This window comes from Streptomyces sp. NPDC060028 (assembly GCF_042736725.1).
Taxonomy (GTDB): Bacteria; Actinomycetota; Actinomycetes; order Streptomycetales; family Streptomycetaceae; genus Streptomyces.
On sequence record NZ_JBHWVJ010000015.1, the window covers coordinates 1 to 54781 of the forward strand.

Below are 54781 nucleotides of genomic sequence, written 5' to 3' on the forward strand. Positions count from 1 at the left end.
GCCTGAGGGGCCGCGCATGCGCGGCCCCTCAGGCGTTCTCAATGTACGGGTGGAGCGTTTACAGCGCCACGCCCAGCAGGGCGTCCACCGTGCGGGAGACCAGGCCCGGGGCCGACTCGTCGTCCGCCTTCACGTCCGGGTCCGCGTCCGAGGCAAGCTGGAGTTCGACCCAGCGGTCCACGGCAGCCAGCGCGGCAGGGGCGTCCAGGTCGCGGGAGAGGGCCTCACGGACCTCCTCGACCAGGGCGTCCGCCGGCACGCCGTCCGGGCGGGACACGGCCGCACGCCACCGCTCCAGGCGGGCCTGCGCCTCGGCGAGGACGTCGTCCGTCCACTCCCAGTCGGCGCGGTAGTGGTGGGAGAGCAGCGCGAGGCGGATCGCCGCCGGGTCGACACCCGCGCGCCGCAGGGCGGACACGAAGACCAGGTTGCCCTTGGACTTCGACATCTTCTCGCCGTGCAGGGCGACCATGCCCGCGTGCACGTACGCCTTGGCCATCGGGAACTCGCCCGTCAGTGCCTGCGCGTGCGAGGCGCCCATCTCGTGGTGCGGGAACGCCAGGTCCGAGCCGCCGCCCTGGATGTCGAAGCCCATGCCCAGGTGGTCCAGGGCGATGGCCACGCACTCGATGTGCCAGCCGGGCCGGCCGCGCCCCAGCGAGGCGCCGTCCCAGCTCGGCTCGCCCTCGCGGGCGGCCATCCACAGCATCGGGTCGAGCGGGTTCTTCTTGCCCGGGCGCTCGGGGTCGCCGCCGCGCTCCGCCGACAGCAGGCGCATCGCCTCGGCGTCGAGGTGGGAGACGCCGCCGAAGTGCGGGTCGGACTCCACCGAGAAGTAGACGTCGCCGTCGAGGTCGTACGCCGCGCCCGCGTCCCGCAGCCGCTCCACCAGCGGCACGATGCCCGGTATGGCCTCGACGGCTCCGATGTAGTGCTGCGGGGGCAGCATCCGCAGGGCGGTCATGTCCTCGCGGAAGAGGGCCGTCTCGCGTTCGGCGAGCTCGGTCCAGTCCTGGTTGTCGCGCAGCGCACGCTCCAGGAGGGGGTCGTCGACGTCCGTCACGTTCTGGACGTAGTGGATCTGCCGCTTGGTGTCGAGCCACACGCGCTGCACGAGGTCGAACGCGTTGTAGGTCGCCGCGTGACCGATGTGGGTCGCGTCGTACGGGGTGATTCCGCAGACGTAGATACGGGCGACGGGACCGGGGGCGAGGGTGATCGTCCCTTGGGTCGCGGAGTCGTGGATCTGGAGGTCGCGGCCCTTGCCAGGCAGGGCGGGGACCTCAGAAGCGGGCCAGGCATGCATGTCTCGAGCGTAACCGGACGCGTGTTCATCAAACGAACCGGACCTGCACTGTTGGCCTGATCCGCACTCTTGCGATCTGGCCGGTTCTGTGCGAGCCGCTCATGGCTGGTTCAGACCGGTGGCCAGGGGATCGCGGGCCACTGACCGGACGGCTGGGGATGCACGCCCAAGGCCCTCAGCCGGGCCACACGGCCCCGTACGGCGCCCAGCTCGACCGGGGTGATCAGTTCACCCAGCCGGGTGGCCAGGGGCTCCCCGTCGGCCAGCCGGGCCGCCAAGGCGGCCAGCACCTCGCGGGCCTCGTCGGTCAGCGGCTCCCCCGCCCAGCCCCACAGCAGGGTGCGCAGCTTGTCCTCGGTGTGGAAGGTCACTCCGTGGTCGATGGCGTAGAGCCGGCCGTCGGGCGCGGGCAGCAGGTGGCCGCCCTTGCGGTCGCCGTTGTTGATCACGGCGTCGAGGACGGCGAGCCGGCGCAGCCTGGGGTCGTCGGCGTGGACGAGCAGGGCGGTGCGGCCCTCCCCCACCTCGGCGAAGGCGATCGGCTTCCAGCCCTCGCCCGCCTCCTCGCCGTCCACGAGTGCGAGCAGCTCCGCCTGGGGGGACCCGCCGGCTCCGTCGGACCCGGCGTCTTCGTCGGACCCGGCGTCTTCGTCGGACCCGGCGTCTTCGTCGGATCCGGCGGTGGCGTCCGGCTCACCGGGCCCGCCCGACTCGATCCACTGCTGGACCATGCCCTCGCCGTACGGCCCGTCGCGCAGCACGGTCGGCGGGACCAGCCCCCACCCCGTCGCCTCGGAGATCAGGTAGGCGGCGACCTCGCGCTGGGCGAGGTTCCCGTCGGGGAAGTCCCACAGCGGCCGCTCGCCCTTGACCGGCTTGTACACGCAGTCGGCGCTCACGCCCTCGTACGCGACGGTGCACAGCAGTACGGCGTTGGACGCCTCGCGGATCCGGCCGACGACGGTCAGCTCGCCCTTGGCGAGCAGTTCCTCAAGCTCCCCCGTGGCGCTCACGCCTGGCGCCGGTAGCCGTTCTGGCGCGGGCAGACGTGCCCCTCGGGGTCCAGCGGCAGGCTGCACAGCGGGCACGGCGGCCGGCCCGCGTTGACCACGTCCAGGGCCCGCTTGGCGAAGGCCCGGGCCTGGGCGCCGCTGAGGCGGACCCGCAGCATCGGCGGGCCGTTCTCCTCGTCCTGGAGCAGCCGCTCCTCCGCCTCGGCGAGGTCCTCGTCCGAGTCGGCGTCGAGCTCCACCAGGGCCTGCGCCTCGACGATCATGCGCTGCTCGTCGCCGTCCCAGGCCAGGGCCATGGTGCCGACGCGGAACTCCTCCTCGACGGGGACGTCCAGGGGCGCGGTGTCGGCGGCCTCGGCGGGGGCCATGGCCGGGACCGGGGCATTGCCGCCGGTGCGCCGCACGACCTCGTCCAGCAGCTCGTCCATCCGCTCGGCGAGCGCTGCGACCTGGGTCTTCTCCAGGGAGACGCTGGTGACCCGGGGACCGGAGGAGGCCTGCAGGAAGAACGTACGGCGCCCGGGCAGACCGACCGTCCCGGCCACGAAGCGGTCCGGGGGGTCGTAGAGGAACACCTGACGGGGCACGTCCAGTCTCCAAGCTCGGGGGTGCCCCCGGACGAAGTCTGGGGGAGGCAGGGGCAGGCTGCGCCCTTGTGTTGGCCCGTCCACCCTACTGCGCCGTTCGATCACACCGCGCCCGCGCCGCCTCCCACCACGGCGTTCCCGGTGCCTTCGGTCTCTTTGTCCGAGGCGGCGCCGGGTGCGGCGGGGTGTTCGCGCGGCGCGAACGATCCGAAGTCCCCGGTGTCGCCGAGCCGGAGCAGGAACGGCCGGGTCGGCGTGTAGCGGATCGCGGTGACCGAGCAGGGCTCGACGTGGACGCGCTGGAAGAGGTCCAGGTGCATGCCGAGGGCGTCGGCGACAAGGGACTTGATGATGTCCCCGTGCGAGCACACCAGGAAGACGGCGTCGGCGCCGTGTTCCTCCTCGATCCGTGCGTTCCAGTCCCGTACGCAGTCCACCGCGCGCGCCTGCATGGCCCGCATGGACTCGCCTCCGGGGAAGGTCGCGGCCGACGGGTGCTGCTGGACGATCTTCATGAGGGGTTCTTCGGAGAGCTCGGAAAGTTTGCGGCCCGACCAGTCGCCGTAGTGGCACTCGCCGATCCGCTCGTCGGTGTGCGCCGCGAGCTCCGGGCGGGCGGCCAGCAGCGGGGCCATGGTCTCCCGGCAGCGCTGGAGCGGGCTGCTGACGACGGCGGCGAGCGGCACTGCGGCGAGGCGTGCGGGCAGCTCCGCGGCCTGCTCGTTGCCGCGCTCGTCGAGGGCGACTCCGGGGGTCCATCCGGCGAGCAGCCCTGCGGTGTTGGCGGTGGAACGCCCGTGTCGTACGAGGATCAGCGTGGCCATGGCGCAAGCGTATGCGGTGACGCAGGTGTGCGGGCGGCCCGCGGGCGGGGGAGAATGCCCCGCGTGATTGTCGACTGCGCGATGTACCGAAACGGCCGCCGCTCCGAGGCTCCCGGGGACTTCTCCGACGCCCTCGACGAGGCCCGGGCGACCGGTGACGCCTTCCTGTGGGTCGGCATGCACGAGCCGACGGAGAAGGAATTCGAGCACGTCAGCCAGGAATTCGGCCTGCACCAGCTGGCGGTGGAGGACGCGCTGACCGCGCACCAGCGCCCGAAGCTGGAGGTGTACGACGACTCGCTCTTCGTGGTCCTCAAGCCGGTGATGTACGACGACGACACGGACACGGTCACCGCGGGCGAGCTGATGGTGTTCATCGGCGACTCCTTCGTGGTCACCGTCCGGCACGGCGAGGGGGCCGCGCTGGCCGCCGTACGCCGCAGGCTGGAGCAGGAGCCCGACGTGCTCAAGCACGGCCCGACGGCGGTTCTGTACGCGGTGTCCGACGCGGTGGTGGACCACTACATCGAGGTGGCCGCCGAGCTCCAGGCCGACCTGGAGGAGCTGGAAGCGGAGGTCTTCGCACCGAACACCGCGGACACCAAGAACACCGCCGCGCGGATCTACGGGTTCAAGCGGCAGGTCCTGGAGTTCCGCCGGGCCACCAGTCCGCTGCTGCAGCCGATGGACCGGCTGGCCTCCGGGACCGTGCCCTTCGTGCACGAGCACTCCCAGCCGTTCTTCCGCGACGTCGCCGACCACCTGACGAAGGCGAACGAGTACATCGAGGGCCTGGACCGGCTGCTCTCGGACGCGCTGGCCGCGCACCTGGCGCAGATGGGCGTCCGGCAGAACGACGACATGCGCAAGATCTCGGCGTGGGCGGCGATGGCGGCGGTCCCCACGATGGTCGCGGGGATCTACGGGATGAACTTCGAGCACATGCCGGAGCTCAGGCAGGGCTGGGGCTACCCGGCGGTGGTCGTGCTGATGGCCGCGCTGTGCCTGGGCCTGCACCGGCTGTTCAAGCGCCGCGGCTGGCTGTAGCCCCGCGGGTCGGGTCGGTCGGGTCGGTCGGGTCGGCCTCAGGCGAACTCGGGCGCGGTCGCCGCGGCGCCGCCCAGGGCGTTTCGCCGCTCCGGCGTGCGCAGGCCGATCATCCGGTGCCAGCCGCTGAACCGCTCGTACGCGTACATCCCGCGGATCCCGGCGGCGAGCGCGGCCGCCTTCGGCGCGGGCCAGCGCAGCAGCCGGCCCATGTGGCCCATGACGGCGAGGCTGACGTCGCGGTAGACGGAGATCTCGACGAGGGCGCTCTCGCGCAGGACCCGCTGGATGGCGGGGCCGTGTCCCTCGCGGGCGAGGCGCAGCAACTCCTCGTGGCAGTAGGCGAGGTGGTTGTCCTCGTCGTTGCTGATCATACGGACGGCCCTGCCGACCTCGGGGTGGTCGCCGAAGTACTTGACCAGCATGACCATCTGGTCGGCGGCACGCTGCTCGGTGACCCGGCTGTGCGCGAGGTAGACGACGATGTCCTCCTCGGTCAGGGCCTGCTCGCGACGGAGCTTCTCGTGCGCGAGGCCGATGCCGCGCCGCTCCAGCAGCATCGTGTAGTCGGTCTCGGGCGGGACCGGGACGGGCGGCAGGCCCCGCTTGCGCAGCAGGGCGTTGAAGATCCGGCCGTGCTTGTCCTCGTCGGCACCGTGCCGGGTGATCTTGGGCGCGAGATCGCGCATGCCGTCGGGCACCAGGGCGGCGATGCGGGCGTTCTCCCAGCCGCCCTGGGACTCCCCGCTGGCGGCGATCGAGCAGAACAGCTGGAAGGAGGCGTCGTGGTCGACGATCTCCTGGAACAGGCTGCGGGCAGAGAGCATGCACCGAGTCAAACGCCGGTGGCCGGGGCGGGCAACCGAGGGGTCGCACGACTCGTCCGAATGAACGAAGCCGGGAGACGGCCCCCGGCGCGTAACCCGGGGACCGCCCGGCGCGTTGTTGGCGGTGTCGGCCGTGGCGGGGAAGACCCCCCGAGCCCCCACCACGGCCGCAGGCGCACGGCGCCCCGTGAGAACGCCGGGAACTACGCCAGTCCCGCGATCTCCATGGCCCGGGTCCCGGCGCGCAGCGCGGCGACCCGCTCCTCCAGGGTGAAGCCGGCCGGGGCCAGCGTCAGGGTGGTGACCCCGGCCTCCGCGTAGGCCCGCATCCCGTCGGCGATCCGCTCCACCGGGCCGAGCAGGGTGGTGGAGTCGATCAGCGAGTGCGGGATCGCGGCGGCCGCGCCCTGCTTGTCGCCCGCCAGGTACTTGTCCTGGATCTCGGCGGCTTCCTTCTCGTAGCCCATGCGCTGGGCGAGCTGGTTGTAGAAGTTCTGCTTGCGGCTGCCCATGCCGCCGACGTACAGGGCGGTGTACGGGCGGAACATGTCCGCGAGCCCGGCCACGTCCTCGCCGAGGGCCAGCGGCACGGTCGGGCAGACGTCGAAGCCGTCCATCGTCAGCCCGGCCTTCTCGCGGCCCGCGCGGATGTGCCGCAGGGCCGTCTCCTCCAGGTGCTCGGCCGCCGGGAAGATCAGCAGCGCGCCGTCGGCGATCTCGCCGGTCTGCTCCAGGTTCTTCGGCCCGATGGCCGCGATGTAGAGCGGGATGTGCTCGCGCTCCGGGTGCACGGTCAGCTTGAGCGGCTTGCCCGGGCCGCCGGGCAGCGGCAGGGTCCAGTGCTCGCCCTCGTACGAGAGGCGCTCGCGGCTCATCGCCCTGCGGACGATCTCCACGTACTCGCGGGTCCGCGCGAGGGGCTTGTCGAACTTCACGCCGTACCAGCCCTCGGAGACCTGCGGCCCCGAGACGCCGAGGCCGAGGCGGAAGCGGCCCTTGGTGAGCGAGTCGAGGGTGGCGGCCGTCATGGCGGTCATCGCGGGCTGACGGGCCGGGATCTGCATGATCGCCGAGCCCACGTCGATGCGCTCGGTCTGGGCGGCGACCCAGGCGAGCACCGTGGGCGCGTCCGAGCCGTACGCCTCCGCGGCCCAGCAGACGTCGTAGCCGAGGCGGTCGGCCTCCTGGGCGACGGCGAGGTTGTCGGCGTCCATGCCCGCACCCCAGTAGCCGAGATTGATGCCGAGCCGCATGTTTCGTCCCCTTACGGTGTGCGCTTTACCGGTCAGTAACGTAGGTCTGCGGTGGACTGTAGCGCGCCCCGCCGCCCCGCGTCAGCGCCCCAGTAGTCTCAGCCCTCATGGAGCAGAGGCATCTCGGCCGCACCGGACTGCGCGTGTCCCGGATCGGCCTCGGCACGCTGACCTGGGGCCGATCCGGGGAAGGGCCCGACGAGGCGGAAGCCGCCGAGCAGTTGAAGACGTTCTGGGAGGCGGGCGGAACGCTCGTCGACACCGCGGACGTGTACGGGGGCGGGGAGGCGGAGTACCTCCTGGGCCGGCTGATCGGCGGGCTGGTGCCGCGCCGGGACCTGGTCATCGCGACCAAGGCGGGCAGCGTCCCGGATCCGCACCGCCGCGTCGACGGCTCGCGCGGGCACCTGCTCGCGGCGCTCGACGACTCCCTGGCCCGGCTGGGCACGGACCACGTGGACCTGTGGCAGGTGCACGCCTTCGACCCGGCGATCCCGCTGGAGGAGACCCTCCAGGCGCTGGACCTGGCGGTGAGCAGCGGCCGGGCCCGGTACGCGGGGGTGGCGGAGTTCTGCGGCTGGCAGCTGGCGAAGGCGGCGACCTGGCAGCTCGCGGCGCCGGGGGTACGGACCCGGCTCGCCTCCACGCAGATGGAGTACTCCCTCCTCCAGCGCGGGGTCGAGCGGGAGGTGCTGCCCGCGGCCCTGGACCTGGGCGTCGGGCTCCTCCCCTCCTCCCCGTTGGGCCGGGGCGTCCTGACGGGCAAGTACCGGGACGGCATCCCGGCCGACTCGCGGGCCGCGTCGCAGACCCTCGGGGCCTTCGTGGACCCGTATCTGGACGAGGCGGCGAGCCTCATCGTGGACGCGGTGGCGACGGCCGCGCACGGCCTGGCCGTGACCCCGCTCCAGGTGGCCCTGGCCTGGGTCCGCGACCGGCCGGGCGTGAGCGCCCCGATCGTCGGGGCGCGGACGGCGGCGCAGCTCGCGTCGGCGCTGTCGGTGGAGGCGCTTAGTCTTCCGGAGGAGATCTGCCAGGCGCTGGACGACGTTTCGGCGCCCGTGCACCGCTACCCCGACCAGGACTGGAGCACCCTGTGACCACGGACCCCGCCGCCGCCCCCACCGAGGCGACCCTCGCGGCCGCCGACGGCCCGTCCGAAGCCGAGGCGGTTACCGCAGGCGCGGGCGCGCCGGGCGAAGCCGAGGCCGCCACAGGCGGGATGAGCTCGGGCGAAGCCACGGAGGCCGCGGACGCGGACGAAGCCGGGGAGGCCGCAGGCGCGGGCGCGCCGGGCGAAGCCGGGGAGGCCGCGGGCGGGGGCGGTGCGGGCGGAGCCCGGGAGCGGGCCGGCGGCGAAGGGGGTCCGGGGGCGCAGCCCCCGGTTTCGGGAAGGGGCGGGGTGGGGGAAAGCCCCGCAGGGCCCACCCCCGAGCCCGGGACGGAACCCGCGCCGGAGGACACCGCCGAAGGCGAACCCGCGGCGGCGGACGCCACCGGCGGGGCCGAGCCCCCGGCGGAGGGCGCCGCCGAAGGCGAGCCCGCGGCGCCCGCGCTGAGCGAGGCGGCGGCCGAGCTGGCCGCACAGAAGGTCGAGCGCGAGCGGATCGCCCGCAGGAAGGCGGAGCGCGAGGCGCCCGTCGAGGCCGGCGGCAAGCTCAGCGGCACGGCCGCCGACCTGCTGGCCGCCGTACGGGCCGTGGAGAGCGGGGCCAAGCCCCCCGCCGTGTACTTCGACGAGGCCCCGGCCGCGCCGCGCAAGGCGGCCCCGGCTCCCCCGCCGCCCCGCACCCCGTCGCCCGCTCCGGCGCCCGCGCTCGCGCCCTCCGCCGACTCCGTCCAAGACGTCCGCGCCGTACTGGCGCGCGGCGGCGCCCCCGAGGCCCTCGCGGAGCCGACCGCCGCGGCCCTCGGCGTCGACGCCGCCGGGCAGCTCGCGGAGGACCCCTGGCGGCTGCTCGCCGTCCCCGCCGTCCGCCCGACCCAGGCGGACGGCTTCGCGCGGGCCCTGCTCGGCGCCGAGGCCGGTCCCGGGGACGAGCGCCGGGCCACCGCCCTGGTGGGCTGGCTGCTGGCCCAGGCCGCCGCCAAGGGGCACACCGCCCTGGAGGCCCCGACCCTGGAGGCCGCCCTCGCGCAGTACGGCGTACCGGACCCCGCCGAGGCCCTGGAGGCGGCCGTGGGCGACGGCGCGGTGCTGGTGTTCCACGAGCCGCTGGGCGAGCCCGCCGCGGAGGGTGAGGAGCAGCCCGTACGGGTGCTCGTCGGCCTGGAGGGATCCGCGATGGCCGAGGAGAGCCTGGCCGACGGCCTGGCCCGGCTGGCCAACACGTTCACGGATCCGGCGGACTGGGACGAGGCCGCCACCGGCCCGGGCGCCGAGCTGATCCGCGCCGCCGCCCGGCACGGCCTGGTCGCCCACACAGGCGGCGAGGCGGCCCGCGCCGAACCGCTGGCCCTGCTGGCCGCCGCCCGTCAGTTCGGCCTGCGCGCCTGCCTGGCCACGCATGCGCCCGCCGCGCCCGCGCCCGCCCCGGCCCCGGCCGCCGGTGCCGTCACCGTGGCCGGTCTGCTCGCCGGGACCGAGGGCCCCGGGCGTGACGCGGACGGGCAGTTCGAGCTGGACCTGCTCGTGGTCCTGGACGCCCCCCAGCTGGACGTGGAGACCGCCGCCGCGCTGGTGGAATCGGTCCCCGACGGGGCCCGGCTGGTGCTGTCCGGCGACCCGGGGGTGCTCGGCTCCGCCGGGCCGGGACGGGTGTTCGCCGATGTGCTGGCCGCCCGCGCCTGCCCCCAGGTGGTCTCCCGCACTCCGGACCCCGGCCCGCTCGGCGAGCTGGTCTCCGGGGTCGGGATCGGTGAGCTGAACCAGGTCGACGCCCCCGGCAAGGAGGTCGTCATCGTCCCGGTGCGCGACGCCGGCGAGGCCGTCCACCGCACCGTGCAGCTGGTGGCCGAGTCGGTGCCGCGCGCCTTCGGGATCCCGGCCGACAGCGTGCAGGTGATCACCCCGGGCCACGGCGGCTCCGCGGGCACCCGCGCGCTCAACGCCGCCCTCAAGGAACGGCTGAACCCGGGCCCCGGCCGGTTCGGCGGCTTCGATCCCGGGGACCGCGTGGTCCACGTGCCCTCGCCCGGGCGCGCGCTGGCGGCCCGTGTGGTGTCGGCGGACGCGCAGGGGTTGCACCTGGACACCGCGGGCGGGCGGGTCACCGTACCGAAGGAGCGGGTGGAGGCCGAGGTGCGCCGCGGCTGGGCGGTGACGGCGCATCAGGCCGTCGGGGCGCGCTGGCCCGCGGTGGTCGTCGTACTGCCCGGTGACGCGGCGCCCGCGCTGTCCCGGGACTGGGTGTACACGGCCTTCGGCCGCGCCGAGCGGCACCTGTCGGTGGTGCACGGTGTGGACCAGGCGCTGCCGCACGCGGTCGCGGAGGTGCTGCCGAAGCCCCGTACGACCCGGCTGGCGGGTCTGCTGCGGGCGCTGGCGGCCTCGGCCCGGGAGTCGGCCGCCGGGCAGGAGTGAGCAGGCCGCGGCCCCCGTCCCCCTTCCGGGACGGGGGCCGCGGTGGGTCAGGCGGGCGTCAGACCCGGCTCGGCGCTCGCGCCGTCCGGCTCTTCGTCTGCCTCTTCGTCCGGCTCTTCGTCTGCCTCTTCGTCGAATTCGTCGGCCTCGTCGTCGAAGACGGAGCTGACGTCGAACCGGTGCAGGACGTCCTGCGGATCGGTGTGCCCGAAGGGTGAGCCCAGCCACTCCCCCGGTTCCGCGATCTCCTCCGACGCCGCGATCCAGAGGGTGGAGTCGCCCTCTTCCAGACCGAAGTCCTTGGCGCGGGAAGCGATCTCGTCCGGCTCGTACTCCCCGAACAGCACGCCGAGCGCACCGGCGGTGCCCCCGTCGTGGTCGAGGTCGGCGTCCCGGTCGTGCGCGGCGACGCGCTCGGCCTGGGCGATCAGCCGCGCCGGTTCGACGACGGAGTAATCGCGGCGGACGAGGACGCTGAAGGCGGCGGGCTCGGCGGGACCGGTGTACGGGACCCCGTCCTCGGGCGTGGGGATCTCGAACGGGGTGACCTCGTCGTACCGGTCGTAGAGGAGTTCGTCGTACTCCTCGGCCGCGGCGGCGAGTTCGTTGAACGCGGCGTAGACGGCCGGATCCTCGTCCCCGATCCTGCTCTCGACCGCGGCGAGGTGACGGTCGAGCGCGGCCTTGACCGCCTCGGCGGCGGCGCGTACCTCGGCAACAGTGGGCAGAGCGGCATCAGACATAGTGCAGACGCTATCCGTAGCAGGGCGCTGCCCGCACAATAGATGCGATGCCGGAATACGAATTTGTCGACCTGTACGTGCCCCGCGGGGTTCCTCGCCAGGACACGACCCGCCTGTTGACCGATCATGCCGAGTACGGGCTTTGGGAGCTCGACCGGCTGACGCTGCTTCGGGACGGCAGTCGCCGGGTACGACTGCGCCGCCGGATCATCCGCCAGGTCCGCGCGACCTGGTGACGCGGGCCCGGGGGTGCCGGGGCCCGCGTCACGTCATGTCACGGGTACCGCCGTCAGGCCGCGTTGCGCGCCCGGCGGTAGAGCACGGCGCCTGCCAGCAGCATGCCTCCGGCCAGCGGTACGCCGGCGGAGAGGACGTCGCCCGCGCCGGTGGCGGCGAGCCCGCCGGTCCCGGGGCCGACCTGCCGGCCGGGGTGCGTGCCGATGGGCGTCACGGAACCGGTGCCGACCCCTGTGCCGGGGGCGGTGGGCGTACCGGGACTGCCGGGCTGGCCCGGAGTGCCGGGGTTACCAGGGGTGCCGGGCTGGCCCGGAGTGCCGGGCGTGCCCGGGTTGCCCGGCTGGCCGGGAGTTCCCGGGTTCCCGGGGTGTCCGGGGTTCCCCGGCGTACCGGGGTTCCCCGGCTGGCCGGGAGTTCCGGGGTGGCCCGGCGTACCCGGATTCCCGGGGTGGCCCGGCGTACCGGGGTGGCCGGGGGTGCCCGGGTTCCCGGGGTGGCCGGGCTCGTCCTCGTCGCACGGCTCGTCCGGGTTTCCGGGGTGGCCTGGATGTCCGGGGTATCCGGGGTGGCCCGGGTTGCCCGGCGTACCGGGGTTGCCGGGGTGGCCTTGGTGCCCGTGCCCGTGCGTGCCCGAGTCGTTGGAACAGTGGTTGCCGAAGGCCGGGTTGAGGGCCCCCACCACCGTGACGGTGTTGCCGCAGACGTTCACCGGTGTGTCCACGGGCGCCTGGGCGTTGTTCCCGGACAGCAGTCCGGGCGAGTTCGCGGCATGACCGGACGCGGTGGAGTCCGCGTGTGCGTAGCCCCCGCCGAACGCGAGAAGACCTCCCGCGGCCGCCACGGTGATCAAGGTCTTCCTGGTGGTGACCTGTACCTGTCGTCGCATCTGTACTTCGTCCCCTGGTGTGTACGTGTGGTCGACGCACCGGCCGTACAGGCTCCCCCGCCGCGCACGCCGAAAGATCAGCGCCGGGCCGTAAAAGCCCGGCAGCCCCGGAGCGCTGGGATGCGCTCCGGGGCCGAGAACTTCAGATGCGTCAGGCGTTGACGCAGGTGTTGCCGAAAGCCGGGTTCAGCAGGGCGATCACGTTGACCGTGTTACCGCAGACGTTCACGGGAATGTGAACCGGGACCTGGACGACGTTGCCGGACAGGACACCGGGGGAGCCGATGGCCGCACCCTGGGCACCCGCGTCGGCGACGGCCAGACCCGCACCCGCGAGAACCAGACCACCGGTGGCAGCCGCAGCGGCGACAACCTTCTTGAGCATTGTTCCTCCTAGTAGGCAAGTGCGGTCCCAGCCGCGGACCGCACCACCTGTAACGAGGAGGGTTCACCAGGGCTACGAGCGTATGAGCGCATTCACTCTTCTCAGTGGTTTGCGCACACCTCTGCGATTTCCCGGCGTTAGGCGTTGTCGATGAATCGGTCGAGCACCCGCACGCCGAACTTGAGCCCGTCGACCGGCACCCGCTCGTCCACGCCGTGGAACATCCCGGCGAAGTCCAGCTCCGGCGGCAGCTGCAGCGGCGCGAAGCCGAAGCAGCGGATCCCGAGGTCGTCGAAGGACTTCGCGTCCGTACCGCCCGAGAGCATGTAGGGGACCGCGCGGGCGATCGGGTCCTCGGCCCGCAGGGCGCCCTGCATGGCGTCCACGAGCCTGCCGTCGAAGTCCGTCTCCAGGGCCTTGTCCCCGTGCACGTCCTCCCGCTTCACGCGCGGGCCGAGGATCCGGTCGAGGTCGGCGAAGAACTCGTCCTCGTAGCCCGGCAGGAAACGGCCGTCGACGTGGGCGGTGGCCTGGCCGGGGATGACGTTGACCTTGTAGCCGGCGCCGAGCATGGTCGGGGCGGCCGAATTGCGCAGCGTCGCGCCGACCATCTTGGCGATGCCGCCGAGCTTGGCGAGCGTCGCGTCCATGTTGTCGGGGTCGAGCGGGGTTCCGAGCGCGTCCGAGAGTTCGTCGAGGAAGGACCGTACGGTCTTGGTCACGCGCACCGGCCATTGGTGGCGGCCGAGGCGCCCGACGGCCTCGCACAGCTCCGTGATGGCGTTGTCGTTGTTGGTCATGGAGCCGTGGCCCGCGGTGCCCTCCACCGTGAGCCGCATCCAGTGCATGCCCTTCTGCGCGGTCTCCACCAGGTAGAGCCGCAGGTTCTCGTTGACCGTGAAGGAGAAGCCGCCGACCTCGCCGATCGCCTCCGTGACCCCCTCGAAGAGCCCGGGGTGCTTGTCGACGAGGTGCCGGGCGCCGTAGACGCCTCCCGCCTCCTCGTCGGCGAGGAAGGCCAGCACGATGTCCCGCGGAGGCTTGCGCCCGCTGCGCATGCGGTCGCGTACGACGGCCAGCGTCATCGCGTCCATGTCCTTCATGTCGACGGCGCCGCGGCCCCACACGCAGCCGTCGGCGATCTCGCCCGCGAACGGGTCGTAGGTCCAGTCGGCGGCATTGGCCGGAACCACGTCGGTGTGCCCGTGGATCAGGAGCGCGGGCCGCGACGGGTCCTCGCCCTCGATGCGCGCGACGGTCGAGGCGCGCCCCTTGTGCGACTCGAAGATCCGGGGCTCCAGCCCGACCTCCGCGAGCTGCTCGGCGACCCACTCGGCCGCCTTGCGCTCGCCGGGGCCGGAGTGGTCGCCGTAGTTGCTGGTGTCGATCCGGATGAGGTCCCGGCAGAGGTCGACGACCTCGTCCTCGCCGGAGACGGTCTTGCCCGCGCTCGACTCGCTCACGCTGCTTCCTCCCACTGATCAGTACCGAACTGCCTCCCATCCTCCCGCCCCGGGCCGCTCTCCCCAAGGGCGATCCCCGGCCGTCGGGGGGTGTGATCGAGGACCTCGGAATGTTTGGTAATGTTTTCCACGTCGGAACGGCCCGCGAGGGACGCGAGACAGACACCTTGTCCGGGTGGCGGAATGGCAGACGCGCTAGCTTGAGGTGCTAGTGCCCTTTATCGGGCGTGGGGGTTCAAGTCCCCCCTCGGACACAGAGTGAAGGACCCCACTTCGGTGGGGTTCTTTGCGTTGGGGGACCGCGGCGTACCGCGCGCCGGGTACGGCATCATGGCCGTGACCGGCGGACGGGGGGAAAGAGCGTGGCGCAGGACGGGCCGGGCAACAGCACGGTGATCGGTGGCCGTTACCGGCTTCGGGAGCGGCTGGGCCGGGGCGGCATGGGGACCGTCTGGCGGGCCGAGGACGAGCTGCTCGGGCGGCAGGTGGCTGCCAAGGAGCTCCACGTCGACGCCGGTACGCAGGCCACGGGCGCCCTGCGGGAGGCGCGGGTCGTCGCGCAGATCAGGCATCCGCACGTCGTGGTCGTGCACGACGTCGTGGAGCACGAGGGCGTCCCCTACATCGTCATGGAGCTCGTCGACGGCGGCTCGCTGGCCGACCGGCTCGCCGGTGCGGGGCCGCTGAACCCCGTCGAGACGGCCCGGCTCGGGCTCGCGCTGCTCGGTGCGCTGAGCGCGGCGCACGGTCGCGGTGTGCTGCACCGGGACGTGAAGCCCGCCAATGTCCTGCTGGAGGCGGGCACGGGCCGGGTCGTGCTGACCGACTTCGGGATCGCCCGGCTGGCCGGGGCGACGACCATCAGTGAGACCGGGGCGTTCGTGGGCTCGCCCGAGTACACGGCGCCCGAGCGGTTGCGGGGCGAGGAGGCCGGGCCCGCGGCCGATCTGTGGTCGCTCGGCGTGCTGCTGTGTGCGGCGGTGACGGGCAAGTCGCCGTTCCACCGCGATTCGGTCGGTGGTGTCCTGCACGCCGTGGCGTTCGGCGAGATCCACCCGCCGGACGGGCTGGGGCCGCTGGCTCCGGTCGTCCGCGGTCTGCTGGAACGGGATCCGGAGCGGCGGCTGGGCGCGGCGGAGGCGGCGCGGCTGCTGGCGGCCTGCGCGGCGGGCGAGGACGACGGGTCGGCGGCGGCAGTGGCGGCGGTGGCGGCCGCGGTGTACACGCCGACCGAGCGGGCCACCCGGCCGGGCGGGCCGCTGCCCCCGGGGTCCGGGCGGCGGCGGACGGCGCTGCGCGCGGGGCTGGTGGCGGCGCTGGTCGCCGTGGCGGTCGCCGGCACGGTGACGGCGACCGCGCTGCTCGGCGACGACGGGGCCGCGGGGAGGGGGAAGGGGTCAGGTGTGACGGCGGGCGCCGCCGGCCTCTCCCCTGCCCCGTCTCCGTCGGCGTCGGCGTCGGCGTCCCCGTCGGGCCCGCCCGCCAGGTCGGTGCGTCCGGCGCCCGCCGGGTACCAGGTCGTGTCCGACGCGCAGGGCTTCAGCCTCGCCGTACCGGCCGGGTTCCGGCGCACCACCGACGACCAGCGGGTGTTCTACGCGTCGCCGGACGAGTCCGTGCGGATCGGTATCAAGACGGCCCCGGCGCCGGCTGGCGGCCCGCTCGCGTCGATGCGGCTCGCCGACCGGCACGGCGCGCAGAGCAATCCGGGGTACCGGGAGGGCAAGGTCGTCCCGACGACGCACGACGGGCTGCCGGCCGCTCTGTGGGAGTTCACCTGGGACGGCTTCACCCGCGCCGAGGGTGCCCGGCACACCTTCGACGTGTGCTGGGAGCAGGACGGGGTCCTGTACGACGTGTGGGTGTCGGCGCCGGTCGGCCGGGCCGCCGACGCGCGCGGCCACTTCGACGCCGCGCTGGACTCCTTCGTACCGGACCCGCGGGGCACCGCGGGTCCCTGACGGCGTCAGTCGCGGGACGCGGCGAGTTCGGCGACCCGGCGGCGGACCAGGTACCAGCCGCCGACCAGGGCGGCGCCGATGACCGGGACGCACATGACGGTGGTGCGGCCGACTCCGCCGTCGCACCACATCAGGACCAGGACCGTGACCAGGAAGGCCAGCGTCACGAGCTGGGTGTACGGGGCCCAGGGCAGGCGGTAGGAGGGACGCTCGACCTTGCCCTCGCGGGCGCGGCGCCAGAAGAAGAGCGAGCAGATCATGACCATCGCCCAGGTGCCGAGGATGCCGAGGGAGGCGAAGTTCAGGACGATCTCGAAGGCCTCGGACGGCATGAACTTGTTCAGGGCGACGCCGGCCAGGCCGAAGGCGGCGGTGAACAGGACGCCGCCGTAGGGGACCTTGCCCTTGTTCATGCGGGCGGTGAACCTGGGGGCGGATCCGGACATGGCCATCGAGCGCAGGATGCGGCCGGTGGAGTAGAGGCCGGAGTTCAGGCTGGAGAGGGCCGCGGTCAGGACGACCAGGTTCATGATCCCGGCGGCGCCGGGGATGCCCAGCTTGTCGAAGACGGTGACGAAGGGGCTCTGGCCGTCCGTGTACGCGGTGTACGGGAGCAGCAGCGCGAGCAGGATCACCGAGCCGACGTAGAAGATGCCGACGCGCCACATGATCGAGTTGATCGCCTTGGGCATGATCTTCTCGGGGTTCTCGGTCTCGCCGGCGGCGACGCCGCACAGCTCGACGGAGGCGTACGCGAAGACCACGCCCTGGATGACGAGCAGCATCGGGAGCATGCCGACGGGGAAGATGCCGCCGTTGTCGGTGATGGAGGACAGGCCCGGGGTGTGGCCGTCGATCTCGTGGCTGGTGGCGACGAGGTAGATGCCGACGAGCAGGAAGATCGTCAGGGCGGCGACCTTGACCAGGGAGAACCAGAACTCCATCTCGCCGAAGTACTTCACCGAGATCAGGTTGGCGGTGAGGACGATGGCGAGGGCGATGAACGCGAGGACCCACTGGGGGACGTCGGTGAACATCGACCAGAAGTGGGCGTAGGTCGCCGCGGCGGTGATGTCGGCGACGGTGGTCGTGGACCAGTTGAGGAAGTAGAGCCAGCCGGCCGTGTAGGCGCCCTTCTCCCCCATGAACTCGCGGGCGTAGGAGACGAAGGCTCCTGAGGAGGGGCGGTAGAGGACGAGCTCGCCGAGGGCCCGGACCACGAAGAAGGCGAAGATCCCGCACACCGCGTAGGCGATGGCGAGGGAGGGGCCCGCGCCGGCGAGGCGACCGCCCGCGCCGAGGAACAGGCCGGTGCCTATCGCTCCGCCGATCGCGATCATGTTGATGTGGCGGGACTTCAGGTCCTTGCTGTAGCCCTCGTCACCGGCGTCGACATGGCGGGGCGACGCCGGGGCGGGGGCCTCGGTCAAGGTGCGGTCACTCATCTATGACTTCGCCTTCGTGGGGGTCGGACAGGCAGGTCGGGAGCGCCGCGCAGGGGAGCTGGGTGGTGTCCCCTGTGCCGCGGTCCGATGTTTTTGTCGCCCCAGGAGACCATGAGGCTCCGCTACCCGCCAAAATCCTCCCCATGTGCGCCGAAGCCCCCGACGACCTTGGAAACGGTCGTCGGGGGCTTCGCAGGGCCTGGAATGCGAGGCGATCCGCTAGCTAGTCGTGCGGTGCGGCCTCCGCCGCCTGGTCGAGGCGGAAGGCCTCGTTGCCCAGGCCGATGCGGGCGTGCACCTCGGGGCGGCGGCTGCGCAGCAGGGCCCCGTACAGCAGGCCGATCACGACGGCGGCGCCGATGATGCCGGGCAGCACCCAGCTGAGTGCGGAGCCGTCCCCGGCGCCGACCAGGACGCCGAAGTCGCGGACGGTGTAGACGGCGATGGCGAGGAGGGCGAGGCCGGCGGCGCCGGCCGCGATCAGCCGCCAGACCTGGGCGCCGGCGGTGCCGCGGCGGACGAAGAAGGCGATGACGGCGAAGGAGGCGGTGGCCATGAGGAGGGTCACGCCGAGGGCGCCGACGCTGCCCATCCAGGTGAACAGGTGCAGGACCGGGGCGGTGGGGTCGCCGGCGGGCTTGTCGTCGGTGACGGCGAAGGCGATGACGACGACGGCGGCGATGACGGTCTGCAGGAGGGAGCCGGTGCCGGGGGCGCCGGTGCCGGCGTTGGTACGGCCGAAGGTGGCGGGGAGCAGGCCCTCGCGGCCCATGGCGAAGGCGTAGCGGGCGACGACGTTGTGGAAGCTGAGCATCGCGGCGAACATGCCGGTCACGAACAGGACGTGCAGGGCGTCGGTGAAGGCGGTGCCGAGGCGGTCTTCGGTGAGCTGGAAGAGCAGGCCGGGGCCGGCTTCGGCGGAGGCCTTGACCACCTCGCCGGGGCCGGTGGCGACCGTCAGGGCCCAGGCGCTGACCGCGAAGAAGAGGGCGACGAAGCCGACGGCGAGGAACATGACGCGCGAGACGACGATGTGCGGCTTGCTGGTCTCCTCGGCGTAGACGGGGGACTGCTCGAAGCCGACGAAGGCGGCGATGCAGAAGCACAGGGCGGTGCCGAGCCCGGCTCCGCTGAGGGTCTCGGGGTTGAAGGCGTGCAGCGAGAGGCCTTCGGCGGCGGGCTTGCCGAGGGCGGCGGCGTCGAAGATGACGACGAGGGCGCACTCGATGAGGAGGAGGACTCCGAGGACCTTGGCATTGAGGTCGATCTTGAGCCAGCCGAGGGCTCCGGTGGCGGCGACCGCGAGCAGGGCCGGTATCCACCAGGCGAGTTCGATGTCGAGGTAGGTGGCGAAGAGCCCGGAGATCTCGAAGCCGAGGATGCCGTAGACGCCGACCTGCATGGCGCTGTACGCGACGAGGGCGACGAGCGAGGCGCCGGCGCCCGCGGTGGGGCCGAGGCCGCGGGCGATGTACGCGTAGAAGGCGCCGGCGTTGTGCACGTGCCGGCTCATCTCGGCGTAGCCGATGCTGAAGAGCGCGAGGACGGCTCCGAGGATGACGAACAGCAGCGGCTGGCCGACGACTCCCATGACACCGAAGGTCGTGGGCATGACCCCCGCGACCACCATCAGGGGGGCACTGGCGGCGAGTACGGAGAGCAGCAGGCCGGCGGTGCCGAGGCGGTCGGCCCGCAGGGCACGGTCCTGGCCCTTGTACGTGCGTATCTCGGCCGCGTCGTGGAGCGTGGTGGATCTGCCCGTCGCCATGGCGGGTGTCCTTTCGGGGGTCTGCGAGCCTTCGGTGTCGGGGGTTTCGGGGGCGAAGGCTCAGGCGGTGCCGAGCGCGACACTGCGCGCGGCGAGGAAGGCCTTGTGGGGATCGAGGTCCGGATAGGACCAGGGGGCCGGGGTCGCGTGGCTCCCGATGCGGTGGAAGAGCGCGGCCGCCTCGGCGGGGCGGCCCTCGCAGAGCTTGGCGTGGGCGAGGAAGTTGAGGTCCACCCGGTTGCGGGGGTGGTCCTCGCGCTCCCACTCCAGCCACCAGTCGAAGGCGGAGCGCAGTACCTGGCGGGCGCGGCGGCCCGACCAGTGGGCCACGGCGCCGGCGCTGGTGTCGGAGCCGTACTTGCCGGCGAGCACCCGGTAGCGCTCGGCGTGGGCGATGACGGGCAGTACGGCGAGCGGGGAGTCGGCCGGGGACTCCTCGGCGGCCCAGGCGGCGAAGTCGTACACCTCGTGGAGCGGGTCGTGTCCGGTGGCGGGGGTGCGTTCGGCGAGCTTGGCGACCATCAGGTGGTGGGCGTGGTGGTGCTCCCGGTGGCGGGCCCGGACCTGGTCGAAGTGGCGGCTGAACTCCTCCTCGGTGCCGAAGGCGCGGGTGAGCAGGAGCAGGCCCAGCCAGGGCGTGGGGTCGGCGGGGAAGAGGGCGGCGGCCCGGCGGCAGGCCTCCTCGGCGGCCTCGGGCGTGCCCTTGCGGCGCAGGGCGGTGAAGACGGCCGCGCAGGCGAGGAGGGTCGTGGCGTCGGCGCTCTCGGGCTCGGCGAGCAGCCACTCGCGGGCCCAGGCGGTGGCGGCGGGGGTTTCGGCGAGGACGACGAGGCGGTGGCCGCGGCGGTCCCAGTCGTCGCCGGTGGCGACGAGGAGGGAGCGGGCCTTGGCCCACCGGCCCTGGGCGAACTGGCTTCGCACGTCGACCAGTTCGCTGTCGCAGAGGGCCGAGTCGAAGAGCTGGGCGTCCCGCTTGCGGGCGCGGCCGAGAGGCGGCGGAGGCGGGGACATCCGCGGAATTCCCTCCAGGACGCGGGCGATTGGACGGTGTGGCCGAATGATCACGCACAGCAAAGCGGTAGGCACTGCTCCGAGTCAAGGTCCAGTCCACCGGGTGGCGCGTTTCAACTGGTCCGGCGAGGTGCCGAGTTGAGTGGGTTGTTCCGGTTCGCCGGACCGCGGCGCGACGAGGTGGTGGAGGCGAGACGCTGCCCGGAGCCGGTGAACGGGCGGCCCCCGGCGGGCGGCCCCCGGTCGTGGGGGTCCCGCCCGCGGGGGCCGCCCGCGCGGACACCGCGTACCGTCAGCCGACCGCCTTCGCCGCCGCGCGCCCGGCCGCCCGGCCCGAGAAGATGCAGCCGCCGAGGAAGGTGCCTTCCAGGGCCCGGTAGCCGTGCACGCCGCCGCCGCCGAAGCCGGCCGCCTCGCCCGCCGCGTACACACCGGGCAGCGGCTCGCCGTCCGCGGCCAGGACACGCGAGGACAGGTCGGTCTCCAGCCCGCCCAAAGACTTGCGGGTCAGGATCGAGAGCCGCACCGCTATCAGCGGGCCGGCCTTGGGGTCCAGGATCCGGTGCGGGGCCGCGGTGCGGATCAGCCGGTCGCCGAGGTACTTGCGGGCGCCGTGGATCGCCGTCACCTGGAGGTCCTTGGTGAACGGATTGGCGATCTCCCGGTCCCGGGACACGATCTCCCGGCGCACCGTCTCCTCGTCGAGCAGGTCCTCCTTGGTGATCTCGTTCATCCGGCGGACGAGTGTGGACAGGTCCCGCTCGACGACGAAGTCCGCGCCGTTGTCCATGAAGGCCTTCACCGGGCCCGGTACGGCCTGCCGTGCGCGGTCGATGACGTCGCGGACCGACTTGCCGGTGAGGTCCGGATTCTGCTCGGAGCCGGAGAGGCCGAACTCCTTGCCGATGATGCGCTGGTTGAGGACGAACCAGGTGTGGTCGTGGCCGGTCTTCATGATGTGGTCGAGGGTGCCGAGGGTGTCGAAGCCCGGGAAGAGCGGTACGGGCAGCCGTCGGCCGGTCGCGTCCAGCCAGAGCGACGAAGGGCCGGGCAGGATGCGGATGCCGTGCCTGGCCCAGATCGGGTTCCAGTTCTCGATGCCCTCGGTGTAGTGCCACATCCGGTCCTTGTTGATGTGGCTGGCGCCCGCCGCCTCGGCGACGCCCAGCATCAGGCCGTCGACGTGCGCCGGGACCCCGGAGAGCATCCGCTGCGGCGGGGTGCCGAGCCGGGCCGGCCACTGGCTGCGCACGAGGTCGTGGTTGCCGCCGATGCCGCCGCTGGTCACGATCACGGCCTGGGCCCGCAGGGAGAAGGCCCCGGCGCTCTCGCGGCCGCTCGCGGTTCCCCGTACGGCGTCGGAGGGCTCCAGGATCTCGCCCGTGACCGTGTCCACCGCGCCGGCCGTACGGGAGAGTCCGGTGACCCGGTGGCGGAAGCGCAGCTGGACCAGGCCGCGGGCCACGCCGGCGCGGACGCGCCGTTCGAAGGGCTCCACCAGGCCGGGGCCGGTGCCCCAGGTGATGTGGAAACGGGGTACGGAGTTGCCGTGGCCGTTCGCGTCGTAGCCGCCGCGCTCGGCCCAGCCGACGACGGGGAAGAAGCGGACGCCCTGGGCGTGCAGCCAGGGGCGCTTCTCGCCCGCCGCGAAGTCGACGTACGCCTCGGCCCAGCGGCGCGGCCAGGCGTCCTCGGCGCGGTCGAAGCCGGCCGTGCCCTGCCAGTCCTGGAGGGCGAGGGCGTGGCTGTCCTTGATCCGCATCCGGCGCTGTTCGGGCGAGTCGACGAAGAACAGGCCGCCGAAGGACCAGTGCGCCTGGCCTCCGATGGACTGCTCGGGCTCCTGGTCGAGCAGGATGACCTTGCGGCCGGCGTCGACGAGCTCGGCGGTGGCCACGAGGCCCGCGAGCCCCGCCCCGATCACGATCACGTCTGCGTCGTACGTCATGCGAAACCCGTCCTCCGTCGGTGGTGGGGCGATCCTTGGCTACGGACCGGTAACCCGTCAACAGGGGTGGTTGGATGGACCGCGTGAGTGCCGCTGATGAAGTACTGGACGTGGTGGACCGGGACGACCGGGTGACGGGTCAGGCGCCGCGGGGCGAGGTGTACGCGCGCGGGCTGATCCACCGGTGCGTGTTCGTGCGGGTCAGGGACGCCGCCGGACGGATCTTCGTGCATCGCAGGACGGCCTCGAAGCTGGTCTTCCCCTCGCACTACGACATGTTCGTGGGCGGGGTGCTGGGCGCCGGGGAGGACTACGCGCAGGCCGCGCTGCGGGAGGCCGAGGAGGAGCTGGGGGTGACGGGGCTGGCGCAGCCGGAGCCGCTCTTCAAGTTCCTGTACGAGGGCCCGGGCGGGGCCTGGTGGTCGTACGTCCACGAGGTGCGCTGCGAGCTTCCGGTCCACCCGCAGGCCTCGGAGGTGGCGTGGCACGACTGGCTCCGCGCCGATGAGCTGGAGCGGCGGGCGGCCGACGGGCAGTGGACGTGGGTGCCCGACGGGTTGGAGGCCCACCGGCGGCTGCAAGCGTTCCTGGAGTCCCGCCAGTAGATTGTCCGGGTGATCGACTTCGTCAAGGACGTGCGGCTCTGGTTCGCACCGCAGAGGGTGCGGGACGAGGGCGATACCCCCGACTACCGTTTCTCGCTGGCCAACGAGCGGACCTTCCTGGCCTGGATCCGGACCGCGCTCGCCCTGGTGGGCGGCGGTTTCGCGGTGGACCAGTTCCTGCCGGACCTGCGGTGGGGGGTGCGGGTCTCGATGGCCCTCGCGCTGCTCGCGGTGGGCGCGGCCAGTGCGCTGCGGGCGGTGAACCACTGGGTGCAGTGCGAACGGGCGATGCGGCGGGGCGAGGACCTGCCGCTGTCCCGGTTCCCGGTGGTGCTGAGCCTGGGGGTGGGGCTGGTCGCGGTGGCGATGATGGTGGTCGTGCTGCTGGGCTGGACGACGGGCCGGTGACCCCTTCCGGCACGGCGCACCGCGATGCCGGACTGCAGCCGGAGCGGACCCGGCTCGCGTGGCGGCGTACGACGCTCTCCTGTGCCGTCACGGCCGTACTGGCGCTGCGGCAGGTGCTGCACGGGTCCGGTTCCGCGGTGGAGCTCATCGGGGCGGCGGGCATCGCCCTGCTCTGGCTGGCCTTCCTGGGGGTGGCGCACCGGCGGATGCGGGCGCTGGCGGCCGACCGGCCCCCGGCACTGGCGCCGCGGGCGGCCCTGGCGGCGGTGGCGTGCACGGTGGCGTTGGCGATGGCCGCGGTGACGGTCATCGTCTGAGCGACACGGCCGGAACACGGTGGGGACACAACGGGCGATATGGGGCAATCCGCACTAGCCTCGGCGCCATGACGACCTTGCACCACGAACACCCCACGCACGAGCACGCGCACGGCCCGGACTGCGGACACGCCCCGGTCGAGCACGGCGATCACGTCGACTACGCGCACGACGGCCATCTGCACCGCGAGCACTCGGGGCACTGGGACGAGTGCGAGCCTCAAGGGCACACCGCCCACGAAGGCCACGAGCACGCGCACGGCCCGGACTGCGGACACGAGGCGGTCCGGCACGGCGACCACGTCGACTACGCGCACGACGGGCACCGGCACGCGGCGCACGACGGGCACTACGACGACCACTGACCGATCGCTCGGCTGACCGCCTGACCGCCTGGCCGCCTGGCCGACTGGCCGACTGGCCGACTGGCCGAGCAGGCTCCGCTCGACCGCCCCTCCCTCCCCCGGCGTCGCCGCGACTGGCAGGATGCTGATCACCTGTCAAAGCGACCCGGGGAGAGCGCAGATGCCCATCGACGACCCGTACCTCGTCCAGCCCGCGGACGGGGTCTACGCCTACGTCCAGCCGGACGGCGGCTGGTGCCTCAACAACGCCGGCTTCGTGAGCGACGGAGGGCAAACGCTGCTCGTCGACACCGCCGCCACCCAGCGGCGGGCGCTGGCGCTGCGCGAGGCGGTTGTCGCCGACGGGGCGGCGCTGCCCCGCACCGTGGTCAACACCCACCACCACGGCGACCACACCTACGGCAACGGCGTCTTCGCCCCGGAGGCGCTGATCCTCGGGCACGACAACGCGCGGACCGAGCAGCTCACCGCCGGGCACCAGCTGGAGATGATCTGGCCCGCCACCGACTTCGGCGCGATAGAGATAACGACCCCCACCCTCACCTACAGCGACCGGATGACCTTGCACGTCGGCGAGACGGAGGTGCGGGTCATCCACCCCGGCGTGGCCCACACCACCGGGGACTCGGTCGTGTGGCTGCCGCGCCAGGGGGTCGTGTTCACCGGGGACCTGGTGTTCGCCGAGGGCACGCCGTTCCTCGCGATGGGCTCGCTGGCCGGGTCGCTGCGGGCGCTGGAGCTGCTGCGCTCGCTCGGCGCGGAAACCGTCGTACCGGGGCACGGGCCGCTGACCGACCCCTCGGCGTACGAGTCCACGGAGCGCTATCTGCGGTACGTGGCCGAACTCGCCCGGGAGGGCCGCGCGAAGGGGCAGAGCGCGCTGGAGGTGGCGCAGCAGGCCGACCTCGGCGAGTTCGCCGCCTGGCGGGAGAGCGAGCGGCTGGTGGCCAACCTCCACCGGGCGTACGCGGAGCTGGCCGGGGAGCCGGAGGGCGCGCCGCTGGACATCCTGACGGTGCTGCGGGACATGACGGTGATGAACGGCGGGACGCCGATCCTCTGCCACGCCTAGGTCGTCTCCGTCTTGGCGGAGCGCGTCGCGTCGGGTCGGGTCGGGTCGGGTCGGGTCGGGTCGGAAGTGTTTCTTTCGGCCCGCACTCTGGACGGCATACCGACTGGTCGGCATGATGGCTCGTAGACACCATCGACTCAGTACGGAGGCGCCCACCATGACCTCAGCCCCGGACGATCCGCGGGGACTCGATCTGGAGCGGCTGCGCGGCCATCTCGACGCCGCGCGGCCGGGACTCGTGGCCGGGGCACTGAGCGGCCGGCTGATCGAGGGCGGCCGCTCGAACCTCACGTACGAGATCACCGACGGCGCCGCCCGCTGGGTGCTGCGCCGGCCCCCGCTCGGCCACGTGCTGGCCACCGCGCACGACATGCGGCGCGAGCACCGGGTCATCGAGGCGCTGCACGGCACCGCCGTGCCGGTGCCCGAGCCGGTCCTGCTGTGCGAGGACGAGGCGGTGCTCGGGGCGCCGTTCTACGTCATGGAGTACGTGGACGGGGTGCCGTACCGGACGGCCGGGCAGCTCGCGGCCCTCGGCCCCGAGCGCACCCGGCGGGCCGTGCTGGGCCTGGTGGACACGCTGGTCGAGCTGCACGCGGTGGACCCGCAGGCGGTGGGCCTGGGCGACTTCGGGCGCCCGGACGGCTTCCTGGACCGGCAGCTGCGCCGCTGGGGCAAGCAGCTCGCGGCCTCCCGGGGCCGGGAGCTGGCGGGCATCGACGAGCTGCACGGCGCGCTCGGCCGGACGCTGCCCCACTCCCCCGCCCCCACCGTGGTGCACGGGGACTTCCGGCTCGACAACGTGCTGATCGGCGGATCCCCGTCCGGTCCCGACACCATCCGTGCGGTGCTGGACTGGGAGATGTCCACGCTCGGCGATCCGCTGACGGACCTCGGGCTGCTGGTGATGTACAGCTCCGACCTGGGGCTGAAGGACTCCCCGGTCAGCACGACGAGCGGAGCCCCGGGGCATCCGGCGCCCGCGGAGCTGATCGAGCGCTACGCCGCCCGCTCCGGCCGGGACACCTCGTCGATCGCCTGGTACACGGCCTTCGCCTGGTTCAAGCTCGCGGTGATCCTCGAAGGCATCCACTACCGGTACACGCTCGGGCAGACCGTCGGGGCCGGCTTCGACCGGATCGGCGAGCTGGTGCCGGTCTTCATCGAGCACGGTCTGACCACTCTTCATGAACGCCAAGGACTCCAGGAAAACTGAGGCAGCCACCCATGGACTTCGCATTCGACGCCCGTACCGAGGAACTCCGCGAGCGGCTCCTCGCGTTCATGGTGGAGTACGTCTACCCGGCGGAACCCGTCGCCGCCGAGCAGCGCGCACGGCTGGCCTCGCCCTGGGACACCCCGGCCGTCTTCGGTGAACTGAAGGCCGAAGCGCGCCGCCAGGGCCTGTGGAACCTCTTCTTGCCGGACGCGGAGTACGGCGCCGGGCTGACCAATCTGCAGTACGCCCCGCTGGCCGAGATCACCGGCCGCAGCCCGCACCTGGCCCCGACCGCCACCAACTGCGCGGCCCCGGACACCGGGAACATGGAGCTGCTCGCCCAGTTCGCGGACGAGGAGCAGAAGAAGCAGTGGCTGCACCCGCTGCTGGCGGGCGAGATCCGTTCGGCCTTCGCGATGACCGAGCCCGAGGTGGCCTCCTCGGACGCGACGAACATCGAGACGCGGATCGAGCGTGCGGGCGACGAGTACGTGGTCACCGGCCGCAAGTGGTTCATCTCCGGGGCCATGAACCCGGACTGCAAGATCTTCATCGTGATGGGCAAGACCGACCCGGACGGCGCCGACCCGCGCCGCCAGCAGTCGATGATCCTGGTCCCCCGCGACACCCCCGGCGTGGAGGTGCGCCGGGCGATGACGGTGTACGGGTACGAGGACCACGACCACGGCGGCCACGCCGAGGTGGTCTTCGACGGGGCCCGGGTCCCGGCGGCGAACCTGATCGGCGAGGAGGGCACCGGCTTCGCCATCGCCCAGGCGCGCCTGGGGCCGGGCCGGATCCACCACTGCATGCGGCTGATCGGCATGGCGGAGCGGGCCATCGAGTTGATGTGCCGGCGCGCGATCGGACGTACGGCCTTCGGCAAGGAGCTGGCCGCGCAGGGGGTCGTGCAGAACTGGATCGCGGACGCCCGGGTCACGGTGGAGCAGCTGCGGCTGCTGGTGCTGAAGACGGCCTGGCTGATGGACACCGTCGGGAACCGGGGCGCGCACACCGAGATCCAGGCCATCAAGATCGCGACCCCGCGGGCGGTCGTCGGGATCCTGGACCAGGCCGTGCAACTGCACGGTGCGGGCGGGGTGAGCCAGGACTTCCCACTGGCCGAGCTGTGGGCGGCGGCGCGGACGCTGCGGCTGGCGGACGGGCCGGACGAGGTGCACCAGCGCTCGCTGGCCCACCGGGAGCTGAAGCGGTATCGCTGACACGGAGGGGGCTTCGGGGTGGTCTAAACCACCCCGAAGGTCCGATATATTCGGTACATCCCCCACCGAAGGTGCATATCGTCATGCCTAGCTCCACCCTGGCCGCCCCGGCGCCGGTGACCGTGCCCGCCACCGAACCGCAGGCCCCCGCCGGCAAGGTGGCCAACCCCGGGCCCCTCGGTCTGGCCGCGTTCGCCCTGACCACCTTCGTGCTCAGCCTCTTCAACTCGGGCCTGATCTCGAACGCGGCCCTCAGCGCCGTCGTGCTGCCGCTGGCCCTCTTCTACGGCGGGCTCGCGCAGTTCGTGGCGGGCATCCTGGAGTTCCGCCGCGGCAACACCTTCGGGACCACCGCGTTCGTCTCGTACGGCGCGTTCTGGATGGCCTTCGCCGGCTACGTGAAGTTCGTCGTCCCCACGCTGCCCGCCGACCAGGCGCACGTCGCCACCGGCTGGTTCCTCGTGGCCTGGTTCATCTTCACCGCCTACATGTCCATCGCGGCGCTGCGCCTCGACCTCGCGCACCGGGCCCTGTTCATCGTGCTGGCGCTGACCTTCCTCTTCCTCGCGCTCGGCGACCTGGCCGAGGCCACCGCCCTGACCCACACCGGCGGCTTCCTCGGCCTGCTGTGCGCGGGCATCGCCTGGTACATCTCCTTCGCCGTGGTGACCGAGGAGACCTGGGGCCGCAAGGTCCTGCCGCTGGGCTGAACCGCCCCGGCAGGCCCTCAGGGGCGCAGCGCCCGCAGCAGCAGGTCGGCGAGGTGGTCGGCGACCTGCTGCGGGGTGAGCGGGCCGTCCTCCCGGTACCAGGTGGACAGGTGGTGGACGGACCCGAAGTGGTAGTCCACCACCAGGTCGGCCGGCGTGGCCGTCGAGAAGACGCCCGCGCGCTGGCCCTCCTCGACCAGCGCCCGGAAGCGTTCGTGGTAGCGCCGGCGCTCCGCCCGTACCTGCTTGAACTTCTCCGGGCTCAGCTGGTGCATCGAGCGGAAGAAGATCATCGCGTCGTCGAGGTTCTCGATGGTCGTGACGACCACGTCGGCGGCCGCGGCGCGCAGCCGCTCCTCGACGGGTGCATCGGATTCGGCCACCGCGTCCAGCCGCTGCTGCTGGAGGCGCAGCATGCGCGCGTACACCTCGTGCAGCAGATCGTCCTTCGACCCGAAGTAGTGGTAGAGCGCGCCCTTGGTCACCCCGGCCGCCTCGACGATCTCCTGGACCGAGGTGCGGTCGTAGCCCCGCTCCGCGAACAGCCTGGTGGCGACGGCCAGCAGCCGCTGCGGCACCGGTGCCTCGTGTGCGGCTTCGGGCTCCTTGGTCTTGGCGGCCATGGCGCTCGCCTTCCCTTCCTTCTTGCGGACGTGCCTGCGGGACGCCGTACGGCCCTACGGCTGTTTTCAGCCGCGCTCGCGCAGTTCCCGTCGCAGGATCTTGCCACTGGTCGTCTTCGGAAGGACAGGCAGGATCTCCACCTGGCGCGGGTATTTGTACGCGGCGATCCGCTCGGCGCAGTACGCGGACAGTTCCGCGGGCTCGGCACTGGCCCCGGGGCGCAGGCTGACGTACGCCTTCACGCTCTCCCCGCGGTACGGGTCGGGGACCCCGACCACGGCCGCCTCGCGGACGGCGGGGTGGGTGTAGAGCACGTCCTCGACCTCGCGCGGCCAGACCTTGAAGCCGGAGGCGTTGATCATGTCCTTCTTGCGGTCGACGACGTAGAGCCAGCCGTCCGCGTCCATGAACCCGACGTCCCCGGTGCGCAGTTCGCCGTCCGGGAAGGCCTTGGCGGTGTCGGCGGGCAGGCCCCAGTAGCCGGGGACCACCTGGGGGCCGCGGACGGCTATCTCGCCGCTCTCGCCGAAGGGGACCTCGGCGCCGGACTCGTCGAGGATCCGTACCAGGGTGTCGGCGCCGGGCAGGCCCACGGAGAGGGTGCCGGAGACGGGGTCGACCGGCGCCTCGCGATGTGCGGGGACCGAGGCGCAGGGGGCGGTGCACTCGGTGAGGCCGTAGCCGTTGCGCAGGTAGAAGCCGAAGGCGGAGCGCAGCCGTTCCACGAGCGCGGGCGGGAGCGGGGCGCCGCCGGAGGAGATCACCTGGAACGAGGCGAAGTGGTCGGGGGTGACGGCGGGGTGCGCGGCGAGGGCCATGAAGGCGGTGGCCGGGCCGACGGTGTAGGCGGGGCGGTGTTCGAGGAAGGCGTCGAGGACGACGCCCGCCTCGAAGCGGTGGGCGAGGACGAGGGTGCCGGCGTTGGCGACGCAGGCGGCGAGCTCGCAGACCATGCCGGTGATGTGGAAGAGCGGGGCGAGCGCGAAGTAGGCGGCGCCCTCGGCCAGGGGGTGCCCGGCGACCTGCCGGGCGGCGTTGTGGGTGAGGGCGCCGTGCGGGTTCATGGCTCCCTTGGGGGCGCCGCTGGTTCCCGAGGTGTAGCTGATGAGGGCGGTGTCGGCCGCGGTGAGGGCCGGGTCCGGCGGGGCGGGGTGGCCCGCCCGGGCCACTGCGGTGAGGTCGTCGGCATCGGCATCGGCGTCGGCGTGCGCGTGGGCGTCGGCGTCCGCGTGCGCGGGCCGTGGTTCGCCGCCGGACGTGAGGACCCGTACGTCGTCGCGCGTCTGGAAATCCAGGTCACAGGCGGTCAGCGCGATCCGTACGTCGCTGCCGCGGGCGGCCTCGCGCAGGTACGCCGCCCACGCGCCGCCGTCGCAGACCAGCGCGGCGGCTCCCGAGTCGCGCAGGATGTGCCCGACCTCCCGCGACTTGTACATCGGGTTGAGCGGGACGACGACCGCCCCGGCCTTCCAGGCGGCCAGGACGGCGAGGACGAAGTGCGGGGTGTTCTGCAGCATGACCGCGACCCGGTCGCCCCGGCCGATGCCCCGCGCGGCGAGGTGACCGGCGACGGAGTCGGAGAGGGCGTCGGTCTCGGCGTAGCCGATCCGGCCGTCGAAGTAGGCCAGCGCGGTGCGTCCGGGGGCGCGGGTCACCGCGTCGCGGAAGGCGTGCAGCACGCTGGGCGGCGGCGAGATCGGCGCCCGCTGGGCCGCACTGAGCAGGGCGGCCCAGGGCTTGGCGGCGTACGGGGAGGGCTGGGGCTCGCCGCCGCCGTAGGAGGGGGCCGACCGCGTCAACGCGACTCCCATTTCTGCTGGAGGTGGTTCATGCCGCTCAGCCAGCGGTCCGGCTCGGTCGCGCGGGCGGCGTAGAAGTCCGCGACCTCGGGGTGCGGGAGGATCAAGAACCGGCCCTTCTCCATGCCGTCGAACAGGGCGGACGCGACCGTTTCGGGCTCGATCGCGGTCGGCGCGAGGACCAGCTCGCCCGCCGATCCCGCGGCGGTGAGCATGTCGGTGCGCACTCCCTGCGGGCAGATCGCGTGGACCTGGATCCCGCGGTGGCGGTAGGTCAGCGAGAGCCACTCCGCGAAGGCCAGCGCGCCGTGCTTGGTGACACTGTACGGCGCCGCTCCGATCATGGTCAGCAGCCCGGCGGCCGAGACGGTGGAGACGAAGCGGCCGCTCCCCCGCTCCAGCCAGTCCGGCAGCAGCAGCCTGGCGGCGCGCACGTGCGCCATGACGTTGGTGTCCCAGGCGGCCTCCCAGACGGACTCGTCGGCGAACGCGTCGCCGCCGGAGGCGAGTCCGGCGTTGGCGCAGTAGACGTCGACCGTGCCGCCGAGCGCCGCGCGGGCCTCGTCCACGATCGCCGACGCGTCGCCGGGCACCGCGACGGCCCGGGCGCCGATCGCGTCGGCCACGGCCGCGGCCTTGGCGGGGTCGAGGTCGTTGACCACGACGGTGGCCCCCTCGGCGGCGAAACGGTGGGCGAGGGCGGCGCCGATCCCGCCTCCCGCGCCGGTGACGACGACTCGCTGGTCCTGGTACGCGCTCACGGGATGCACCTCTCGTCACCGGCTGCTGCTGAACGGCAGACTAACCAGTCGGTATGTCGCTGCGGAAGGGGTCCGGCACCTAGCTTGGCCGGATGACTCTGTCGCGACGGGGGTTGCTGGGGCTGGCCGGGGCCGCGGGCGCGCTGGGGGTGGCCGGCGCCGCCGCGCCCGGGGCGGAGGCCGGCGCGGTGGCGGACCGGGTGCGCACCGGGTTCGAGCGGCTCGCCGCGGACGGGTACGACGTACTCGCCGGGCAGAGGGTCGGGGTCGTCACCAACCCCACCGGGATCACCGCCGACGCCCGCCACCTGGTCGACGTACTGCACGCGGACCGGGGGGTGGACCTGGTCGCGGTGTTCGGGCCCGAGCACGGTTTCCGCGGGACGGCGCAGGCGGGCGGCTCGGAGGGCGCGGGGCGGGACCCGGCGACGGGACTGCCCGTGTACGACACGTACGACAAGAGCGGGCAGCGGCTCGCGGACGTCTTCACGGCGGCCGGGATCGACACCGTCGTCTTCGACGTCCAGGACGTCGGGGCGCGCTTCTACACCTACATCTGGACCCTCTACGACTGCATGCGCGCGGCCGCCCTGGCCGGCAAGGCGGTGGTGGTGCTGGACCGGCCCAATCCGGTGGGCGGGCGGCGGGCCGCGGGGCCCGTGCTGCAGCGCCCGTACGCGAGCTTCGTGGGTCGGGAGCCCATCGCGCTCGCCCACGGGATGACGGCGGGCGAACTGGCCCTGCTCTTCAACGGGGAGTTCCTGGCCGGGAGCCCGGCGAGGCTGCGGGTGGTCGGGATGTCCGGGTGGCGGCGGGAGTCGTTCTTCGGGGCGACCGGGCTGCCCTGGGTACCGCCCAGCCCGAACATGCCGACCCCGGACACGGCCCTCGCGTACGCCGGGACCTGCCTGTTCGAGGGGACCAACCTCTCCGAGGGGCGCGGGACGACCACGCCCTTCGAGGTGCTGGGCGCGGAGGGCCTGGACCGGCGGTGGGCGGAGGCGGCGAACGGGCTGGGGCTGGGCGGGGTGTGGTTCCGGGAGGCGTACTTCACGCCGTCCTTCTCCAAGTACGCCGGGAAGGTGTGCGGCGGGGTCCGGCTCATCGTGCACGACCGGGAGGCCTTCGACCCGGTACGGGCCGGCATCGGCCTGCTGGTCACCGCGCGCCGGACGTGGAGCGGCTTCGCCTGGCGCGCGGACCGGTGGATCGACCGGCTGACGGGCTCGGACCGGGTGCGGCTGATGGTGGACGCGGGGGCCGGGGTGGAGGAGATCGCGGGCGACTGGGCGGCGGGGCTCGCGCGGTTCGAGGCGGTGCGCGGGCGATACCTCCTCTACTGAACCTCCCTTCTCCGACCGGCCTCCTCCACTTGCTCCGCCACCGACCGCGTCGCGGGTCTGGCCGAGCGGGCGCGGCAGCAGGATGCTGGCTGCGCTGGAGGCGTACGCCGGTGAGCGTGGAGGGGGACGTCATGGCGGACATCGGTACGGGGTTCGGATCAGGGGTCGGGGTCGGAGCCGGGGTCGGGGTCGGGGTCGCGCCCTACGCCGAGCTGGTGTTCGATGCCGACGGGGACGCGGACCGGGGCGCTCAGGAGGCGCTCTCGCGCGTCGAGGCCACCGATCTGCTGGTCTTCGCGCACGGCTGGAACACCGACCGGTCCACCGCGACACGGCTCTTCGACCGGTTCTTCGCCCCCTTCCCGGGGCTGGTGGGCTCGGGGGTGCGGCTGGGGTACGTGGGAGTCGTGTGGCCCTCCATCCGCTTCTCCGACGAGCCGATACCGGACTTCGACTCCCCCGGCGCACTCGCCGAACCGGGCCACGGGCCCGCCCTCGACCCTCGTACCCGACAGGCGCTGGCGGTCTTCTGGCCGCACCGGCGGGCCGAGCTGGACCGGGTCGCCGAACTGCTGGAGGAGCGGCCCGATTCGGTGGCGGCCTTCACCGAGTTCGGCGCCCTGGTACGGGAGCTGGCCGGGCTGGACGCGGTCGCCACGGCGGTCGACCCCACGGTCCCGATGATCTTCACCGCGGACGTCCTGGAGGTGTGCCGGGCCCTCACCGACGCCCTGGCCGAAGCGGGCGCCGCCCTGCCCGAGAGTCCGGCAGCAGCGGGATTCTCGGTCGGCGGCGGTCTGCGGACCCTGTGGCACGGCGCCAAGGAGCTGCTGCGCCAGGCGACCTACTACGAGATGAAGGCGCGGGCCGGGGTGGTCGGCGAGCGCGGCCTCGGCCCGGTGCTGGCGGAGCTGTCCGGCCGCCGCCCGGCCCTGCGGATCCATCTGATCGGGCACAGCTTCGGCGCCCGCGTGGTGTCCTTCTCGCTGCGCGCGGTGCCGGACGGGACGCGGAACGTGAAATCCCTGACCCTGCTCCAAGGCGCCTTCTCCCACTACGCTTTCGCCGACAGCCTGCCGCACGCCAGGGGCAGCGGGGGCGCCCTGCGCGGGCTGGCCGCCAGGGTCGACGGACCGGTGGCCGCCTGCCATTCCCCGTACGACTCGGCACTCAAGGTCTTCTACCCGCTGGCCTCCCGGATGGCAGGTGATTCGGCCGGTCTCCTCGGCTTCGACGAACGGTGGGGCGCGATCGGGCACGACGGCGTCCAGGCGGTGCCGGGCGCACCGCGGCTGACCCTCGACACCGCGCTGCACGGGGGGCTGCCTGCGGCCGGATGCGTCAGCGTGGACGCGGGCTCCGTCGTCCGGCGCGGCGGCGCGCCCTCGGGGGCGCACAGCGACATCTGCCACGAGGAGCTGGCCCGGCTGGTGGTTGCCGCGGGGCGCATGGGGCGCTGAATTCCGGCCATGTGCCACCCGCACGCCTCGACCGCCCCCGCATGCGCCCACACCGGGCCGGGCATGTTGGGCACATCGGGTACACCACAGGGTGCGGGCGCGGCGCACGGCGGAGGTGAAGGTGTGATGGCGGGTTTCCGGAGTCTGGCCTACCAGGTGCGCGACGCGCGCAACGACCGGGCCCTGCGGCGCCATTCGCTGCGCCGCTGCCTGGAGCGGTTCGCCCCGTACGGGCACCGGGCGACCTGGTGGCACCTGTGCGACCGGCACGGGATCGCTCCCGAGGACCGGGGGGCCGATCCGCTGCGGCTGGTCGCGGCGCTGGAGGAGCTGGAGGAGGCGCGGGCGGTCTGGCTCGAGTACGAGCGCCAGTTCGCGGAGCGGCGCCGGCGGGAGAAACACCACGGGCTGCGGCGGCCGGAGTGGGCGTGGGGCGGCAGCGGGGACCCGGTGGTGCGGTGCGCGGACCCGGGGGTGCGGCCGGAGGGGACGCTGGGCGAGGTGCTGCGAAGACTGGTGACGGCTCTGGAGTCGGAGCCGGGGACGGCCTGCCCGGTGTGCGGGGAGCAGGAGTTGCACTGGCCGCCTGCGGCGGTCTCGGGGCACCGGGCCTGGGAGGGCGCGTGGGCCTGGGACGGGCCGTTGTGCGCCGGGTGCGGGATCGTCGTGCCGAGGCCGGCGCTGGCCGACTCGACGGCGGGGGGCGCGGGGGCGGGTGCCGCTGCGTGAGTGCGCGGCGGCTGGTGGGGTCGCTGAACGGGGCCCGGAGCGCCGCCGACGGGCCGGCCGCGCCGATGTCCCCCGCGGACCTGGTGGAGTCGGCGCTCGTTCCCGCGAGCATCGCCGCCGAGCCCGATCCGGCGGGGGGCCTGGCGCGGGTGCGGTCCTGGACGGTGCTGCCCGACCGGGCGGCGGTGTGTTTCGCGGAGCCGGGGGCGGCGGAGCTGGTGCTGTGGCCGGGAGGTTTGCCGGGTCGCGGTGTCCGGTGCGGTGCATCGCAAGGCGGAGGACCGCGTCTCGTACCGGACGTACTTGCGCGGTCCGACAACGCGGTGAACCCTTCCGGTCACAGCACTAGAGGCGCGAGCCGGTGAGGCGGGCGCCGAAGGCGTCGTCGGGGTTGGACAGTGCGCAGTTCTCGAGCGAGAGGCAGCCGCAGGCGATGCAGTCCGTCAAGTGATCGCGCAGACGCCCGAGTTGGGAGATGCGCTGATCGAGCTCGGCGCGCCAGGCCTCGGAGAGCCGGGCCCAGTCCTCGCGGTTGGGGGTGCGGCCCTCGGGGAGCTGGGCGAGTGCGTCGCGGATGCTGGCGAGCGGGATGCCGACGCGCTGGGCCGCGCGTACGAAGGCCACCCGGCGCAGCGCGTCCCGGGTGTAGCGGCGCTGGTTGCCGGAGGTGCGACTGCTGCTGATCAGGCCCTTGGTCTCGTAGAAGTGGAGCGCGGAGACGGCCGCGCCACTGCGGGCGGACAGCTGGCCGACGGTCAGTTCGTGGACTTTCTCGGGAATCTGCGGCACAGCGCCGAGCCTAGTCGGACGTACGGGAGTCCGTTGACAGATACATGTGGTCCCACCATGCTGAGCAAGCGCTTATTCGTCAGGCATTGCCAGGGAGAGGGAGCGGTATGGCCGAGCCGAGGATCTTCACGTCCGCCGAGGAGCTGCGCGCCGGGGTCGGCGAGCCGCTCGGCCCGAGCGACTGGCTGGAGGTGGACCAGAAGCGGATCGACCTCTTCGCCGACGCCACCGGCGACCACCAGTGGATCCACGTGGACCCGGAGCGGGCGGCGACCGGACCCTTCGGTTCCACCATTGCGCACGGCTACCTCACGCTGTCGCTGCTGCCGAGCCTGGTGCCGCAGATCATGCGGGTCGAAGGCATGAAGATGGGCATCAACTACGGCACGAACAAGGTGCGTTTCCCCGCTCCGGTGCCGGTGGGATCGCGGCTGCGCGCCACCGCCGTGATCACGGAGGTGACGGAGGCGGGCGGCGGTGTGCAGGTGACGGCCACGGTCACCGTCGAGCGCGAGGGCGGCGAGAAGCCGGTGTGCGTCGCGGAGTCGGTGTCGCGGTACTACTTCTGAGCGTCCGGTCTACGCCCGAGGGCGCGGACCCGAGCCCACCATGCGCAGGACGAGGTCGGCGTAGAGCGTGCCGACCTCGTCGGGCGTGCGCCGCCCGGCCACGTTGAACCAGCGGGCCACGTCGATGCACAGGGACAGTACGGCCAGGGTGGTGCCGGGCACGTCCGGGACGTCGAACTCACCCTGCGCGACCCCGTCGGCGAGGATGCGGCGCACGGCGGCGTCGCTCTGCCGGCGCAGTGCCACGATTTCGGAGCGGTGCTCCGAAGCGAGGGCATCGAGCTCGTACTGGACCACCCGCGCGGTGGTGTGATGTGCCGCGTGCCACCGCACGAAGGAGCGGACGGCCTCGTCCAGCCGCTCGGCCGCCGTTCCGGGTGCGGAAGCCGCCGTCTCCAGGATCTCCAGGGCCTTGTCGTGGCCGATCCGGCTGATCCGGTGGAGCAGCTCTTCCTTGGTCTTGTAATGGATGTAGAGCGCGGCCGGGCTCATGCCGGCCCGCCCTGCAATGTCACGCGTGGTGGTCGCGTGGTATCCGCGCTCGGCGAAGGCTTCGACGGCGGCGACGAGCAGCCGCCGCGCGGCGTCGGGGGTGACCTGCGACCACGGCTGACCGCCGGCGGCCGTCTCCTCCGCGTTGTCCATCGCCCGCTCACCCTCTTCGCCCTGTAGGAATGAACAGCTTACCGGAGGGTGAGCAAGCGCTTAGGCGCCTTGGGCTAAGGCTTCGGCTGGAAGGGGTCGTACTCCGCCAGGATCTTCTCCATCCGGGCCTGGTCGACCCTGCTGACGATCTGGCCCGCCTCCTGCCGGTCCCTGACCACCTTGGCCAGCGTGAAGGCCGAGGTGGTCAGGTACAGGACGGCGATGCCGAGGAAGGCGCGCACCCACGCGTCCGTGTCGAGGTTGTAGATGCCGACGGCCACCGCGCTCATCGCGACGCCGAAGGAGGCAACGGCCTGGCCGTAGTACGCCCCCGTGTTCTGCTGCTTGACCGGTGTCTCGTTCATGGCCCCAGCATCGGGCGGGGTGCGCCGGGTCACATCCGCACACGTACTCACGTACGTACTCAGAACGCCGAAACCCCGGTGCGGGCGCGGCCGATGAGCAGCTTCTGGATCTGGCTCGTGCCCTCGTACAGGGTCATCACTCGGGCATCGCGCAGCAGTTTGGCCGCCGGGTACTCGTCGATGTAGCCGTAACCGCCGTGTACCTGGAGGGCGTTGCTCGCGGCGCGCACGGCGGCCTCGGAGGCGAAGAGCTTGGCGGTGGAGGACTCGGTGGCGAAGGGCTGCCCGCGGTCAATGAGGTCGGCGACGCGCCAGGTCAGCAGCCGGGCGGCGTCCACGTCGACCGAGATGTCCGCGATCAGCTCCTGCACCAGCTGGTGGTGGGCGATCGGCTTGCCGAACTGCTCGCGCTGGGCGGCGTACGAGACGGCCGCGTCGAGCGCCGCCTGTGCGATGCCGACGCAGCCGGCGGCGACCGACATCCGGCCCTTGGCCAGCGCGGACATGGCCACCGAGAAGCCCTTACCCTCGGGGCCGAGCATCGCGGAGGCGGGAACGCGGACGCCGTCGAGGGAGAGCTCGGCGGTGGCCTGGCCGCGCAGGCCGAGCTTGCCGTGGATCTCGCGGCGGGTCAGGCCGGGGGTGTCGGTGAGGACCAGGAAGGCGGAGACCCCGCGGTGGCCGGGCTCGCCGCCGGTGCGGGCGAAGAGCAGCACCACGTCGGCCCAGGTGCCGTTGGTGATGAACATCTTGCTGCCGCTGATGACGTAGGAGTCCCCTTCGCGCACGGCGCGGGTGGTGAGGCTGCCGGCGTCGGAACCGGTGCCGGGCTCGGTCAGCCCGAAGCAGCCGAGCGCCTCGCCGGAGCACAGGCGGGGCAGCCAGTCCTGCTTCTGCTCCTCGCTCCCCCAGGCGGCGACGGTCTTGGCGACCAGGCCGAGGGAGACGGAGACGATCCCGCGCACGGCGGAGTCGCCGCGGCCGAGTTCCTCGGTGACCAGGACGTAGGCGAGGTGGTCGCCGCCGCTGCCGCCGTACTGCTCGGGGACGGTCAGGCCCAGGAAGCCCAGGTCGCCGAGCTTCTTCACGATGGCCCGGTCCACGCTCTCGGCGCGGTCCCACTCGGCGGCGTACGGGACGATCTCGCGCTCGGCGAACTCGCGGGCGAGCTGCCGTACGGCGCTCTGCTCCTCGCTCAGCTCCAGATTCACCGGGCACCTCCGGGCGTGTTCCGGGCCATTAACTAGCACCGGTAGTTTATGGCGGGCAGGCCCTACTATGTGGCGCATGGCCAGACCGCGCAAGCCCCTCCTCAGCAGAGACCGCATCGTCGAGGCGGCGGGCTCGCTCGTGGACGCGGAGGGGCTGGAGGCGGTCTCCACGCGGCGGCTGGCGGCCGCGCTCGGGGTCAGCGGGCCCTCGCTGTACAACCACTTCCGCACCAAGGACGAGATCCTGGAAGCGGTCGCGGACGCGGTGAGCGCACGGGTCGACTTGTCGATGTTCGACGGCACCCGGGAGTGGCGGGACGCGCTGCACGACTGGGCGCACTCCTACCGGGACGCACTGTCCGACCACCCGAACATCGTGCCGGTGCTGGCGCGCGGCCCGGGCCGGCGGCCCGCCGGACTGCGGCTGGCGGACGCGGTGTTCGGCGCCATGACGGCGGCGGGGTGGCCGCCCGCGCAGGCGACCCGGATCGGCGCGCTGATGCGGTACTTCATCCTGGGCTCGGCGGTGGCCTCGTTCGCCGGAGGTTTCGTGAACGACGAGACGGCATACGACCCGGCGGACTACCCGCACCTGGGCCAGGCCCACCTCTTGGCGGAGCGCCGCCGGGAGGTGGACGAAGGGGCCTTCGACACGGGCTTGGCGGCCCTGCTGGACGGACTGGCGCTCCAGTACGCGGCGCTGCCGGACACCGCCTGACGGGCGCGATGGCCCGTCAGGCGGTGGGAGGGCCCGGGGGCTCCGGGGGCCGGGGCCCTGGAGCCCGGGGTCAGAAGACGACCAGCGAGCGGCCGCCCTTGCCCGCGAGCATCGCGTCGAAGGCGGCCGGTATCCCGTCCAGGGTGATGCGGTCGGTGACCATGGCGCCGAGGTCGAGGCGGCCGGCGCGGATGTGCTCGGCGATCACCGGGAGGTCGCGGGCAGGGTCGCTGTTGCCGTAGACGCAACCGGTCAGGGTGCGGGCGAAGTGGAAGATCTCCAGCGCGTGGAAGGTGACCTGCTGCTCCTTGCCGCCGATGCCGACGACCGTGGTGCGGCCGCCGCGGCGGGTGGACTCCCAGGCTCCGCGGATGGTCTCGGCGCGCCCCACGCACTCGATGGCGACGTCCGCGCCCTGTCCGCCGGTGAGGGCGCGGATCTGTTTGGCGGTGGTGTCGTAGGCGAGCACGAACTCGGAGGCCCCGGCCGCGCGGGCCAGTTCCTCCTTGGCCGGCGAGACGTCCACGGCCACGACCGGACCCGTCGTCGCGATCCGGGCGGCCTGGATGGCCGCGAGTCCCACGCCGCCGACGCCGAAGACGGCCACCGACTCGCCCGCGCGGACCTGGGCGCTGTGGTGGACGGCCCCGTATCCGGTCAGGACGGCGCAGCCGAGCAGTGCGGCTTCGGCGAGCGGGATCCCGGCGGGGGCGGGCAGCACGCAGTTGGCCGCGACGACCGTCTCCTCGGCGAAGGCGGCCACATTCAGCCCGGGGTGCAGCTCGGTGCCCTGCGCGTCGTGGGCGTAGACGGCGCCGACCCCGGTGAGGGCCTGGGCGCAGAGCCAGACCTCGCCGATCGAGCAGTGGTGGCACTCCCCGCAGGACGGGGCCCAGTTGAGCACCACCCCGTCACCCGGGGCGACGTGTGTGACCCCCTCGCCCACGGCCAGCACCGTGCCCGCGCCCTCGTGCCCGAGTACGGCGGGGACGGGGACGCGCATGGTGCCGTTGGTGAGGGAGAGGTCTGAGTGGCAGACCCCGGCGGCGGTGAGCCGGACCCGGACCTGCCCCGGGCCGGGATCGGGCAGCACGATCTCCCGTATCTCCAGCGGGGCTCCGACGGCGGGCAGGATGGCGGCGCGGACCATGGTCGTCTTCTCCGTCTCAGAACTGCAGGGACTTGGTCTGGAGGTACTCGGCCAGGCCGTGCGGGCCCAGCTCGCGGCCGACGCCCGACTGCTTGTAGCCGCCGAAGGGCGCGAGCGGGTTGAACCGGCCGCCGTTGATGTCCACCTGGCCGGTGTCCATGCGGCGGGCGAAGGCCACGGCCGTCTCCTCGTCGGCCGCCCAGACGGCTCCGCCGAGGCCGTACACGGTGCCGTTGGCGATGCTCAGGGCCTCGTCCTCGTCCTCGTACGGGAGGATCGACAGCACGGGGCCGAAGATCTCCTCCTGGGCGATGGTCATCTCGGGGGTGACGTCGGCGAACACGGTCGGGGCGATGAAGTACCCCTGCTCGTGCGGCGCCTCGGGACCGCCCGCGACGAGGCGCGCGCCCTCCTCGACGCCCTTGGCGATGAAGCCGCGCACGCGGTCGCGCTGCTTGGCGTTGATCACCGGGCCGAGGCGGGTGCCCGGGTCGCGGGGGTCGCCGGAGGGGTACTTGGCGACGGCGGCGGCCGCGAGCGAGACGGCCTCCTCGTACTGGTCGCGGTGGACGAGCATGCGGGTGAGCGCGTTGCAGCTCTGGCCGGAGTTGTTCATGACGTGGCCCACGCCTGCCGCGACGGCCTTGGCCAGGTCGGCGCCGGGCAGGATGACATTGGCCGATTTGCCACCCAGTTCGAGGGCGACCCGCTTGACGGCGGCGCCGGCCGTGGCGCCGATCTGCTTGCCGACGGCGGTGGAGCCGGTGAAGGAGACGAGGTCGACTCCCTCGTGGGCGGCCAGTGCCTGGCCGGCGACCGGGCCGGTGCCGGTCACCAGGTTGAAGACCCCGGCCGGGATCCCCGCCTCGTGCACGGCTTCGGCGAAGAGTTGTGCGGTCAGCGGGGTGTCCTCGGCGGGCTTGAGAACGAGGGTGCAGCCGGCGGCGAGAGCGGGCGCCACCTTTGCAACGATCTGGTGCAGCGGGTAGTTCCAGGGCGTGATGGCCCCGACGACGCCGACCGGCTCCAGCAGCACGGTGGAGTTCCCGATCCGCTCCTCGAAGGCGTACGAGGCCCCGAGCTCGGCGAAGGAGGAGGCCACCGCGATCGGCGCCCCGACGTGCACCATCTCCGAGAATCCCAGCGGGGAGCCCAGCTCGGCGGTGACGGTCTCGGCGATCTCGCTCTTGCGGGCGACCAGTACGTCGCGCAGGGCCCCGATCAGGGCGGCCCGCTCGGCCGGAGCCGTGGCCGCCCAGCCGGGCAGGGCCGCACGGGCGGCCCGTACGGCCGCGTCGACATCCTCGGCGGTGCCGGCCGGGACCCCGGCGATGACCTGTTCGTCGGCCGGGTTCACGACCTCGATCCGGTCGCGTCCGGCGGCGGGCCGCCACTCGCCGCCGATGTACATCCCGTCGTGAGCCTTCATGGCTTTCCTCCCGAGTACGCGCCTGGACCTCGCGGACACCCTACAAACTAGCGGCGGTAGTTTTGCGGGCGCCAGGGGCCGCGGCCATCAGATGATGCCGAAAAGCATCCCTGCCGCAAGGACGACCAGAGAGGTCAGGGCCGCCCATTTCACCGTGAAGCGGGTGTGGTCGCCGAACTCGACCTTGGCCATGCCGACGAGGACGTAGACGGCCGGAACCAGCGGGCTGGACATGTGCAGGGCCTGGCCGACCAGGGAGGCGCGGGCGATCTCCAGAGGGGAGACGCCGTGGGCGGCGCCGGCCTCGGCGAGGACGGGCAGGACGCCGAAGTAGAAGCCGTCGTTGGACATGAAGTAGGTGAGGGGCAGGCTCAGCAGGCCGGTGACCAGGGCCATGTGCGGGCCCATGCCCTCGGGGATGGCGCCGACGAGCCAGTCCGCCATGTGCTTGACCATGCCGGTGCCGGTGAGGACGCCGGTGAAGACGGCCGCGGCGAAGACCATGCCAGCGACGTTGAGGACGTTGTCCGCGTGGGCGGCGATCCGGGCCTTCTGGTCCGGCATGTGGGGGAAGTTGACGGTGAGGGCGAGGGCGGCGCCGAGCAGGAAGAGCACCGGAATGGGGAGCAGCTCCATGATCATCGCGGTGAGGAGGGCCACGGTGAGGGCGGCGTTGAACCAGTAGAGGCGCGGGCGGAGGGTGGCGCGGTGCGGGTCGAGGCCCTGGAAGCCGTCGCCGTCCGAGCCGCCGCTTTCCGAGCCGGGGGCGGCCGGGGCGTGGGTGGCCGGGCTCGGGGTGGCCGGGGTGTCGGCGTGGTCCGCGGCCGCGGCGGATCCAGACCCGGAACCGGATCCGGAACCGGATCCCGCGCCTGCTCCGGTGCCGCCCGTGCCCGCGCCCGCCGCGGCGGGGACCAGCTCGGGCTCGGCGTCCACCGGGAGCACGAGGGTGCCGATGCGGCGGCGTTCCTTCAGCCCGAGGACGTAGGCGAGGATGAAGACGAAGACCAGGCCGGCCGCGAGGGCCGGGATCATCGGGACGAAGATGTCGGCCGCGTCGAGCTTGAGGGCGGTGGCGGCGCGCGCCGTCGGGCCGCCCCAGGGCAGGGTGTTCATGACGCCGTTGGCGGTGGCGGCCACGCCCGTCATGACCACGAGGCTCATGCCGAGCCGCTTGTAGAGCGGGTACATGGCCGAGACGGTGATCATGAAGGTGGTCGAGCCGTCGCCGTCGAGGGAGACGATCGCGGCGAGGACCGCGGTGCCGACCACGACCCTCATCGGGTCGGCCTTGCAGAACCGCAGGATCCCGCGCACGACCGGGTCGAAGAGGCCGACGTCGATCATCACGCCGAAGTAGACGATGGCGAACATCAGCATCGCGGCGGTCGGCGCGAGTTTGCCGACGCCGTCGATGACGTAGTCGCCCAGGTGCGCGCCCCGCCCGGCGAACACGCAGAAGAGCGCGGGGATGAGCACGAGCGCCGCGATGGGCGACATTTTCTTCATCATGATCAGGACCAGGAAGGCCGCGATCATGGCGAATCCGAGGAAGGTCAGCATGCAGGGAAGGTAGGTGTCGTCTCCTTGTGCCAACAAGACGTCTGCGCGTGAGCAATACGAGCAAAACCCCAGCTCAGGGCAGGGGTGTCAGCACCACGGGGAATCCGTTGAGCACCGCCGTGCCGGAGAGCGGGTCGAGCAGGGTGCCGTCGAGGAGCTGGTTGACGTTGACGCCGGGCGAGGCGGCGGCCACCGAGAGCCGGACCCCCGCCCGGTCGTGGCCCCAGCCGTGCGGGAGGCTGACCACTCCGGTGCGGACGGCGTCGGTGATCTCCACCGGCACCTCCAGGCTGCCGCCGTCGCCGCTGACTCGGGCGCGGCCGCCGTCGGTGAGGCCGAGCCGCCCCGCATCCGCCGGATGGACCTGCAGGGTGCAGCGGTTGGAACCTCCGACCAGGGCCGGGACGTTGTGCAACCAGCTGTTGTTGGACCGCAGATGGCGGCGGCCCACGAGCACCAGGGCGGCGGGGCGGTCGGCGAGCGCCGCGCGCAGCCTGGGGAGCTCGGCCGCGATCGGTTCCGGCAGCAGCTCGATCCTGCCGCTGCGGGTCCGCAGCACGCCCGGGAGCCGGGACCGCAGCGGCCCCAGGTCGATGCCGTGCGGATACGCGAGCAGCCGCTCCAGGCTCAGGCCCGGCGTCTGCGCCCCCTCGGCCGCACTCTCACCCTCGTCCCCGCCGTCACCTGCTCCCGCGCCCGTGCCCGCGCCCGCGCCGAACCTGTCTCCGTACGGCCCCAGTCGGAGCATCAGGTCGAGGCGGCGCTCCGGGCCGCTCTCGCCCGTCAGGAGCCCGGCGAGGCGCGCGGGGTCCTGGCCGTGCAGCGGCGAGCCGGGATCGGCGGTCTCCTTGCCGAGGGCGGCCTGGATGGCGAGTTCGTCCACGGCGGCCGGGCCCGCGGCGCCGTGCATGCCGGAGACGGCGAGCACGAGGCGGGCGTGGATCTCGCACTCGTCGAGCCGGTCCGCTTCCAGGGGCACGGCGGGGCGGGTGTAGCGCACCTGGTTGCGGATGGCGAAGGCGTTGAAGGCGAAGTCGTGGTGCGCGCTCTGGGAAGGCGGCGGCGGGGGCAGCACGACATGGGCGTGGCGCGAGGTCTCGTTGAGATACGGGTCGATGCTGACCATGAAGTCGAGCCCGGCCAGGGCCGCGTCGAGCCGCCGGCCGTCGGGGGCGGACAGCACGGGATTCGCCGCGATGGAGATCAGGGCGCGGATGCGCCCCTCCCCCGGGGTCTCGATCTCCTCGGCCAGGGCGGCGATGGGCAGTTCGGCCTTGGCTTCGGGGTGGCCGCTGACCCGGCTGTGCCAACGGCCGAGGCTGAAGCCCTTGCCCGGCCCGGCGGAGCGGGGCCGCGGGCCGGCGGCCGGGAGCGGGAAGAGGGCTCCGCCCGGCCGGTCGAGGTTGCCGGTGAGGATGTTCAGTACGTCGACGAGCCAGCTGGCGACCGTGCCGTACTCCACGGTGCAGCTGCCGATCCGCCCGTAGACGGCGGCGGTCGGCGCGGCCGCGAGGTCGCGGGCGAGCTCGCGGATCTCGGTGGCCGTGAGGTCGCAGGCGGGGGCAACGGCCTCAGGAGTGAAACTGCCGAGCGCGTCGGCGAGTTCCCCGAATCCCTCGGTCTGTTCCCGCAGCGCCCCGGGGGCGGTGAGTCCCTCCTCGATCAGGGTGTGCGCGAGGGCGGCCAACAGCAGCGCGTCGCTGCCGGGGCGCGGCGCGAGGTGCCGGTCGGCAAGCTTGGCGGTGCGGGTGCGGCGCGGGTCGACGACCACGAGGGTGCCGCCGCGGGCGCGCAGCGCCTTGAGCCGGCCGGGGAAGTCGGGGGCGGTGCACAGGGAGCCGTTGGACTCGACCGGGTTGGCGCCGAGGAGCAGCAGGAAGTCGGTGCGGTCGAGGTCGGGCACCGGGATGGCGAAGGGGTCCCCGAAGAGCAGTCCGCTGGAGACGTGCTTGGGCATCTGGTCAAGGGTGCTGGCGGTGAACAGGTTGCGCGTGCCCAGGGACTTGAGGAGCAGCGGCGGGTAGAGGTGGCCGGCCATGGTGTGGACGTTCGGGTTGCCGAGGACCACGCCGACCGCCTGCGCCCCGTGCTCCCGTACGAGGGCGGGTACGGCGGCGGCGATGGCGTCGTACGCCTCCTCCCAGGTCGCTTCGCGCAGTCGGCCGTCACGGCGTACGAGGGGGGTGCGCAGCCGGTCGGGGTCGGAGTCGAGCGCGCCGAAGGCCGCGCCCTTGGGACAGATGAACCCCTGGCTGAAGACGTCGTCGCGGTCGCCGCGGGCGCCGGTGACGGTGGTGCCTTCGATGGTGAGGGTGAGGCCGCAGGTGGCTTCACACAGGGGGCAGATGCGAAGGGCGGTGCGGGGCATGGGCCCTCCAGGGGCGGCAGGCTGCGGCACGGGCACGCGGGCGCACCGAGCATACCGACCGGTAGGCACGGTGGGGAGGGGTGTGCGGCGCCGACCGAGCGGCGCGGGAGGTCGCCAGGGACGGACAATGCGGGCGGCGGACGCAAGCGGGAAGCGGGCGACGGGCTCAGTCCAGGACGCGGGCGAGGTAGGCGTGCATCATCGCGCGGGTCTCGGCCACGATGTCGGGGTCGCCTGCCGGGTCGTTGCGGAAGGCCAGCTGGATCAGTGCGTCGGTCGCCTCGACCGCGACCAGGACGGCCCGCTCGAGAGCGGCGTCCCGGGTGAGGCCGAGGTGCGCGCTGAGCAGCCCGGTGAGGCGGCCCGCGACCAGGTTGTTGGGGTCGGAGGCCGGACCTTCGGCAGGCGGCGCGGGGACGCCGAAGTCGACCAGGGCGAAGCCGGGGACGCTGCGCTTCATGGCCAGGTACTCGTCCAGTACGGCGTCCACGACGGGCCGCCAGTCGGTGGCCGGGAGGTCGGCGAGCCGCTCGGCGATGCCTTCGGCGTACTGGTCGAGATTGCGGTGGGCCAGGGCGATGGCCATGGCTCGCTTGTTGCCGAAAAAGCGGTAGACGGAGCCGATGGGCACGCCGGCGCGCAGGGCGACGGCCCGGGTGCTGAGGTGCTCGTACCCGGTCTCGTCCAGGAGCTCCGCGCAGGCGTCGAGGATCCGGGCGAGCCGGTCGGCGCTGCGCTGCTGGATCGGCGCACGGCGCAGGGGATGGTCTGGGGGCACGTGGTCCATCATGCCGCTCCTGGGTCGCGCCGGGTCATGGCGGGGGGCGCCGGGCTCGGTTCGGTGCAATTCAATTAAGTCAGTTCAGTTCAGCAGGAGGCTGAGTCCGCCGACCGTGTACGTGATCATCAGCGCGAGCAGCGGGAGCTGCCCGGCGATGGCTTTCGCGGGCGGGAAGAGGCGGACGGAGCGGTCGTGGGCCGCGATCACGCCGAGCACATGACCGGTGACCACGGCGATGACCTGGAGGGCGGCGAGGGCCCCCGGGGCCAGTGGTGGCAAGGGTTCCGAGGCATTGTCAGTGCCGAGTGCGATGCTCACTGTGCGTGGTCCTGCGGTTACCAGGAGGGAGAAGTAGTGGGCGATGAGATAGCCGACCGCGATCGGCACGAGTGAGTGCGCGAAGGCCGTCAGCGGGCCGGGGTGCGGGCCGCTGACGAGACGGGTGGCCGCCGCGCAGAGGCAGTAGAGGGCGGCGACGAGGGCGATGGAGCCGAGGAGTCCGAGGGTGGCCGTGGGGGTGCGGCCGAGGGGGGAGGTCTGGATCGCGTTGATCCACGAGGGGTTGTCCGAGAAGCCGTCGTAGGCGGTGGATCCGAGCAGGACGCAGACGGTGGCGACGAGTCCGGGCCGCTCGGGCGTCGCGTCGAGTCCGTGGAAGGGGTTACGGAGAACCAGGCGGCCGTCGCTGCGACGGCCGAGCGGGGAGAGCCGGGCCAGGAGGCCGCAGTACACCTCGAAGGCGTCTCCGTCGGCGAACCAGCGCTCGCCGAAGCGGGCGGCGAGCAGCAGCTGGGCGGTGGCGTAGAGGGTGAGGGCAATCAGAAGGGTGGTGGTGGAGGCGGGTTCGGGAGAGACGAGTTCGAGCCAGGTGAAGGCGAACAGCCCGGCGGCGGCGGGCCATTGGCCGAGCCGGGCGGGCAGGGGGCGGTCGCCGGGGGGCCGCGCCCGGGAGAGGAGGCCGTGCACAGCGCGGAGCGGGTTGAGCAGGCGCCAGACGGGGCCGAGGAGGAGGGAGGCGGGGACGAGTCCGACCCAGAGCAGGACGTAGACGGCGCCGGGAGCGGGGTTGCGGGCGGGGTCGTCGGGACCGAGGAGGAGGTACAGGAGGACCGCGAGCGCGGCTGTGAGGCCGAGCCCGCGCAGGGTGGTGCGGGTGGCCGGCGCGTCGGCCACCCGCTGAAGCCCGGCGGGCAGGGCGAGGCCGGAGCGGTCGCCGCGGAAGCGGGAGGTGGACCAGAGCAGGCCGAGCGCGAGGAAGGAGACGAAGAGCGCGGTGAAGGCGCCGGCGAAGGCATAGAAGGGAGAGATGGGCAGATCGTGCTGGGACCCGATGCCGTGGGCGAGCACGGTGGACGGATCGGCCGGGTGAAGGACCACGCCCCGGCCGCCGCCCACCGCCGGGAGCGTGGTCATCGGACGAGGAGCTGGGTCAGGACGAGGTCGGACTCGTGGGTCTCGACCTCGAAGAGGCCCGTGCGGTCGGCCGTCAGGACCAGGGTGGCCTCTTGGCCTGCCGGCAGGGCGAGTTCCTTGTCGAAGCCGTGGACGTGGAGGGTGTCCGCGCGGTCGCTGGTGACCCGCAGGGCGAGGCGTTCGCCGCGCTTCAGCTCGATGCGGCCCGGGGCGGGGGTGACCTTCCCGTCCCGGACGGTGAGGGTGACCGTGCGATCGGCCTGCGCTTCCGCGGGCGGGGACGCGGATGTGCCAGCGGGAGTGGAAGCGGGCTCGGATGCGGCCGGGGTGTGGCTGTGGCCGGTCGTGCCCGGGGGGCCGGCGGTGAGCTGGAGCGTGCCCTCGACCGGCTTGCCGGCGACGGCCCAGGCGGTGTGGTCGTCCGCGTAGAGGCGGACGGTCAGGGTGTGCGTGCCCTCGGGCACCTGCGCCGCGGGGAGGTGGTACCAGGGTCCGTACAGGCGGGCCAGTTTGCGGCTGTCCAGCTCCAGGTGCGCGTGGCCGGCGCCCGGGAGGGCGGCGCCGCCGGTGCTGTCGGGGGTGAAGTTGAAGTTCCGCACGGTCAGCTGGAGGTTCCAGCCGTCCTCGGAGTCCGGGCGGGCGGCGACCCGCACCTCCGGCGCGCCCTCGGCCGGGACCTGACGGAGCCGGTGGCCGGCGCCGTCGTCGGTGGTCAGGAGGGTGCCCGTGCTGCCGGAGGCCTGCTCGTGGCTGGTGCCGGGCTTGTGGTGGGTGGTGGCCCGCCCGCCGCAGCCGGCCGCCGCGCCGCCGGTGAGCAGCAGGACCAGGGCGAGCAGGGCCGCGGTGCGGGCGCTGCGGGCGCTGCGCGCACCCCTGCGGCGGCGGGGCGGCGTACCGCAGGCGTCGCACCGGATGCGGTCCTCGGGGTGGTCGGTCACGGCGCACCGCCCGTGGTGGTGTCGGGGCCGGCCTGGGACTCGGCGCTCAGGGCGGGGGCGGGGCCGGCCGGGACCGGGGCGCGGTCGCCGGCCGGGTCCTCGCCCGGGCCGGCGGGGCGGGCCGGGGTGTCGGCGCCCGGGCGGGCCGCGGCGACGACCGCCCACAGCACCCAGAACACGGCCACCAGGGCGCGTATCCAGGCGGGGCTCAGCGGGATCCAGGGGATCATCAGGACGGCCTTGTCGAAGGCGTCGAGCAGGGTCAGTGCCCCGAGCAGCAGGCTCAGCCGCGCCAGCCAGGGGCGGGTGGGGTTCAGGGCGACGCCGGTACCGGTCCACCACAGGCCCAGGCACAGCAGCCCCAGCGCCGGGACGGGGGTGCCGACCAGGGACATCGTGGAGCCGGACACGTCCAGGGCCAGTCCCGCGAGGCCCAGCAGGAAGGCCGCGGTGCCCAGGCGCGAGGTGCGCAGGCGGCGCCACCACAGCAGGCCGCCGACCAGCAGCAGCACGGCCGCGACGGCAAGGGCGATCTGGGTCTCCACCCGCTCCAGGCCCCGGGCGCCGTACCAGTCGCAGCCGGCCGGGAGCTTGCGCGCCTGGACGCTGTAGTCGGCGCAGACGAGGAGCTGGGCCAGCTTCACCGGCTCGCCCACGAGGCGGGCCGAGGCCCCGGAGACCGAGCCGCGCCGGTCCCCGCACCGGGGCAGCGTGCCGGGGGTCGAGCCGTCCGGGCCCGACTGCCAGCAGTTGCCGCGGCCCTGGCCGTCCCACCAGACGTCCATGCCGTTGGGGCGGGAGGCTCCGGACTTGTCCTTGCCGAGGATGTTGGCGGCGTAGCGGTTGTGGTGGGAGGTGTCGGTCTGCTTGTCCCAGGACTCCTCACCGCGGATGAAGGCCGGCACCGCGCTGAGGAAGAAGCCCGCGCGCTTGTGCCCGTACACCCAGTTGTTCTCGTACAGGTTCCAGTTGCCTCCGGCGGTGATGATGCCGGTGCCCGGCGGCATGGAGATCTGCGGGCAGACGACGCCCTGCTCGTAGCCGCGCTCGACGGGCGGTTTGGCGCAGGTGCCGTCGGCGACGTGGTGGTAGTAGTCCGCGTTGTTGTCGTGGATCAGGTTCCGCTCGAACTTGGCGTGGTTCTGCGGGAGTCCGGGGTGTCCGGGGAAGGCGCTGTCCATCGAGGCGCCGCCCATGTTCTGGTCGAACTCGTTGTCGTGCACCCACACCGAGTCGCCCGCCGTGCCGGAGTAGCCGACCATGTTGTGGTGGCTGCGGCAGCCGGTGATCTCGATGGAGTAGCGCGGGACGTCGTAGCCGCGGCCGTCGTTGATGTTGGAGGCGCTGCCGGGGTAGATGCCGGAGTCGCCGTTCCCGTACGACTCGCAGTTCTTGTAGAGCCCGTGGTCGCTGGCGAAGGTCAGGAAGCCGTATTCGTCGTTCCAGCGGCTGAGCACGTCGTCGATGACGAAGCCGTCGCCCGCGAGGACGTACAGCGAGTTGAAGGTGGTGCGCTGCACGGTGAAGTTGCGGAAGTAGATGCCGTTGGACTTGTCGGCCCGGATCGCGTTCAGCTTCTGGTACTTGGCGTCGATGACGACGTCGAGGCGGGTGGCGCCGGTGCCCTCGATCTGGAGGTCGGTCTTGCCGAGGATGGCGACGAGGTTCTGGTTGTGGCGGCAGGCGGCCTGCTGCTCGTACGACAGGATCTGGTAGCCGAGCGAGGAGTTGGGGGCCTTGAGCGAGGCGCACTCGCCCGTCGGCTTGGGGAGCGAGGGCTCCTCCTCGTAGAGGCCGGGGAGGATCGCGATGTTCATCCCCGGCCGGTCGACGGCGTCCACGGCTTCCTGCAGGTGGCGGTAGCCGCTCTTCTCGCACCGCTCGTACAGGGCGAGGTTGCGCTGCCTGAGCTCCTCGGGGAAGGCGGCTATCCGGCGCTCGAAGGCGGGCCGGTCGCTTTTGCAGACGACCAGGTCCGGCTCCGCCTGGCGGTACTGCGGTACGGAGCCGGTGCCGTCCGGGAGGGTGACGGGGCGCTCCTCGTGCGCGCCGGCGGGGGGCGCCGCGACGAGGAGGGACAAGAGCGCGAGAAGGGCGGCGAGGAGCACCGCCGGCACGGCAGGAAACCTGCGGGTCCACGACATGCGCGAGAGAGTAGAGCAATGTTCATCTTTTGGGATCCCCCCTCGCGGCAATCAGTCACCGCGGTCAGGCGCAGCGGTCTGTCACAGGCAGCCAGGCACAGCGGTCTGCCACAGCGGTCTGTCGCAGCGGTCAGTCAGGGAGCGGTCTGTAGCAACGGTCGTCGCGCCACCAGCCGCGGCAACATTTCGGGCGGGCTGCCGAAAGCCGTCGTTGACGTGCGGGGCGGGGAATCCTACTGTCAGCCATAGGATTCCTTGACGGTCCCCGAGAGACCTCCGACAGAGCGGGAGCAGCCATGAGCGAGCAGGCCAGGAAGACGGCGCAGGGGCTGGAGTACCTCACCGGCTTCGGCAACGAGCACAGCTCGGAGGCCGTCCCCGGCGCGCTCCCGCTCGGCCGGAACTCACCCCAGCGCGCGCCCCTCGGCCTGTACGCGGAGCAGCTCAGCGGCAGCGCGTTCACCGAGCCCCGCAGCCACAACCGCCGCTCGTGGCTCTACCGGATCCGCCCGTCGGCCGCGCACCCGCCCTTCGCCCGGACCGACAACGGCGCACTGCGCACCGCGCCGTTCACCGAGACGGTTCCCGACCCCAACCGGCTCCGCTGGAACCCGCTGCCCGAGCCGGCCCCCGGCACCGACTTCCTGGCCGGCCTGTGGACCCTGGGCGGCAACGGCGACGCGACCCAGCGCGCCGGCATGGCCATCCACCTCTACGCCGCCAACTCCTCGATGACCGACCGGGTGTTCAGCAGCTCCGACGGCGAGCTGCTGATCGTCCCGGAGCGCGGCGGACTGCTGCTGCGCACCGAGTTCGGGCTGCTCAGCGCCAGTCCCGGCGAGATGGCCCTGATCCCGCGCGGCGTCCGCTTCCGCGTCGAGCTCCTCGACGCGGACGACGAGTCCTCGGCCCCCGCCCGCGGCTACGTCTGCGAGAACTACGGCCAGCCCTTCGAGCTGCCGAACCTGGGCCCGATCGGCGCCAACGGGCTCGCCGCCGTCCGTGACTTCCGGGCCCCGGTCGCCTCGTACGAGGACACCGACCGCCCCACCGAGGTGGTCAACAAGTTCTGCGGCAACCTCTGGTCGGCGACCTACGACCACTCCCCGCTCGACGTCGTCGCCTGGCACGGCACGCACGTCCCGTACGTCTACGACCTGCGCCGCTTCAACGTGATCGGCTCCATCAGCTACGACCACCCCGACCCGTCGATCTTCACCGTGCTGACCTCGCCCTCCGACACCCCGGGCCTGGCGGGGGTGGACTTCGTGGTCTTCGCCCCGCGCTGGCTCGTCGGTGAGGACACCTTCCGCCCGCCGTACTTCCACCGGAACGTGATGAGCGAGTACATGGGCCTGATCGAGGGCGCCTACGACGCCAAGGCCGAGGGCTTCGTCCCCGGCGGCGGCTCGCTGCACAACATGATGTCCGCGCACGGCCCCGACCGGGAGACCTTCGACCGGGCGAGCGCCGCCGAGCTGAAGCCGCAGAAGATCGACGACGGACTGGCCTTCATGTTCGAGACCCGCTGGCCGATCACCGCCACCGCCCAGGCGGCCGGCGCGGACCACCTCCAGCCCGCGTACGACGACGTCTGGCAGGGTCTCCAGCGCCACTTCCGCGCCTAATATGCGCAGCACGCCCCCTGTCCAGCCGCATGGAGAACCACCCGTGACCGCCTTCGCCCCCGACTCGCTGGTCCTGAACCGGAAGCTGCCGCTCTGGTACCAGGTCTCCCAGTCGCTGCGCGCCTCCATACTGGGGCGCACCCCGGACGCCTCGCTGCGCCTGCCCACCGAGGAGCGGCTCGCCGAGCACTACGGGGTGAGCGTGCTGACCATGCGGCAGGCGCTCAAGGAGCTGGAGGGCGAGGGCCTGATCAGCCGCCACCGGCGGCGCGGCACCTTCATCGAGCCGGCCGCGATGCGCGGGGCCCCGGTACGGCTGCTGGGCTCGGTCGACGCGATCGTGGCGCAGCAGTCGGGTGACCGTACGACGATTCTCGGCCATGAGCGGACGGCGGTGTCCGGGGAGCTGCTGGAGCACTTCCCGGACACGGCCGAGGTGGTCTCGTACCGCAGGCTCCGCCACGACAGCGAGAGCGGCGAGCCGACCAACTGGGCGGAGAACGCGGTCCTGCCGGAACTGGCGGAAGCCATCGAACTGGGCGATCTGGAGCGCTGGCCGATGACCAAGGTGCTGCGTGACATCGTCGGGGTCCGGATCAGCCGGATCACCGACACCGTCGAGGCCCGGCTGGCCGACCCGGTGACGGCCGAGCTGCTCCAGGTCCCGCTGCTCAGCCCGATCCTGCACTACACGGGCGTGACGTACGACAAGGACGGCAGGGCGGTGGACGTGGCGCGGATCCGCTACCGCGGCGACCGCTTTTCCTTCACGGTCACCGTCGACGCCCACTGACCGACCGACCGACCGACGGGCCGACGGGCCGACGGGCCGACGGGCCGACCGACGGGCCGACCGACCGACGGGCCGGTTAGATGAGCCCGTCGGCCCGGCTACTTCTCGTCCTCCTCCGCGCGGCGCTCGCCCTCCGCCTGGGACGGCGTGGTGCGCATCGTCTCGGGGTGGTGGCGCTGGTCGCGCTGCCTTTCGTCCATGTCCTCGTCGAGCCGCTCGCCTTCGGCCTGTGAGGGAGTCGAGTATTCGTCGTACTGACTCATGACCGTCTCCTCGATCGGAACATTCGGGTACATCACGAGCGTAGCTCTCCGGCCTGGACACAGCCCGGCCGCCGGGCGGCGTCGCTACCATCGCCGGGTGAGCGCTGACGTACCGCTGCTTGACGATCTGATGCCCTGGGCCGTCGACGGCCTGCGCCTGGGGCGGTCCTGGGTGGCCGCCCCCGACCCGGCCGCCCTGCGCGCCCGCTGGACCGCCCTGGCCGGCGCCGAAGGAGCGGAGCGGGAGCGGCTGTTCCGGCCGACCCGCAGCCGTACGCCCGCCGCCGGCGCGGCGGCGCTCCCGGGGCAGCGGGCCGGCTCCACGGCCCGGTTCGCGGACACGCCCGGCCCCTGCCCCGAGCCCGTACGGGTGCTGCGCGAGCCCTTCGACGAGCAGTGGCTCCTGCCCGACCAGCGGCTGATCGACACGGCCCGGCCGGAGCTGTGGCGGGTCCTCGACGAGCACCAGCTCTTCGCCGTCGAGGTGCCGGAACTGCTGGTCACCGCCCATCTCCCGGCCGGCCGGCTCGGCCGGATCCGCCCGCTGCACCGGCGCCCCGGGGGCGCCGAGCCCAATCTCGCCCCCGGGCTGCTGCCGCTGCTCGGCGAGCACTACGGCGGCTGGGTCACCCCCGAGGACGTGCTGTGCTGGATCCTCGCCGCGGGCCGCCCCGGGCCGCGGGGCTACGAGGTCCCGCTCACCGCGGACCCCGGCCACTGGCGCGCCGGCCTGGAGCTGGGCCACCGGCTGCTCACCGTCCAGCTGCGCGGCGCCCGCGGCGGGGAGGCGCCCCGGCTGCCCGGCGGGCGCCGGCCGTACGTCCGCTCCGCGCTCGCGGCGTGGCCGCACGAGGCGGCGTACGACCCGCAGAGCGAGACGCTGAGCCTCGGGAGCGGGACCGTCTCCCCCGTCCCGGCCGCGGCCTGGGAGTACGAGGTCCAGGGCGCCCGGGTGCTGGAGGCCTGGCTCGCGGCCCGCCGGGCCCACCGCGACCCGGAGGCCGACGGGCTGGAGGCGCTGGGCCCGGCCGAGTGGCCGCAGCACTGGACCTCGGAGCTCCTTGCCCTGGTCACGACCCTGGCCCTGCTGGCCGACCTGGCCCCCGAGCGGGCGCGGTTCAGCCCCGGGCCGCCGCTGGCCCCCGCCGGGCT

Annotated in this window: 51 protein-coding genes, 1 tRNA gene and 1 pseudogene (1 of these 53 cut by a window edge); 23 read left to right on the forward strand and 30 right to left on the reverse strand. The window is 73.0% G+C overall.

Annotated features, from left to right (window positions below; translation table 11 throughout):
• Nucleotides 1–58: 58 nt before the first annotated feature.
• The 4 genes from mshC to ACFWBF_RS10510 form a co-directional block, all read right to left on the reverse strand.
• Nucleotides 59–1306: a cysteine--1-D-myo-inosityl 2-amino-2-deoxy-alpha-D-glucopyranoside ligase gene (mshC, locus tag ACFWBF_RS10495; RefSeq protein ID WP_385598281.1), complete on the reverse strand. Its 1248-nt coding sequence runs from the start codon at nt 1304–1306 to the stop codon at nt 59–61.
• 110 nt (nt 1307–1416) lie between these two features.
• Nucleotides 1417–2352: an SCO1664 family protein gene (locus ACFWBF_RS10500; RefSeq protein ID WP_385598530.1), complete on the reverse strand. Its 936-nt coding sequence runs from the start codon at nt 2350–2352 to the stop codon at nt 1417–1419.
• Nucleotides 2316–2906, reverse strand: a complete 591-nt coding sequence (locus ACFWBF_RS10505) for a DUF3090 domain-containing protein (RefSeq protein WP_385598284.1) — start codon at nt 2904–2906, stop codon at nt 2316–2318. The genes ACFWBF_RS10500 and ACFWBF_RS10505 overlap by 37 nt, the downstream gene beginning before the upstream one ends.
• Before the next feature lie 101 nt (nt 2907–3007).
• Complete coding sequence (locus ACFWBF_RS10510) at nt 3008–3730, reverse strand: histidine phosphatase family protein (protein WP_385598286.1); 723 nt, start codon at nt 3728–3730, stop codon at nt 3008–3010.
• Between the two features lie 54 nt (nt 3731–3784).
• Between ACFWBF_RS10510 and corA the strand changes: the two genes are divergently transcribed.
• Nucleotides 3785–4777, forward strand: coding sequence for a magnesium/cobalt transporter CorA (gene corA / locus ACFWBF_RS10515; protein WP_385598289.1), 993 nt, complete (start codon nt 3785–3787; stop codon nt 4775–4777).
• Nucleotides 4778–4815: 38 nt separating this feature from the next.
• Here corA and ACFWBF_RS10520 read toward each other — a convergent pair whose 3' ends face one another.
• Nucleotides 4816–5604, reverse strand: coding sequence for a ferritin-like domain-containing protein (locus tag ACFWBF_RS10520; protein WP_385598292.1), 789 nt, complete (start codon nt 5602–5604; stop codon nt 4816–4818).
• A gap of 203 nt (nt 5605–5807) precedes the next feature.
• A complete protein-coding gene (locus tag ACFWBF_RS10525) occupies nt 5808–6857 on the reverse strand; it encodes an LLM class F420-dependent oxidoreductase (RefSeq protein ID WP_385598295.1) in 1050 nt (349 codons plus the stop codon).
• A 107-nt stretch (nt 6858–6964) separates the two neighbouring features.
• Here ACFWBF_RS10525 and ACFWBF_RS10530 point away from each other — a divergent pair, with 107 nt between their 5' ends.
• Nucleotides 6965–7957: an aldo/keto reductase gene (locus tag ACFWBF_RS10530; protein WP_385598298.1), complete on the forward strand. Its 993-nt coding sequence runs from the start codon at nt 6965–6967 to the stop codon at nt 7955–7957.
• Between the two features lie 122 nt (nt 7958–8079).
• Nucleotides 8080–10380 carry an ATP-binding domain-containing protein gene (locus ACFWBF_RS10535; protein WP_385598533.1) on the forward strand — a complete coding sequence of 767 codons (2301 nt, stop codon included), beginning with the start codon at nt 8080–8082 and terminating at the stop codon, nt 10378–10380.
• Nucleotides 10381–10427: 47 nt separating this feature from the next.
• Here the strand turns inward: ACFWBF_RS10535 and ACFWBF_RS10540 are convergent, their stop codons facing one another.
• Nucleotides 10428–11123, reverse strand: a complete 696-nt coding sequence (locus ACFWBF_RS10540) for a hypothetical protein (protein ID WP_385598300.1) — start codon at nt 11121–11123, stop codon at nt 10428–10430.
• A 47-nt stretch (nt 11124–11170) separates the two neighbouring features.
• Between ACFWBF_RS10540 and ACFWBF_RS10545 the strand changes: the two genes are divergently transcribed.
• Nucleotides 11171–11359: a DUF5703 family protein gene (locus ACFWBF_RS10545; protein ID WP_385598303.1), complete on the forward strand. Its 189-nt coding sequence runs from the start codon at nt 11171–11173 to the stop codon at nt 11357–11359.
• Between the two features lie 53 nt (nt 11360–11412).
• Here the strand turns inward: ACFWBF_RS10545 and ACFWBF_RS10550 are convergent, their stop codons facing one another.
• From ACFWBF_RS10550 to ACFWBF_RS10560, 3 genes are all read right to left on the reverse strand, one after another.
• Nucleotides 11413–12246, reverse strand: a complete 834-nt coding sequence (locus ACFWBF_RS10550) for a chaplin family protein (protein WP_385598306.1) — start codon at nt 12244–12246, stop codon at nt 11413–11415.
• A gap of 151 nt (nt 12247–12397) precedes the next feature.
• A complete protein-coding gene (chpH, locus tag ACFWBF_RS10555; RefSeq protein WP_385598309.1) occupies nt 12398–12631 on the reverse strand; it encodes a chaplin ChpH in 234 nt (77 codons plus the stop codon).
• Between the two features lie 137 nt (nt 12632–12768).
• Nucleotides 12769–14094 (reverse strand): M20/M25/M40 family metallo-hydrolase, encoded by a 1326-nt coding sequence (locus ACFWBF_RS10560; protein ID WP_385598312.1) that lies wholly within the window; start codon nt 14092–14094, stop codon nt 12769–12771.
• Between the two features lie 169 nt (nt 14095–14263).
• Between ACFWBF_RS10560 and ACFWBF_RS10565 the strand changes: the two genes are divergently transcribed.
• Together ACFWBF_RS10565 and ACFWBF_RS10570 are read left to right on the forward strand one after the other, a co-directional pair.
• Nucleotides 14264–14348 (forward strand) — tRNA-Leu (locus ACFWBF_RS10565).
• A gap of 186 nt (nt 14349–14534) precedes the next feature.
• Nucleotides 14535–16055: a protein kinase gene (locus ACFWBF_RS10570; RefSeq protein WP_385598536.1), complete on the forward strand. Its 1521-nt coding sequence runs from the start codon at nt 14535–14537 to the stop codon at nt 16053–16055.
• A gap of 5 nt (nt 16056–16060) precedes the next feature.
• Here the strand turns inward: ACFWBF_RS10570 and ACFWBF_RS10575 are convergent, their stop codons facing one another.
• From ACFWBF_RS10575 to ACFWBF_RS10590, 4 genes are all read right to left on the reverse strand, one after another.
• Nucleotides 16061–17500, reverse strand: coding sequence for an amino acid permease (locus ACFWBF_RS10575; RefSeq protein WP_385598314.1), 1440 nt, complete (start codon nt 17498–17500; stop codon nt 16061–16063).
• 223 nt (nt 17501–17723) lie between these two features.
• On the reverse strand, nt 17724–19268 hold the full coding sequence (locus ACFWBF_RS10580; protein ID WP_385598318.1) for an APC family permease: 1545 nt from the start codon (nt 19266–19268) through the stop codon (nt 17724–17726).
• A 60-nt stretch (nt 19269–19328) separates the two neighbouring features.
• Nucleotides 19329–20279, reverse strand: a complete 951-nt coding sequence (locus tag ACFWBF_RS10585) for a hypothetical protein (protein ID WP_385598321.1) — start codon at nt 20277–20279, stop codon at nt 19329–19331.
• A gap of 292 nt (nt 20280–20571) precedes the next feature.
• Nucleotides 20572–22227, reverse strand: coding sequence for an FAD-binding dehydrogenase (locus ACFWBF_RS10590; RefSeq protein ID WP_385598323.1), 1656 nt, complete (start codon nt 22225–22227; stop codon nt 20572–20574).
• A 74-nt stretch (nt 22228–22301) separates the two neighbouring features.
• On the opposite strand from ACFWBF_RS10590, the gene ACFWBF_RS10595 reads away from it, so the two are divergent.
• The 8 genes from ACFWBF_RS10595 to ACFWBF_RS10630 all read left to right on the forward strand — a co-directional run bounded on the left by ACFWBF_RS10595 (nt 22302) and on the right by ACFWBF_RS10630 (nt 28146).
• Nucleotides 22302–22832, forward strand: a complete 531-nt coding sequence (locus ACFWBF_RS10595) for an NUDIX hydrolase (RefSeq protein ID WP_385598326.1) — start codon at nt 22302–22304, stop codon at nt 22830–22832.
• A 9-nt stretch (nt 22833–22841) separates the two neighbouring features.
• A complete protein-coding gene (locus ACFWBF_RS10600) occupies nt 22842–23240 on the forward strand; it encodes a YidH family protein (protein WP_385598329.1) in 399 nt (132 codons plus the stop codon).
• Complete coding sequence (locus ACFWBF_RS10605) at nt 23237–23557, forward strand: DUF202 domain-containing protein (RefSeq protein ID WP_385598332.1); 321 nt, start codon at nt 23237–23239, stop codon at nt 23555–23557. Before ACFWBF_RS10600 ends, ACFWBF_RS10605 begins: the two co-directional genes overlap by 4 nt.
• 68 nt (nt 23558–23625) lie before the next feature.
• A complete protein-coding gene (locus tag ACFWBF_RS10610; protein WP_385224034.1) occupies nt 23626–23922 on the forward strand; it encodes a hypothetical protein in 297 nt (98 codons plus the stop codon).
• Nucleotides 23923–24082: 160 nt separating this feature from the next.
• Nucleotides 24083–24994: an MBL fold metallo-hydrolase gene (locus ACFWBF_RS10615; RefSeq protein WP_385598335.1), complete on the forward strand. Its 912-nt coding sequence runs from the start codon at nt 24083–24085 to the stop codon at nt 24992–24994.
• A gap of 157 nt (nt 24995–25151) precedes the next feature.
• Nucleotides 25152–26210 carry a phosphotransferase family protein gene (locus ACFWBF_RS10620; protein WP_385598340.1) on the forward strand — a complete coding sequence of 353 codons (1059 nt, stop codon included), beginning with the start codon at nt 25152–25154 and terminating at the stop codon, nt 26208–26210.
• A gap of 11 nt (nt 26211–26221) precedes the next feature.
• Nucleotides 26222–27436: an acyl-CoA dehydrogenase family protein gene (locus ACFWBF_RS10625; RefSeq protein WP_385598343.1), complete on the forward strand. Its 1215-nt coding sequence runs from the start codon at nt 26222–26224 to the stop codon at nt 27434–27436.
• Between the two features lie 83 nt (nt 27437–27519).
• The gene (locus ACFWBF_RS10630) at nt 27520–28146 is read left to right on the forward strand and encodes an acetate uptake transporter (RefSeq protein ID WP_385598346.1); all 627 of its coding nucleotides are present in this window, start codon (nt 27520–27522) and stop codon (nt 28144–28146) included.
• Nucleotides 28147–28163: 17 nt separating this feature from the next.
• Here the strand turns inward: ACFWBF_RS10630 and ACFWBF_RS10635 are convergent, their stop codons facing one another.
• The 3 genes from ACFWBF_RS10635 to ACFWBF_RS10645 all read right to left on the reverse strand — a co-directional run bounded on the left by ACFWBF_RS10635 (nt 28164) and on the right by ACFWBF_RS10645 (nt 31330).
• Nucleotides 28164–28769: a TetR/AcrR family transcriptional regulator gene (locus tag ACFWBF_RS10635; protein WP_385598349.1), complete on the reverse strand. Its 606-nt coding sequence runs from the start codon at nt 28767–28769 to the stop codon at nt 28164–28166.
• 66 nt (nt 28770–28835) lie between these two features.
• Nucleotides 28836–30581: an AMP-binding protein gene (locus ACFWBF_RS10640; protein ID WP_385598352.1), complete on the reverse strand. Its 1746-nt coding sequence runs from the start codon at nt 30579–30581 to the stop codon at nt 28836–28838.
• Nucleotides 30566–31330: an SDR family oxidoreductase gene (locus ACFWBF_RS10645; RefSeq protein WP_385598355.1), complete on the reverse strand. Its 765-nt coding sequence runs from the start codon at nt 31328–31330 to the stop codon at nt 30566–30568. The genes ACFWBF_RS10640 and ACFWBF_RS10645 overlap by 16 nt, the downstream gene beginning before the upstream one ends.
• Before the next feature lie 92 nt (nt 31331–31422).
• Here ACFWBF_RS10645 and ACFWBF_RS10650 point away from each other — a divergent pair, with 92 nt between their 5' ends.
• The 3 genes from ACFWBF_RS10650 (at nt 31423) to ACFWBF_RS10660 (ending at nt 34862) form a co-directional block, all read left to right on the forward strand.
• Nucleotides 31423–32673 carry an exo-beta-N-acetylmuramidase NamZ domain-containing protein gene (locus ACFWBF_RS10650; RefSeq protein ID WP_385598358.1) on the forward strand — a complete coding sequence of 417 codons (1251 nt, stop codon included), beginning with the start codon at nt 31423–31425 and terminating at the stop codon, nt 32671–32673.
• Nucleotides 32674–32789: 116 nt separating this feature from the next.
• Nucleotides 32790–34133, forward strand: coding sequence for a serine-threonine protein kinase (locus tag ACFWBF_RS10655; protein WP_385598539.1), 1344 nt, complete (start codon nt 32790–32792; stop codon nt 34131–34133).
• Between the two features lie 126 nt (nt 34134–34259).
• The gene (locus ACFWBF_RS10660; protein ID WP_385598361.1) at nt 34260–34862 is read left to right on the forward strand and encodes a hypothetical protein; all 603 of its coding nucleotides are present in this window, start codon (nt 34260–34262) and stop codon (nt 34860–34862) included.
• Nucleotides 34863–35207: 345 nt separating this feature from the next.
• Here the strand turns inward: ACFWBF_RS10660 and soxR are convergent, their stop codons facing one another.
• Entirely contained in the window at nt 35208–35651 is a 444-nt protein-coding gene (gene soxR / locus ACFWBF_RS10665) for a redox-sensitive transcriptional activator SoxR (protein ID WP_385224054.1), read from the reverse strand.
• 107 nt (nt 35652–35758) lie between these two features.
• Here soxR and ACFWBF_RS10670 point away from each other — a divergent pair, with 107 nt between their 5' ends.
• Nucleotides 35759–36220, forward strand: a complete 462-nt coding sequence (locus ACFWBF_RS10670) for a MaoC family dehydratase (RefSeq protein WP_385598364.1) — start codon at nt 35759–35761, stop codon at nt 36218–36220.
• A gap of 9 nt (nt 36221–36229) precedes the next feature.
• Here ACFWBF_RS10670 and ACFWBF_RS10675 read toward each other — a convergent pair whose 3' ends face one another.
• The 3 genes from ACFWBF_RS10675 to ACFWBF_RS10685 form a co-directional block, all read right to left on the reverse strand.
• Nucleotides 36230–36865, reverse strand: coding sequence for a TetR/AcrR family transcriptional regulator (locus ACFWBF_RS10675; protein ID WP_385598367.1), 636 nt, complete (start codon nt 36863–36865; stop codon nt 36230–36232).
• Between the two features lie 74 nt (nt 36866–36939).
• Nucleotides 36940–37230: a YiaA/YiaB family inner membrane protein gene (locus tag ACFWBF_RS10680; RefSeq protein ID WP_385598370.1), complete on the reverse strand. Its 291-nt coding sequence runs from the start codon at nt 37228–37230 to the stop codon at nt 36940–36942.
• Between the two features lie 59 nt (nt 37231–37289).
• Nucleotides 37290–38441 carry an acyl-CoA dehydrogenase family protein gene (locus tag ACFWBF_RS10685; protein WP_385598373.1) on the reverse strand — a complete coding sequence of 384 codons (1152 nt, stop codon included), beginning with the start codon at nt 38439–38441 and terminating at the stop codon, nt 37290–37292.
• 76 nt (nt 38442–38517) lie between these two features.
• Here ACFWBF_RS10685 and ACFWBF_RS10690 point away from each other — a divergent pair, with 76 nt between their 5' ends.
• Nucleotides 38518–39159 (forward strand): TetR/AcrR family transcriptional regulator, encoded by a 642-nt coding sequence (locus ACFWBF_RS10690; RefSeq protein ID WP_385224064.1) that lies wholly within the window; start codon nt 38518–38520, stop codon nt 39157–39159.
• A 70-nt stretch (nt 39160–39229) separates the two neighbouring features.
• Here ACFWBF_RS10690 and ACFWBF_RS10695 read toward each other — a convergent pair whose 3' ends face one another.
• From ACFWBF_RS10695 to ACFWBF_RS10730, 8 genes are all read right to left on the reverse strand, one after another.
• A complete protein-coding gene (locus ACFWBF_RS10695) occupies nt 39230–40309 on the reverse strand; it encodes a Zn-dependent alcohol dehydrogenase (protein ID WP_385598376.1) in 1080 nt (359 codons plus the stop codon).
• Between the two features lie 16 nt (nt 40310–40325).
• On the reverse strand, nt 40326–41738 hold the full coding sequence (locus ACFWBF_RS10700; protein ID WP_385598379.1) for an aldehyde dehydrogenase family protein: 1413 nt from the start codon (nt 41736–41738) through the stop codon (nt 40326–40328).
• An 87-nt stretch (nt 41739–41825) separates the two neighbouring features.
• Nucleotides 41826–43301, reverse strand: a complete 1476-nt coding sequence (locus ACFWBF_RS10705; RefSeq protein ID WP_385598382.1) for a CitMHS family transporter — start codon at nt 43299–43301, stop codon at nt 41826–41828.
• Between the two features lie 73 nt (nt 43302–43374).
• The gene (locus ACFWBF_RS10710) at nt 43375–45669 is read right to left on the reverse strand and encodes a molybdopterin oxidoreductase family protein (protein WP_385598385.1); all 2295 of its coding nucleotides are present in this window, start codon (nt 45667–45669) and stop codon (nt 43375–43377) included.
• Nucleotides 45670–45835: 166 nt separating this feature from the next.
• Entirely contained in the window at nt 45836–46456 is a 621-nt protein-coding gene (locus tag ACFWBF_RS10715) for a TetR family transcriptional regulator (RefSeq protein WP_385598542.1), read from the reverse strand.
• A gap of 75 nt (nt 46457–46531) precedes the next feature.
• Nucleotides 46532–47863 carry a hypothetical protein gene (locus ACFWBF_RS10720; RefSeq protein ID WP_385598386.1) on the reverse strand — a complete coding sequence of 444 codons (1332 nt, stop codon included), beginning with the start codon at nt 47861–47863 and terminating at the stop codon, nt 46532–46534.
• On the reverse strand, nt 47860–48699 hold the full coding sequence (locus ACFWBF_RS10725) for a cupredoxin domain-containing protein (protein WP_385598544.1): 840 nt from the start codon (nt 48697–48699) through the stop codon (nt 47860–47862). Before ACFWBF_RS10725 ends, ACFWBF_RS10720 begins: the two co-directional genes overlap by 4 nt.
• A gap of 98 nt (nt 48700–48797) precedes the next feature.
• Nucleotides 48798–50945 (reverse strand): right-handed parallel beta-helix repeat-containing protein, encoded by a 2148-nt coding sequence (locus ACFWBF_RS10730; protein WP_385598389.1) that lies wholly within the window; start codon nt 50943–50945, stop codon nt 48798–48800.
• A 296-nt stretch (nt 50946–51241) separates the two neighbouring features.
• On the opposite strand from ACFWBF_RS10730, the gene hmgA reads away from it, so the two are divergent.
• The 3 genes and pseudogenes from hmgA to ACFWBF_RS10745 all read left to right on the forward strand — a co-directional run.
• Entirely contained in the window at nt 51242–52573 is a 1332-nt protein-coding gene (gene hmgA / locus ACFWBF_RS10735; protein ID WP_385598391.1) for a homogentisate 1,2-dioxygenase, read from the forward strand.
• Between the two features lie 43 nt (nt 52574–52616).
• Complete coding sequence (locus ACFWBF_RS10740) at nt 52617–53366, forward strand: GntR family transcriptional regulator (protein ID WP_385598394.1); 750 nt, start codon at nt 52617–52619, stop codon at nt 53364–53366.
• Nucleotides 53367–53378: 12 nt separating this feature from the next.
• A pseudogene (locus ACFWBF_RS10745) lies at nt 53379–53450 on the forward strand (hypothetical protein); the annotation flags it as partial.
• 14 nt (nt 53451–53464) lie between these two features.
• Here the strand turns inward: ACFWBF_RS10745 and ACFWBF_RS10750 are convergent.
• Complete coding sequence (locus ACFWBF_RS10750) at nt 53465–53629, reverse strand: hypothetical protein (protein ID WP_385598397.1); 165 nt, start codon at nt 53627–53629, stop codon at nt 53465–53467.
• A gap of 130 nt (nt 53630–53759) precedes the next feature.
• Between ACFWBF_RS10750 and ACFWBF_RS10755 the strand changes: the two genes are divergently transcribed.
• On the forward strand, nt 53760–54781 hold the 5' portion of the coding sequence (locus ACFWBF_RS10755; RefSeq protein WP_385598547.1) for a type ISP restriction/modification enzyme. It continues 103 nt past the right edge of the window; 1022 of the gene's 1125 nt are visible here — the first part of the coding sequence; its start codon is at nt 53760–53762; the stop codon falls past the right edge of the window.

Bases quoted from the DNA above. Each gene is read 5' to 3' on its own strand.
- mshC (WP_385598281.1), bottom strand. From the start codon at position 1,306: ATGCATGCCTGGCCCGCTTCTGAGGTCCCCGCCCTGCCTGGCAAGGGC.
- ACFWBF_RS10510 (WP_385598286.1), bottom strand. From the start codon at position 3,730: ATGGCCACGCTGATCCTCGTACGACACGGGCGTTCCACCGCCAACACC.
- corA (WP_385598289.1), top strand. From the start codon at position 3,785: ATGCCCCGCGTGATTGTCGACTGCGCGATGTACCGAAACGGCCGCCGC.
- ACFWBF_RS10520 (WP_385598292.1), bottom strand. From the start codon at position 5,604: ATGCTCTCTGCCCGCAGCCTGTTCCAGGAGATCGTCGACCACGACGCC.
- ACFWBF_RS10525 (WP_385598295.1), bottom strand. From the start codon at position 6,857: ATGCGGCTCGGCATCAATCTCGGCTACTGGGGTGCGGGCATGGACGCC.
- ACFWBF_RS10530 (WP_385598298.1), top strand. From the start codon at position 6,965: ATGGAGCAGAGGCATCTCGGCCGCACCGGACTGCGCGTGTCCCGGATC.
- ACFWBF_RS10535 (WP_385598533.1), top strand. From the start codon at position 8,080: ATGAGCTCGGGCGAAGCCACGGAGGCCGCGGACGCGGACGAAGCCGGG.
- ACFWBF_RS10540 (WP_385598300.1), bottom strand. From the start codon at position 11,123: ATGTCTGATGCCGCTCTGCCCACTGTTGCCGAGGTACGCGCCGCCGCC.
- ACFWBF_RS10545 (WP_385598303.1), top strand. From the start codon at position 11,171: ATGCCGGAATACGAATTTGTCGACCTGTACGTGCCCCGCGGGGTTCCT.
- ACFWBF_RS10550 (WP_385598306.1), bottom strand. From the start codon at position 12,246: ATGCGACGACAGGTACAGGTCACCACCAGGAAGACCTTGATCACCGTG.
- chpH (WP_385598309.1), bottom strand. From the start codon at position 12,631: ATGCTCAAGAAGGTTGTCGCCGCTGCGGCTGCCACCGGTGGTCTGGTT.
- ACFWBF_RS10570 (WP_385598536.1), top strand. From the start codon at position 14,535: ATGGGGACCGTCTGGCGGGCCGAGGACGAGCTGCTCGGGCGGCAGGTG.
- ACFWBF_RS10575 (WP_385598314.1), bottom strand. From the start codon at position 17,500: ATGAGTGACCGCACCTTGACCGAGGCCCCCGCCCCGGCGTCGCCCCGC.
- ACFWBF_RS10580 (WP_385598318.1), bottom strand. From the start codon at position 19,268: ATGGCGACGGGCAGATCCACCACGCTCCACGACGCGGCCGAGATACGC.
- ACFWBF_RS10585 (WP_385598321.1), bottom strand. From the start codon at position 20,279: ATGTCCCCGCCTCCGCCGCCTCTCGGCCGCGCCCGCAAGCGGGACGCC.
- ACFWBF_RS10590 (WP_385598323.1), bottom strand. From the start codon at position 22,227: ATGACGTACGACGCAGACGTGATCGTGATCGGGGCGGGGCTCGCGGGC.
- ACFWBF_RS10595 (WP_385598326.1), top strand. From the start codon at position 22,302: ATGGACCGCGTGAGTGCCGCTGATGAAGTACTGGACGTGGTGGACCGG.
- ACFWBF_RS10610 (WP_385224034.1), top strand. From the start codon at position 23,626: ATGACGACCTTGCACCACGAACACCCCACGCACGAGCACGCGCACGGC.
- ACFWBF_RS10615 (WP_385598335.1), top strand. From the start codon at position 24,083: ATGCCCATCGACGACCCGTACCTCGTCCAGCCCGCGGACGGGGTCTAC.
- ACFWBF_RS10620 (WP_385598340.1), top strand. From the start codon at position 25,152: ATGACCTCAGCCCCGGACGATCCGCGGGGACTCGATCTGGAGCGGCTG.
- ACFWBF_RS10625 (WP_385598343.1), top strand. From the start codon at position 26,222: ATGGACTTCGCATTCGACGCCCGTACCGAGGAACTCCGCGAGCGGCTC.
- ACFWBF_RS10630 (WP_385598346.1), top strand. From the start codon at position 27,520: ATGCCTAGCTCCACCCTGGCCGCCCCGGCGCCGGTGACCGTGCCCGCC.
- ACFWBF_RS10635 (WP_385598349.1), bottom strand. From the start codon at position 28,769: ATGGCCGCCAAGACCAAGGAGCCCGAAGCCGCACACGAGGCACCGGTG.
- ACFWBF_RS10640 (WP_385598352.1), bottom strand. From the start codon at position 30,581: ATGGGAGTCGCGTTGACGCGGTCGGCCCCCTCCTACGGCGGCGGCGAG.
- ACFWBF_RS10650 (WP_385598358.1), top strand. From the start codon at position 31,423: ATGACTCTGTCGCGACGGGGGTTGCTGGGGCTGGCCGGGGCCGCGGGC.
- ACFWBF_RS10660 (WP_385598361.1), top strand. From the start codon at position 34,260: ATGGCGGGTTTCCGGAGTCTGGCCTACCAGGTGCGCGACGCGCGCAAC.
- ACFWBF_RS10670 (WP_385598364.1), top strand. From the start codon at position 35,759: ATGGCCGAGCCGAGGATCTTCACGTCCGCCGAGGAGCTGCGCGCCGGG.
- ACFWBF_RS10675 (WP_385598367.1), bottom strand. From the start codon at position 36,865: ATGGACAACGCGGAGGAGACGGCCGCCGGCGGTCAGCCGTGGTCGCAG.
- ACFWBF_RS10680 (WP_385598370.1), bottom strand. From the start codon at position 37,230: ATGAACGAGACACCGGTCAAGCAGCAGAACACGGGGGCGTACTACGGC.
- ACFWBF_RS10690 (WP_385224064.1), top strand. From the start codon at position 38,518: ATGGCCAGACCGCGCAAGCCCCTCCTCAGCAGAGACCGCATCGTCGAG.
- ACFWBF_RS10695 (WP_385598376.1), bottom strand. From the start codon at position 40,309: ATGGTCCGCGCCGCCATCCTGCCCGCCGTCGGAGCCCCGCTGGAGATA.
- ACFWBF_RS10700 (WP_385598379.1), bottom strand. From the start codon at position 41,738: ATGAAGGCTCACGACGGGATGTACATCGGCGGCGAGTGGCGGCCCGCC.
- ACFWBF_RS10705 (WP_385598382.1), bottom strand. From the start codon at position 43,301: ATGCTGACCTTCCTCGGATTCGCCATGATCGCGGCCTTCCTGGTCCTG.
- ACFWBF_RS10710 (WP_385598385.1), bottom strand. From the start codon at position 45,669: ATGCCCCGCACCGCCCTTCGCATCTGCCCCCTGTGTGAAGCCACCTGC.
- ACFWBF_RS10715 (WP_385598542.1), bottom strand. From the start codon at position 46,456: ATGGACCACGTGCCCCCAGACCATCCCCTGCGCCGTGCGCCGATCCAG.
- ACFWBF_RS10720 (WP_385598386.1), bottom strand. From the start codon at position 47,863: ATGACCACGCTCCCGGCGGTGGGCGGCGGCCGGGGCGTGGTCCTTCAC.
- ACFWBF_RS10730 (WP_385598389.1), bottom strand. From the start codon at position 50,945: ATGTCGTGGACCCGCAGGTTTCCTGCCGTGCCGGCGGTGCTCCTCGCC.
- hmgA (WP_385598391.1), top strand. From the start codon at position 51,242: ATGAGCGAGCAGGCCAGGAAGACGGCGCAGGGGCTGGAGTACCTCACC.
- ACFWBF_RS10750 (WP_385598397.1), bottom strand. From the start codon at position 53,629: ATGAGTCAGTACGACGAATACTCGACTCCCTCACAGGCCGAAGGCGAG.